Raw genomic sequence first — 57,671 nt, 5'->3', positions numbered from 1 at the left:
GTTGATAACCGACGCGATGTGGGCTCGGCCAACACGGGTCGCTCCGCGGTAGAGCTGCCTGAATCCGTAGGCCGGATTGGCCGCGCCGAGTTCGGAGACTGTGGCAGCTTGGGTGACGGTGACATCATCCAGAACGCCGAGTGCGCCGATGAGGATGCCCGCTAGCAGGAGGCCCTGTAGGTCGACGTGGTGGACGATGCTGACGTAGCTGGCCTGCTCGTCAGCGGCGCCGGTCAGGCGCATCGCGCCGACAGCGGCTGCCGACAGCACCGCAGTCACGGTGAGACTGGCTAGGGTGCCGATCACTGCCACGGAGGTGGACCGGTTCACCCCGTGTGTCAGATACAGGACCGTGAGCATGATGGCGGCCGCGCCGACCACAGCGACGAGCAGCGGTGATTCTCCGGCCAGGATCGCCGGGACCACGAAGAGCAACAGGATCGCAAAGGTGACTCCTAGGCCCGCCACGGCGGTGACGCCGCGCCAGCGTCCGAAGGCGATCACGGCCAGAAGGAAGGCGGCGGCGATCACCCAGAGCTGGCGTCCGCGTTGATGATCGGCGATTTGATACGGCTCGCCCACCGGGGTGTCGGGAAGGTAAAGCAGCACCACCTCGTCACCGGCGGTCACATCCGGAGCGCCGGGGCCGCTCGGTACATCGACCGTGATCTCCTCACCACGGTTCGGACCGCTGGCGAGCCGCACAGTGACTGTCCCGCAGTCGATCTGCCCCGGAGACACGCCGGGCGGCACCTCACCGGTAGCGGACGAAGGCTCCGGGCACGCAGCGTGTAGGACGTCTGTCACCGTACCGTTGAGATACTGGGAGTCGTCCGGCGTCGCCGAGCCCGGCGTACCGGAGGGCCAGAGCCACGCCATCCCTGTGACGGTAAGCACCACCGCAGGAAGAATCACCAACAATTCGGGCAATGAATGGCGTAGGCGGATAGCCCAGCGCCGGCGCAGTTCGGGTAGGCGCACCGACCTAGTGTCCTCTCTGCCTAGCTCTCCGCGGATCGGTCGCCCGACGCGGCGGCGCACGTCGCGACCCGCAAGCGGCGCTGCGATCGCTCATGAGTCAAGTCGGCACTCAAGCGGCAAAGCGACTACCGTGCTCGAGCCCCGCAAGCGATGCTGCGACTCGAACGATCCGCGAGCGCCACGCCCAGCCAGGGTCGCGAGTACACGGCCTCGGGTGCCCGAGCCTATCTACTACGTTACTTGGTAGATACTGTTCGCGCGTCCTTCCCTGGTGGGCTCCCCTGGGGCCACCCCGGCACGCCGGGGAAGGACGCCCGGCCACACGACGGATGCACCCCTTGCTGTGACGTCAGCGGTTCTCCCCGGCGTCGACTGCAGGATCGGTCGGTCTACCGGACCAGCGCAAGGGAGGGCGGAGTGAGTCGGCGGCGACGGAGATCGATGTGCCCCTGGTGGCTGCATCGGTGTTTCGACGCTGGTCCGACGGAGGATCTCGACTACCTCGCTTGGATAGTCGATGAGGGCACGGTTCGGGTTCCTCCGGGGTGCGAAGCCGACAGGCTGTCCCGTGGAGAGATGGACAGCCAGCCTGCGAGGCTGATGCGACTCAGGCCGCCAAGATAGCGAGATGCGAGTCCGCTTTCGGCGTCCCAGGATTCGCGCCTACCCCGGGGGCTCCGCTCCCCGGCGTCCTCGACGTCGGCTGGCGTCGGTTACCGTGCTGCGGCTCCGGGTCGCGGCGCTTGTCGGCGTGCTCCTCGTCGGCGCGGTCACCCTCTGGCTCTCGGGTCCTCCTGAGGCGGCGGAGCTACGCGCGGCGGTCGCCGATACAGGAGTCTGGACACCGGTGGCAGTGGTGATTGTGGCAGTGCTGGCCGCGCTCGTATTGGTGCCGCGAGCGGTCCCGGCGGTGCTGGCGGGACTGCTCCTCCCGCCGGCTCTCGGCGTGCTCTGCGCTCTGGCGGGATCGGTCGCAGGCGCGACCCTCGCCTTCTCCCTCGGGCGGGCGCTGGGCCGACCCTATCTTCTATACCGGGAGCAACGGGCAGGACCTGCTGCCCGCCTCGCACGGCTACAGCGGTGGCTGGATCGACACGGGCTCGCAGCCGTCATCTACGCGAGGCTCGCTCCGGTTCTGCCGTTTGGTTTGCTCAACTACGCCTTTGGTGCGACCACGGTGCGCCTCGCGGTCTTCGTGGCGGGAACCACGGTGGGTATCGCGCCCAGCACGGCCGCTTACGTGTATCTGGGCGCTGCGGCTGACGATCCCGCCTCGGTGGGCTTTCTCCTGCCGCTCGGCGTGGTGACGGTGGGCGCCCTCGTGGCCTCGGTGCATGCGCGGTGGGCGCACCGTACCGGTCGGTCGCAGGCTGCCGACGTCAGCCCAGATCCACCCTCAGGTGAGAAGCGCTCCGCGGACTAGTAGGTCTTAAATGGCTGTCGGCGCTCCTCGAAGCCGGCCGCTGGCGCTCTGGCGCAGCCGGCCGGTTTCCGAATAGCGCTGACGCCCGCTGTGGTTGCCGCATCACTGGCGCTGCCCAGCACCACGGAATTGAGTTTCTTAGAACTCCTAACTGTGAGAGGCGTGGAGGCAGCGCCGTCGGGGCGGGTCCGGCCACGCCCGCCCGGATGGCTGGCCCACCGTGGAGGCGTGTTCGGTGGCACCCTGTTCCTGCTGGGCGGCACGCCGCCCTAGCGGTCAGCGTCGATGGGTAGCCGGAGGTTCCATGGACGAGGACGTTGCGCGTACGTGTGCGGCCTATCTGGAGATGGCCGATCGACGGGCGCCTGGGCTGGTCGAAGGGCTTTATCTGCAGGGTTCGATCGCGCTGGCGGACTACTGCCCCGGCGTCAGTGACATCGATTTCGTCGCCGTGACGAGCAGAACCCCCGACCCGGACATCATCCGAGCTATCCATCGCGACCTACGCCGTTGCCGCCCGCGTCGGCCGTACGTCGACGGGTTGTACACAAGGTGGACCGATCTCTCCCGCGACCCGACGGAATGCCCCGCAGGCCCGTCTGTACACGAATGGCGGGTCGAACCTGCGTCACGGTTCGAGCGGCACCTCGTCACCTGGCATGTGCTCGCGCAGGGCGGCGTTGCGATACGCGGAGCAGCCGTGGGGGAGATCGGCATCTTTACGGACTGGCCGGCGCTCGCGGTGGCGACCGAGTGCAATCTCCGGGACTACTGGACACCGTGGCGGGACCGAAAAGCCCGTGGCCTGCTGGGACTCACGCCGTGGGCAGTCAGCTGGGGTGTGCTGGGGGCGGCGCGGTTGCGGCACACGCTGGCTGCTGGACGTGTCACGTCGAAGACTGAAGCCGCTGCCTACGCTTTGGACACCTATTGCGATCGCTGGCACCGCCTCATCCAGGAGGCGCTGCGCATCCGCGTCGGCGGACCGCGGCTCTACCGCGATCCGTGGCGCCGGCGAGCTGACCTGCTCGGCTTCCTGTCCGACGCCCTCGCCCGGTAACGCAACCACTGCCTCGGCGGCGGAGACGCGATGGGCCGCCTGGTGGGCATGCGCAATGGCTAAACGCTGCGCAGGTTACGGCTGCCCCGGCGTGCGCATCCCCGCGTCGACGTCGAATTCCCATAGCCGGCTTGCCCTTGACGCGCTTCGATCAGCGGCGCTGCCGCGCGTTGCGGCTAGCGCCTGTCCTGCCACCCGGTGTCGGGTGATCCAGGCGGGGCGGCGATTGCGACCCGAATGATCTATTTGTCTGATATAAGTATTAAGTACTAAGTTACTTAGGAGGAAACCATGTACGACACACGACGGGTAGCTATGGGCCTGGTTGGGCTCGCGGTGGCTGCCGGCACCACTGTCGCTATCGGCTCGAGCACCGCCCTCGCCGCCACGCCCGGCGGGACGACGACCGTTGGGACCCGGTCAGGGCTCTCAGCGCCAGCGGCCGTTGCGCAGCACGGCGGCGACTGGGGAAATGACTGGCAGCGTGGCTGGAACGGTCGCCGTCACCACCACCGCCACCATGGCTACCGATCCGGCTGGAACGGCGCGCACGGGTATGAGAGGTACGGCTACGGGGGATGGAACAACTGCGGGTGCTGACTGCGATGGGCGGTGCGGCCGGCGTATCTCGTTGATGTGTGTCTGAGGATCTAGCTGGCTGCGGGGACCTCGGCCGTCAGCGGGAGCTGAGGCCAAACGGACTGCCGCAATTCGACGGCGCATCGGTGCCGCTTCCCGAGCTAGTCGTATGCCACCGGCGCGCTGGGTGCAGTGCAGGACGAACAGCACGAGACGATGATTGAGGCCGACCTTCCCGGCCGCCGCTTCTGCAGCCGGCGGCCGGGAAGGAGCCTCGGTTCGGGGCCGTAGCTCTCGCATGCGGCTCGACAGACGCTTCGCCATCCGGGTGGGTGCACATCCACCTCCGCTAGCGCCGCGGCGAGTGACGCCGCGCTCGCCGACGGTGGGCCCGCTCGACGTGGGCGGCTCCGGCGTCGACTTGCCCGACGCCTCGCGCGGGTGGGCCACTGGAAGGTCGCCGGGACGATGGCGGTGGCGGTAGACACCAGTGCGAGCGGGACTAGCTCCGGTCAGCACGACCAGCGTCTGCGCGGCCAACAGCAGGGCAGCCAGCCCGCGCGTCGAACGGCGCCGAAGCGGTCCGGTGGCTGCATGGGGTACTTCGGGTCATCCGTCGCCCATCCGATAGCCCGACGCCCGAACGGTGGGATGTGCCGTGGCGCCCGGATCTTCGCCGAGATTGCACGCAGCGTGCGGTGCGTGGTCCGACGGGGTGTCCCTATGTTGCGGACGGCACGAGCTGGCGGCAAAGCTGCCCGTGCCGATCGTTCCGAAGATTGGACGCTCGGCACGCCGCCCGGCATAGTGACGCTGACCGTATTGGCCGCTTGGCGCGGCGGGTTGCGCTCGGGTGGGCACGGGTGTCAGCGAGTGAATGACCGGGCTGCCGGGCGTACCGTGCCACCGGAGACGTCATACCCCCGGGCAAGGCCATCCTGCCGCCGGGGGTCACTCGTCCGTGGATGGCCCTGCCGTCGGCCGTACGCCGGTGTGGGTGACCCGGCGACCGTGCCAGCCGGGACAAGGCAGGGGAGCGGAGCGGTTAGCTGGGACCGTGATTCTTCGTCGGGCGAAGCCCGTGGGTCAGTCCAGCGGTGAGGAACCCAACGAGTCGCTCACATGCGAGGCCCTCATCGGAGGAGGGAGCCTCGCTGGCCGCACCCTTGCCTTCGGCGGGTCGACATTTAATCGCGCTGAAGGTGGCCGCCTGATGCAGGGCCAGCAGCCCGAGCATGCTGGTGTAGCCGAATCGCACAGTATCGGCGTCCTGGTCGGGCAGGGCCGCGCCGAGGGCGTCGAGAAAACGCCCCTCTACGGGGTCGACTTGATCGGCGAAGAGTTGGCGGATGCGTGCGCTGGGATCGAACAACACGCGCCCGATGAACCTGGCCACCGCGGGACGGCGATCGCTGTGGTGGCTGTCCAACAACAGGCCCGGCTCGACAAACGCCCGAACGACCTGTTCGACCGACGGGGCACCGTCCTGCGCTTGGAGTGCACGCAGGCGTAGGACGCGCTCGGCATTCACCGGCTGCATGGCTCGCGCGACGACCGCTTGCAGCAAGTCCGTCCTCACCAGCCATCGCCTGTCCACTGAGCTGGAGGACGTTGCCGAGGTCGTCGCGCTCCCCGACTTCGAGTGTCGGCTAGAGGACGTCTCGTAACCCGGTTGGGTTTGGCGACCGGCCATCGTGGAGGATGGCGGGGTGTCGTCGCCGGTGATCACCGCGTCCCGCCGGGAGTGGATCGAGCCGTTCACCGGTCTGTCCCCGGCCCAGTTCCGGAAGCTGGTGCGGCTGGTCGCCGAACGCGGCGGCGAGGAGATCCAGGACGGCCGGCCGGGCAGGCAGTGGGCCCTCGAACTGCCCGACCGGGTGCTGCTGGTCGCGACCTACTGGCGGACGAACCTGACGATGCGCCAGCTCGGGCCGCTGTTCGGGATCTCGCACTCGGCGGTCCACCGGGTGCTAGACACCCTCGGCCCGCTGCTGGCCCTGGCCCCGGTCCGCAAACGCCGGGTCGACCAGATCGCGATCGTCGACGGGACCCTGGTCCCGACCCGCGACCACACCCTCGCCGCGTCGTCGAAGAACTACCGCTACTCCACGAACCTGCAGGTCGCCATCGACGCCGATACCCGCCTGGTGATCGCGGTCGGCGACCCGCAGCCGGGCAACCGCAACGACACCATCGCCTACCGCGACTCCGGCATGAAAGACCAGCTCGACGGGCGCCCGGTCGTGGCCGACGGTGGCTACCAGGGCAACCCGGACGTGATCCTGCCCTACCGCCGCGCCCGCGGACAGGAACGGTTACCCGCCTGGCAGGACGAGTGGAACACCCGCCATCGGCAGGTCAGAGCCACCATCGAACACTGCTTCGCCCGTNCGACACCATCGCCTACCGCGACTCCGGCATGAAAGACCAGCTCGACGGGCGCCCGGTCGTGGCCGACGGTGGCTACCAGGGCAACCCGGACGTGATCCTGCCCTACCGCCGCGCCCGCGGACAGGAACGGTTACCCGCCTGGCAGGACGAGTGGAACACCCGCCATCGGCAGGTCAGAGCCACCATCGAACACTGCTTCGCCCGTATGAAGACCTACAAGATCCTCCGCGACTACCGCCGCTCCGCCCGCACCCTCCACACCACCGCGGTCGGCATCGCCCTGCTCCACAACCTCGCGCTGACCGGATGAACCCCGCGCCATGAGTCGGCCCGCGACGACTCGATCGAGTTACGAGACGTCCTCTAGTACAGGCGACTCACCCGGTGGCCAAGAAACTCGCGCGTCCGCTATGGCGGCCTGCCCTCGCTCCACCGCAGCAGCCGCTGTCTCCCCGTCGCCGCAGTGTGAATCCACGGCTGTGCTTACAGCGGGGCCCGGGCGGTCGCCTAACGCGCACCACGTGGCCGGTACGCTTCGGAGTTCAGACTGCGATGTAGTGACCGGTGACGACGATCATGACTTGCAGTTGGATGGTGTCACCGAAGTAGTTTCCGGCCTTCACCTGGTTGCTCGCTAGCTTGGCCCACAGTTTGTCGAGCCAGTCCTGCGCGTCCGGGTCGGCCATCGCGCTCACCGCGAGGGGCGCCCAGAAGGCATTGTTCTCGAACGCTTGTTCTTTCGTGCCGTCCATCCGGTAGCCCGATCCAATCTTGTCGGGATCGCCTCCGGTGGTCGTTCGGAACCAGGCGCTTATCTTGCGGGCGGCCCGTGTGGTCTGCGGGTCACCAGAGAAGAGGGCATCGGTGCCGATGCGCCACGGCGTCCGGCATGCGTTGAAGTAGTAGTCCCCATCGTTGCTACCTTCCAGCACTTGTCCTTCAACGGGGTGGATCCCGTCGCCGGTCGCCCGGGCGAAGTCTGGCAGGAGGCCGGTGGCGGGGCTGGCGTTGCTCTGGAGGCCGTCAATGGCGCGTTGGTGAGCGGCGCGGATCGCAGACCAGGCGGGATCGCCAGTGGCGGTCTCGAACGCGCGGAAGTAGTGCGGCATCCAGTCGGATGGCCGGGTGGTGGCGTAGAGGTCCGGGTCGGCCGCCGTGCTCCAGTTGCCGAGCAGCATCAGCTTGGATGAGGGATTGACGCTGCTGCTCTTGAGCGCCTGGATCCGTCGAAGGGCGAGGTCCCGGTAGTTGTACCGGCCTGTGCTACCCCATTGACGGTCGGCGAGGAGCAGGGCGTAGGCGATGTCCATGTCGCCGTCGGTCGCGGAGTCGCCTCCCGCGCGGTCGTTGCAGCCCGAGTCCTGCTCTGCTGCCATGAGGTCCGGGTTCTTACTGGACGGGTGAGCAAGAACATAGGTGAGAAGCCCATCGAACGTCGCCTTCGCTTCCGGATCGGATGGCGACATCAGGGCGGTGATGACCAGCCCATATCCCTGGCCCTCGGCGACATAGGGGTATCGGGCGTCGGGTGAATAGACCTGGAACGTGCCCGGGGCGCAGCTCCTGCGCAGGTACGACGCCTTCCAATCGCGGTAGAACCTCGCGACCGCGTCGTCAACCTGCTCCTGGGGAGCGGACGGGCGGATCACGGCGAAGGGAACGGCATGGTCGGCACCGGCTTCTACCGGTGCCGTGTCGGATGCCGGCCGGAGGAAGGCGATGGCAGATGCGGCGACGGCGGCTATGACGACTAATAGGGCGACGACGAACGTCGTTTGGCGGGCTTTGAGGCTCATCAGGAGATCCGTTCTCGAGCAGGAAGCAGCCGCGTGGCAACATCGCGCGGTAGCGGCACGACTCGGTCGGCCTACGTCGCGGGTTCGCCGAACACGGGGCGGCGGACGTCGGGCGTCACTCACGGTGACGTCGGGCGACGGTCTAGACCCGCTGAATACAGAGCCTCACGAGCGTGGACGTCCCCTGGCCGCTGGCCCCAGGAGAGCCGAGAGAGGCCGTCGGCGATTCTGCGAGGACCGGACGACCGACGGTGTGCCTGGCGTCGTCTTGCGGCGCTGTGGCTCTGGCCTGCGAACGCGCCGCCGTAGAGGCGACCGCTTCCTCACCGTGACATTCGGGGGCGCATCGCGGGGAAGGGCTGTCCGAGGAAGCACACTCCGGTGATATGGCTGGAGCTACCGATGGCTGAGAAACCGGGAGCAACAGGACGGGCTCGGCGCTCGCAACGGCCGCACCGAGATGCGGGCCATGGACAGCGCCGAGGGACGCAACCAGAAGCACAACGATCCGCAGAGCGATCCATGACGGGCGTCGGGCAGACGCCGCGAAGCGCGAGGCGCCCACCCCTTGGCGCGGCCGGCGTCGAGCCGGCGGGGCAGCTCCTCGGCCAGGGAATCCAGTGCTACCGGACAGAACGAAGATGGCCGGGATGCACGCGAGCAGAGCGCCGACCGAGAACGGGAAGGACCGAAGGCAGATCGAGTAGAGGATGACTGCACAGCCAAGGAAGATGAGTAATCGGAAAGCGATGGCAAGAAACGCCGGAGGCAGTCGACCCAGGCGAAGTTGGCTTGGGTGTGACGCGGCCACCGAGCCAGCCCGATCTCGTGCAGCACTGCGACGTCTCGATATCGCGTGGGGGGTTCCGGAGAGTCCGAAGTCGGTCGCGGTCGTGGCTCGCGTGAGTTGATCCGGAGCTTCAGGCACGTCCAGCGTCGGCCAGCACTGGTTGACGATCACCCGCCGACTGCGGCAGACGTCGTCTGTGTCTGGCACGGCGCCACACTCGTCGAGGTGTTCCTGCGCCCTCGAGGTGGCGCCACGCGCCGGTGACGTCACGGGATGACCGAGCCCGTGGTAGCCCGACCGCGGAGAACGGCGCGCACGCTACTCAACCTCCGCCCGTCGGGATCGCCCATAGCCGAGAGTCAACAACTATGCAGGATAGTAGATGCGTGCGGGGGTTCGATCTCGCATCCATTCCACGGGTTCTGGGGTGGATACCCGCGGCCTCGCGCGGCAGGGCGGAAGGCCAGAGAGGCGCCACCGAGATGGAACAGAATCCTCCGATCGCCTCGGCGGCCACGTGTACCCCGCGTATTGCTTCAACTAGGGCGCATAGTACTAATGTAAAGGGGATAAAGCGAGCAAGGGGGGCGTATGGCCGGTAAGGGGTCAGACGATGACGCGGCGGAAGGGTCGAAGGGGGGCCGCAAGAAGCTGATTGTCATCCTCGTGGCGGTGGCGGTTCTCGTGCTCGGTGGGGGGATAGGCGCCTACTTCGCGTTCTTCGCCGGGTCCTCCGACGAGTCGGCGAAACCCGAGCCCACCCCGAGTGCGGTCGTACCCTTGGATCCGATCACGGTGAATCTAGCCGACGGGCACTATCTGAAGATCGCGATCGCGCTGCAGACCACCACCGCGGCCGAGGAGGCGGTCGACGGCAGCAAGGCCCTGGACATCGTGATCGCGCAATTCAGCAACCTGGAGGTTGCGGAGCTGGCGACCTCCAAGCAGCGCGAAGCGGAGAAGGCGGAACTGACCGAGAAGGTGGTGGAGGCCTACACCGAGGAAGAGGTCGAGCCGGTGATGGCGGTCTACTTCACGGAGTTCGTCATCCAGTGACGGGCCCCTTTCAAGCCGCGGTTGCGGTGGGTGCTGCGGCGGAGTCGGTCGCTCGTTTGCATCCGCCGGTGGCCAACTCCCGCGGCGCGGCAGGATCAGCGGCGTTGGTGCAGGCCGGTCCGGCGTTGACGGGAGGGCTCGTCGGTCCGCGGGCGAGCGCTCGCTGAAGGGTCCTAAGCTGAGGGGTGTGACGGCGGCGTCAGCGAGTGCGCCGGGCGCGGCATTGAGCGCCCGGGTAGTCGGGCTGCTGGTTGTGCTCGGCGTAGTCGCTATGCACGGTGTCGGGCTCCTGATCGGTACCTGTGGCGGCCATGGCCACACCGGAGGGCCCTCGTTGAGCAGGCTGTCGGCAGAGGCGCCGCAGGCTGTCGCCGCGGCTGCACATGGCGGGCCACTTGTTGCCGCGGGCGCGGCGGCTGAGCACGGGATGCTCCTGCCGGAGGCGGCTCACGAGCCCGCCGCGACCGGGCGGGAACGCGTGACCGCGTGGGCGAACACACCGACGGTTTGCCACCTGCTGCACCTGTGTCTGGCCATCCTGGCCGGAGTCGGACTCGTGATGGCGTGGGTCGCGCTGAGATTCCGCATTCCGCACGGCGCATCGCTGAGTCCGCTAGCCCGGGTGCGGAGCGTACGCTCACCACCGGCTCGCATCTGGGGGCCTGTCGAATTGTGTGTGTGCAGGACGTAGAACGCCGGCCGGTGTTCCTCACCTCACTGCGGCCGCGGTGAGGCGCTAGTCCTGACCGCAATTCGACCTGAAGGAATACTCTGCTATGAAACGCCTCGCCATTCCCGCTCTTGTCCTGGCCATCGGCGCGTTGGCCGCCTGTGGTGGCAACGACTCGGGTACGAACGGCATGGACCACGGTTCCAGTGCAACTGCCTCCGCGTCCTCTTCGTCTGCCGCGGCGGTGACCGCGCACAACGCGGCGGACGTGACGTTCGCGCAAGAGATGATCGTCCACCACCGTGGAGCCATCAAGATGGCTTCGCTTGCGACGAGCCGTGCCTCCAACTCCGAAGTGAAGGCCTTGGCCTCGAAAATCCAGCAGGCGCAGCAACCGGAGATCGACACGATGTCCGACTGGCTGACCGCCTGGGGAGAGAAGATCCCCGCCGAGTCCGCGGAGATGGATCACGGCAGCGGGGACATGGACATGGGATCGTCGGCCAGTCCGATGCCCGGCGGCATGACCGACGAGCAAATGGCCGCGTTGGAGAAGGCTTCCGGCAAGGAATTCGACACCATGTTCCTGAACATGATGATCGAGCATCACAACGGGGCGATCACCATGGCCAAGACCGAGCAGAGCGCCGGCCAGAACACGGCGGCGAAGACGTTGGCCGGCAAGATCATCGCTGATCAGAGCGCCGAAATCACCCAGATGCGAACCCTGCTGCAGACCGTGTAGCTCGTTGTTAGCCGGGAGCGCCGACCTCCGGCGCTCCCGGCAGCACTCATCCTCGCCCGCCGCCCGCTCATGCGCTGAAATCGCATCTCACGCACTCTTTCTCGCGTCACCCTGCGCAACGCCGATTGACCTCGGTCGCTCCGCCCATCCACCGAAGTGCGCGGTCGCTCCCGAGCCTTTCAGTGAATCCTTTGCCGGATTCGCGCTGCTGGCCGGAGCATCGCCCAGCCAGCTGGACACCTTCGCCCGTCAGCTGGCTGGAGGCCGGGCCCGGCTCTGCCGCGGACACCGCTGACCAACCTATGGGGAGGCAACTGTGACAAGCCCTGAGCACGCTCCTGCCGAATGGTTCCGCCCCGCCTGGGCTAGCCGGGTGCTCCCGCTCTTACCCCTGCTGCCGCTGCTCGCCGCGGCGGTCTGGGTAAACCTGTACAACCCGACCGACCAGGTCGAGGACCCGACAGGCCCGTGTACGTGGCATGCGATGTTCGGTGTGAACGGGCCGACCTGCGGCGGCACCCGCGCCTTCTACTACCTGCTCCACGGACACGTCGTCGAGGCCGCGCGGTTCCATCTGCCCGCTGTGCTCGCCGCACCGGTTCTGGTGTACTTCTGGCTCCGATGGGCGGTGAAGCGTGGTCTGGGCCGGCGACTGCCAGCGCTGACGGTGCCGCGATGGCTGTGGGTGACCTACCTCGTGTTTTTCCTGGTGTTCACCACGGTGCTCCGCAACCTGGACTTCGCGCCGTTCGCCTGGTTCGACATCCCGAACCTCGCCGCTCCCGCCCGCTAAGCCGAGGCGCACAGTCTTGCGGTGACTCCGGTCGGCGCCGAGGGTTCGTCGGTACTGTCACAGATTCAGATCGGTGACGGTTGTTACCGTTTTGACCCTCATGTGTAGTATTGACGGCTATGGGGTTGGTCTGGCGTTGGTTCGCCGCTGTGGCGGTCGTGGCTGCTGGGCTGACTCTGTGGTGCTCGACCGAGTCAGGCTCGGGGTCGCATTCCGCTGCGAAGGTGCGGTTGCAGACCGCCGCGTCGGCGCCTCATCTGGGACCCGTACAGGTGTCTCGTCCGGCCGCCCTGGGGCCCGTGATCGAGGATTCAGCGTCGCAACACGGCGCTCATCACGCTGCGTGCGCGCCCGTCGAGGGATTCGCGCCGCGTCCGCTGTGGCGCGACGACCATGCTGTCGGCCTGGCGTGCGGAATGCTCGCTGCGCGTCGCCTGCCCTCATGGAGTAATGCGGCGGCCCCAGAGGCGAGAGCTGCCGAAACCGGACTGAGACTCGCCCCTCCACGGTTGGTCGCCCTGGGCGTGTCGCGGACCTGAGGATTACCGGGCCGGTGGCCCGGCGTCCGGCTTCGCGTGTGTGCCTGCCGATCGGTGGCCATCCACCGTGGCGTGCTGCCACGTCGACTCTCTTTCCGTGCTCGCGCGTGCGAAGCCCCGGACGCCTTCACAGTCCTCGATCTCCGACGGCGCGAAGGCGACACATGTACACCGCACTGAACGCTCTGCTTGATCTGCCGCAATCCGATCTGGGTCCGCAGCTGGGCCGTCCTGAGGTTCCTAGTCCTCCGCCTGGCGCGAGTCTGTCGTTGCCCGGCCTGGTGGGTAACACGCCCGTGCTGTGGATTGGCGAGCCTCTGGTCCCCGGCGGCCGCGGATTCTGGGCGAAACTGGAAGGCTCCAATCCGGGCGGCATCAAGGACCGCGCGGCTCTGCACCTGGTGAGCGCTGCCCGCATCCGCGGGGACCTGGCGCCCGGGGGACGGATCATCGAGTCCACCAGCGGAACGCTGGGCTTGGGCCTGGCTCTGGCCGGGCTCGCGCTAGGGCATCCGGTGACCCTGGTGACCGATCCAGGGCTGGAACCGTCGATGCGCCGACTGCTTGCCTGCCACGGCGCCACTGTCGACATTGTCGCTACCCCTCATCCGGTGGGTGGCTGGCAGCAGGCCCGCCGGGAGCGCGTGGGCGAACTCAAGGCGCAACATGCGGGCTCCTGGTGCCCGGATCAGTACCACAACCCGGACAACGTTCATGCCTATGCGCCGCTCGCGTTGGAACTGGCGACTCAGCTGGGCCGCATCGACGTCCTGGTCTGCAGCGTGGGCACCGGCGGACACTCCGCGGGGATCGCGCGCGTCCTACGTCAGCTGCAGCCAGATCTGCAGGTGATCGGGGTCGACACGATCGGATCGACGATCTTCGGCCAGCCCGCTCGGCCGCGTCTGATGCGCGGACTCGGCTCGAGCATCTACCCGCGCAACGTCGACTACGGTTGCTTTTCCGAGGTGCACTGGGTCGCGCCTGCTGAAGCGGTCTGGACGGCGCGCACACTGGCCCGGTCGCATTACGCCACCGGCGGGTGGAGCGTCGGGGCGGTCGCGCTCGTCGCGTCCTGGCTGGCGCGGACCCAGCCGGTCGGCCGCCGGATCGCGGCGGTCTTTCCCGATGGTCCCCATCGCTACCTGGAATCGATCTACGACGATGACTACTGCCACGACCATGGGCTGCTGGACCTGGCACCGCCGAGTCGGCCGGACACCATCAGCCACCCCACCGAGCGTGAGGTGACCTGCTGGACGCGCTGCGCCCAGGTGATCGATCCCCAGCCTGGCGCTCGGCTCCACCAGCGCGCCGGTCACCGGCAGGGTCGCTGATGGCGGTGCGGGACCAGTTCCGATCCTTCGACACGACCGTCCGGCTTCTCCTGGTCAATCAGCTCAGTATCAACCTGGGCTTCTACATGCTGATGCCCTACCTGGCCCAGCACTTGGCCGGGCCGGTCGGATTGGCGACCTGGGCGGTCGGCCTAGTCCTCGGGATGCGCAACTTCTCTCAGCAGGGCATGTTCCTGGTCGGCGGTGCGTTGGCGGATCGGTTCGGGTACAAGCCCTTGATCGTCGCCGGGTGTCTCTTGCGGACCATCGGGTTCGGAGCCCTCGGATTTGCCGAGTCGCTCGCGGCGCTGCTGATCGCCTCCGCGATCACCGGCTTCGCGGGGGCGCTGTTCAACCCCGCGGTCCGCGCCTACCTCGCCGCACGCAGCGGCCCCCGGCGCGTCGAAGCCTTCGCGCTGTTCAACATCTTCTACCAGGCCGGCATCCTGCTCGGCCCGGTCGTGGGCTTCCTCCTGCTGTGGTCGAGCTTCCGGGCGGTGTGCCTCGTCGCCGCGGCGATCTTCGCGGTGCTTACCGTCCTGCAGCTGCGGGCGCTACCCGCGCAGGCAGCAGCCGGTCAGCAGACGGATCGCGAGGCAGGAAGCCAGGGAGATCCGTCCACGGCGCGCGGGGCTTGGCGCGCCGTCCTGCTCAACCGCCGGTTCCTCCGGTTCGCGCTGATCATGACTGCCTCCTACGTGTTGTCGTTCCAGATTTACCTGGCGCTGCCGCTGGAGCTACGGCGGATCACCGGGGAGGGAACCGCGACCACGGTCGGGGTCGTCGCGATCTTCGCCGTGTCCGGACTGCTCACCTTGATCGGCCAGACGCGGGTGACGGCCTGGTGCCGACGCAGGCGAACCCCGGTGGGAGCTATGGCTCTCGGGCTGGTGTGCTTGGCCGCCGCGTTCCTGCCGCTCCTGGCGGCCACCGCGTTCGACCTACCCCGGTCGGGAGCCGGCCGCGCGCTGCTGGGAATCGGCCCCGCGCTGGTTGCGGCGGCGGTGCTGGCCCTGGGAACGATGCTGGCGTTCCCGTTCGAGATGGACGCGATCGCCCGTCTGGCGCGAGATCGGCGGGTCGCGACGCACTACGGGCTGTACAACACGATCTGCGGAATCGGCATCACGGTGGGAAATCTGGCCACCGGGGCAGTGCTTGACGCGGCCCGGAACGCAGGCCTGGCCGCTCTGCCCTGGCTGGCGTTGACCGGCTTGGGGTTGCTCGCCGCGGTCGCTCTGCGCCGGACGGAAGGACGAATGACTGACGCCGGCCGCACCGCCGTGAGGGTGTAGGAAACAGGAGGGCAGGGGAACGGGCTGTGCGGGGCGGGATGTTCCGGTCCCGCACAGCCCTGGCCGCTACGGAGAACACCCGCTCAGCGGCGCTCGCTCTGTCCCATCACGTACCAGAGCACTGCCGCGTAGAGGCCCCCTCCTATGGGAAGAATGGCCAACGAATCCATCACGGTGAACGCAATGACGACGCCACCGGCGACTAGACCAACAAGTGCCGTAAACACGGCTGCAACCATCAGCTCATTACTTTCGGATCAGACCAGGCCCGCAGCGCCCTGACGATGACCGGACCTGGTGGAGGTGAGCGCACCGCCGGAAGAAGCCAGGCCGTCACCTACGGACGCGGGCGGCGCTGGGGAGGCAAAGGAGACGCCGAATGCCGCGACGCCGGTTTCCAGGTCGGCGCGATGCAGTCCGGAACTGCCAGGCAGAAGCCGCAGAGAGGCGCCGGGCGTGGCGGGGAAGGGAAGGCGGACGCAGAGCTCCGGGCTAGCCGTATGAAGGGTCGCTTCGGCTCCTGGCGGCGGCTGCTACAGCCGGAGCCGCAACGAGGAATCCAGCGGCAGCCGTGCTGCTGGGCGGCCGGATTGCATCTGGGGCCGGTGTATCGGCTGAAGAGCGAGCCCTACCGCGGGTTCGGGCGAGGGCTCAGAGACTTCATGGCTGGCGGCCGGGGGAGTCGCACACAGATGACCGTCCTCGTGCGCCGACCAGCAGGTACCCGAGTCCTCGGGTACTCGAGGAGGAACGAGGGGCGTCCGATCCTGCCCCGCGCCTGAGCTGATCAGGACACCGGATCCGTGGACCTGAGCCTCCGCTCTGACCGACCGATGATCCGGCGGGCCGTCTGCGGAAGTGACCGGCATCAGGTGCAGGGCTGCGAGGAGCACAGGGCACACCACCGCAAGCACGTATACCCGCAGCTGCCGCGCCAACGGCTCCCCCATCAGTAGCCACTCCTCTCGATGACGTCCGCAGGGTAACGAGCCGACGGACCAAGTGGGGGGCGACAAAAAGTGCGAAGGTAGACACCGGCTCTCGGCGTGGCTTGCGCACCGTAACTACCTTCTCGGCCGATCATCGCAGCGCGTAGCCCTCGGCGTGCAGGCACAAGGACATTCCGGCGAGGGCCGCCCTGCTGGTCACGACGCGGCCGGGACGCCCAGCCGGGCCGTGGTCGAGCGGAAAGGGCGCCGACGGTCACTATTCTGGACGGCGCTGGTGCGTCGAGACAGCGGAGGAGCGGGCGTGCACGTGTTCGGTGAGCTCGAGGTGGTGATCATGGACTACCTGTGGGCACGCGACGAGCCGGCGACCGTCCGCGGGATTCTCGAAGCCCTCCGTCCGACTCGTCAACCGGCTTACACCACCGTGCTCACGGTCGTGGATAACCTTTTCAAGAAGGGATGGCTGCGCAGGGAGCCCGCCGGGCGTGCGTTCCGGTACGAGCCGACCGTGTCACGGGAGGAGTACGCCGCCCGGCAGATGCGCGATGCGCTGAATGACGCCGGCGATCCCGCCGAGGCGTTCGTGCGGTTCGTCGGGCAGATGAGCGACACGGAGGCGCAGGCGCTGCGCCGAGCGTTGGAGGCCTACGAACGGAGCGAGCCCCGGTGATTGCTCTCGCGTTGGGCCTGTTCGCCGCGGCTGTCGCCTGGGCTGCGCCCCGCGCGCTTCCGCGAGCCCGCTGGGTCGAGCGGGCGCCGCGGCTGGGAATCGCCGCCTGGTGCGCGGTGCTGCTGGCGGTGACGACGTCCCTGGTTGCCGCCGCGGCCCTCATAGTGTGTTCACCAATCGCGGACACCGCCCTGTGCATGGCCTGGCAGTGGTGCATGCGCGCCGCCCACGGCGAATTCGGTTGGACGGGGCGTGCGGTAGCGACCGCCGCGACAGCAGCCGCCACCGTGATCGCCGCACGGCTCGTCTGCTGCGGGCTGCGGATGGCGCGCGCTCGCGCCGGCCAGCGGCGGCGGCACGCCCAGCTGGTGCGCCTGGCCGGACGGTCCTCAACCGCGCTGGGCGCGACGGTGGTCGAGTGCGCTGAACCGGCGGCCTACGTTGCCAGCGGAACGGCTCACCAGGTGGTGGTGACCAGCGGAGCGCTGGAACTGCTCAGCGCTGAACAGCTGGCCGCCGTGCTCGCCCATGAGCGGGCGCACGTGGTCGGACGGCACGCGCTGCTGCTCGCCGGCGTGCGCTTGCTGCAGCTCGCGTTTCCCCGGGTAGGGCTCTTCGCTGCCGCCCACGGCCAGCTGAGCCGACTGGCCGAGCTCCGAGCGGACGAGGTCGCCGCTGCCCACCATGAGCCACTGGCACTGGCAAGGGCTCTGGTGACGATGGCCGGCGCTACGGTGAGCGAGGGCCGGGCTTCCGTTCCGCCTGGCGCGATGGCCGCGACGGGAGGGGAGACGGTCGAGCGCCTTCACCGTCTTCTCACGCCGCCGGCCCGGCTCGCTCCCGCTCAGCGGCTGGTTGTCGCCGCGGGCATCGCCGGAGTGGCGGCAGGACCGGCGCTTTTCGTCGTGGCGGGTGTTCTGCTGTCCACACCGTCGTACTGCCCTGTCTGGGCGGCGTGAAGGCGGGCCGGGCAGGACGCTCCTGCTAGACCGTGTCGCTCGTCCGTGGCCGAGCCGACGGGGTGGCCTGTGCGGCCGATGAGGCTCACGGGAGTCGACCGGATAGCGATGGCGTGGAGCGAACTACTAAGCTACGTAGTAGTTAGGTTAAGGTGTCCCGGTGGGTGGCCGGTGGCCGTTGCCCCGTTGCTCATCGGCCACCCACCCGCGTGTCGATATGCTGGCGGTCGAGACGCGATGTCTGACCGCCAGCGGTGAAGAGGCTGCTCGTGAGTCTGGGCGCGGTCCTGGTAACCGGCTTGTTCGCGGGCGGACTGTCCTGCGCCGCCGTGCAGGGTGGTCTGCTGGCCGGAGTGGTCACCCGCCAACGCGCCGGGCAGACGCCAAGAGTCTCCGCGGGAGCCCCGGCGGCAGCTGCGCGGTTAGGTGTGGGCGGCGAAGAGCCTGCAACGGGGGCAACCATCCCGCTCGGGGTCGCGTCTCGAAGTGGTGGCCTCACAGCGGATTTGGCTCCGGTCGCCGCGTTCCTGGGCGGAAAACTTCTCTCCCATACAGCGCTCGGCGCCCTGCTGGGGGCGGTGGGCAGTGCTGTCCGCTTGTCGCCGACCGTGCGCACTTGGACTCAGCTGCTGGCCGGCGTCCTCATCGTGCTGCTGGCCTTGGCTCAGCTCGGTGTGCCGGGGTTCCGCCGGATCCGCATCGAGCCACCGGCGTCCTGGAGCCGGTACGTGCGGCTCCGAGCGCGCTCGGACACCGCCCTGGCCCCCGCGGTGCTCGGCGTCTTCACCGTGCTTATTCCTTGCGGAGTCACCCTGTCGGTCGAGGCGATCGCCCTCACCACGGGCTCCGTGGCTGGCGGCGCCGCCACGATGGCGGTGTTCGTCCTCGGTACCAGCCCTTTGTTCGTGCTCCTGGGTTATGCCGCGCGTAAGGCCGCCACCGCTTGGCGAGGACGGTTCGCGGCGGTGGTCGGCGTGCTGGTCCTCGTATTGGGGCTTTACACGATCAACGGGGGTCTCACTCTGGCCGACTCGCCGCTCGCAGCCAGTAATCTGCCTCGCACCCTCGGAGTAGGGCCAGCGCCGGCGGTCGCCGATCCGTCGGTCGTCTCCATTCGCCCCACCGGCCAGCAGGAAGTCATCGTCACCGCCACGACAGACTCCTTCGCCCCGGCGAACATCGCGGTCCGCGCCGGCGTGCCCACCGTGCTCATCATCCGCGCCGAAAACGCCGAGGGATGCATCCGCTCATTCGTCATCCCCGCCCTCAACCGCGACTGGATACTGCCGCGGACCGGCGACACCCGCATCGATCTAGGCCGGTTGACTCCCGGAACGCTCCACTACAGCTGCGGCATGGGTATGTACCGCGGCCAACTCACGATCACCCCCACCGGGAGGAGCTGACCATGGCTGACACCCTCACGACCCTCACGATCCAGGTCACCGGCATGCACTGCGCCAGCTGCGGCTTGCTCGTCGATGAGGCCGTCGAAGACCTGCCGGGGGTCAAAGCCTCGTCCACCAGCGTGCGGGCCGCGACCACGACGGTCGAGCTGGACACCGCGCGCTGCGCTCCGGCCGACGTGCTCGACGCCATCAACGCCACCGGCTATGCCGCCCGCCTCGACCGGCACGGATGACCAGGGACTCGAGGGAGAGTCCTGGCCAGCTGAAGGCTTCCGCGCCGTAATCCCGCAGCGGGCGGAAGCGGCGCTATACGCCCTTGCTCAGCACTGGGTGATCACCTGTCCTCCGGACTGAAAGGCCTCCATGGAACACCATCCGGTCGCCCGCGCCGGCCAACGCGACGGGCGCCGCGGTTCGGTCGCCCATCAGCAGACAGACCGGTCGATTTCTATTGGCGAGCAGCGCGCGGGCAGCGGGGAGGGCACGGGACCGTGCGTTGGCTGACCGCGCGGCGGGTCCTTACGCGACCGCCCCAAAGGACCGCACCGGCAGAGCCCGCTGCCGACGGCGCGGCGGAACCGCGCCGCAATCGCTACTTCGACCTGCTGCGCTTCCTGGCTCTGGTGCGCGTCGTCATCTACCACGCCTCCCCCCTCATCTGGCTCAAGTGGTTCCCGTCGATGGGAATCATGTTCGCCTTGGCCGGAGCCCTGATGGTGAGATCGATCGATCGGTCGGCCGGCCAGGCGGTCAGCAGCCGACTCCGACGCCTGCTCCCGGTCCTCTGGATCTTCGCCGCGATCTGGGTTCCGGTCATGCTCTGGCACGACGGCCACCCCGCACACTGGGTGGACGCAGACGGGAGCGCAGCTCCTACCTGGCAGCTGGTGTTCTGGCTTCTGCCCATCGGCAACCCCCCAGGAAGCCAGTGGGGAGTCATCGGATGGGGAGTTCTCTGGTACATCAAGACCTACCTGCTCTACGTCCTCCTGTCCCCGGTTCTCCTTCCCCTCTTCCGCAGAGCGCCCTGGGTCCTCCTCAGCCTGCCGTTCGCGGTGCTTGCCCTCGTAGAGACCGAAATCATCACGGTGGCGGACTGGTGGGGGCGAACGATCAAGGACTTCCTCACCTACCTGGGGTGCTGGCTCGTTGGATTCGCCGCCGCTGAGGGTGTCCTCAAACGCACCCGCCTGCCCGTTCTACTCGCCATCGGGGCTGCTTTCGCCCTCGCTGGCATCGCCTGGCTCCTCGGCCCAGGCAACGACGGCGCCGCCGCGAGCGGCGCGTCGCCCTGGTCGTTGCTCAACAGCGACCTCGCGATCGGGCTCTTCTACTGCGGCGCAGTCCTCGTGCTGATGCGCTTCTCACTTCCGGTCGGGTGGCTCGCCCGAGCCCCGGTGCTCGATCGGGCGGTCACCATCTTCAACGCCCGCGCCGTCACCATCTTCCTCTGGCACGGCGTCGCGCTGGCCGGCGCCATCGCTCTGGTCGGCAGCGACGCGTGGTTCCTCTGGTTCCCCCTCGCGTGGGCCTTCATCGGCGCAGCCATCGTTCTATTCGGCTGGCTGGAAGACTTCGCTGCCCGGCGAACCCCCGTGCTCGTGCCGGCACATTAGCGAGCCCTAGCGGCGGCGATTCGGTGCCAGCCGAACGCGGGGGACCGGTGTTGGGTTGCGTCGCCAGTGCCGTCGACGACGGACAGCGTCCTCAACCGGAAGGGTGGCGGCGACGGAACACGTACACGGCGGAGTCGAGCTCCGGTGGCAGGACCAGGCGGCTGAGGGTTGAGTCCTCGGCGAAGTCGAACGACCGCTGGCGGCGGTACGAGGCCCAGTCACCAGCCGCGTACTCGTGCTTGCTGCTGATGACGACATAGAGTTCGACGCTTTCCGTAGCGAACACCTCCCGTTCAAAGCCGTTGCCGGCCGGCGGCCAGGAGCAGAACACGACAGCCGGTTGGTACCGCCGCAGCGCTTTGGCGGCGTCCAGGCGCTCGACGTCGCCGGGGAAATCGATAGCGTGTTTCCAGCTGTAGTCGTCGGTAGCGGTGACGTCGGCTCCCTGGTCGCGGAGGAAGCGCGCGAGCGTGCCGTCCCCGGCGGCGATTTCTAGGCAGGGGCGGCCGCCGGCCATGCGGACCAGCTCCGTCAAGAGCTCACGCGAGTAGAAGCAGTAGATGCCCTTCCGGCCGACCAGCGGCATGAGAAGCCGACGCTGCCACAGAAGCGGCCAAACCAGCCGGAACAGGCGCATCGATACTGGTCTTCGGTCCAGGTCGCGGGAGAAGAGCAGCTTCTGCGCCACGTAGCCGTTGACCAAGCCGAAGCGGACGCGGCCCGAGCGAATGCCGGTCGCTGCGGACAGGGCAAGCTGGCGTATCGCCGCTGCCGTCATCCGCTGGCGAATCTCGGCTCGCAGCTCCTGTTCCACGTCCCGACGGGGCGGCCGTCGGCGTTTCTGGTGCGCTGACGAGCGCGGACGGGCGACTGCAGCGGTGTATGTCTTCAACTCGTCCGCATCGCCTCGTGCCAGAACCTGGCCGACCTCTCGCTGTACGTCTTCCCACTCAGCGGGGTAGGCGGCGCATAGTTCGTCCAGGGACGGCTGACCCGACAGCCAGGCGCGTACATCCTCCGGCTGCCGTAGCCGAACTGGCCGTGATGATCTACTGGTCGAACTGGCGTCCGGCCGACGCCCACCCCGATCGCTCACTGCGCCGTCCTCACCTCAACCTTGCGGGACTATCGGCAGATAAAGCGGTCGCTTAAGCGGTTTCCGGTGACGCGCTATCGGACCGGGCGGCAAGCGCTGAGTTGTCGCCGAGGCTGCAGGCCTGTGCTTCTTCCCAGCGATCACCAGGGCGGCCACCTGTCGATCTCGGTTGCTGTAGGGACGGCGTCGCGTTCTGCGGCGCCCCGGTGGACACGCTCGTGTGAAGACCCCGTACCTCGGCGCAGGCCAGCATCGGTCGGCGAAAAGAGGGGCGGCGCCAACACGGCGCCGCCCCTCCCTTGCTCGGTGTGGCCTATCGTCCGGCGGGCTCTGCCTCCCGGTGCTCGGCCGGCCCCGATGACCGATCGCCGGTCCGGCTGACCCGGCCGAGGGTGAACCAGGCCAGGGCCGCGCCGGCGACGGCGATCCCGGCGGCGCCGAGGAACGCCGCGGCGTAGCCGTCGGTGAGCGCGTCGGGTTGTCCGATCCGGTCGGCGCCGTAAGCGGCGGCTACCGCGGTCATGGCCGCCAGTCCCAGCGCCGAGCCGATCTGGTAGCTGGTGTTGACGATCCCGGACGCGAGACCGCCTTCCTCCGGGCGAGCCGCGGAGATCGCGGTCCCGAGCGAGGGGATGAACGCCAGCGCCATCCCGAGCGCGGCGACCAGAGAGGCCGGCAGCACGTCCACCGCGTAGCTGCCATCCGGGCGGACGAGCGACAGCCAGCCCAGACCCGCGGCCAGCACGAGCAGGCCGGCGACGACCGTCGGAACGGTTCCGAACCGGGCGATGACCCTCGGTGCGAGCACCACCATGCCGGCCATGATCAGCAACGTCATCGGGAGCAGCGCCGCGCCGCTAGGGAAGGCGCTGTAGCCCAGGACCTGCTGCAGGTAGAGGTTCAGGTAGAACCACATCGGGATCCACGCCGCGCCTAGCAGGAATTGCGCGAGGTTGGCGGCGGCCAGGCCGGGAGCGCGGAAGATGGCCAGCCGGACCAACGGCTCGCGGCGGGCGGCCTGCAGGCCAATGAATCCGACGAGCAGCGCCGCGCCGACCAGCAGCAGCAGCCAGGTGCGGATCGAGTCCCACCCGGTCTGCGGGGCCTGGACGATCGCGTAAACCAGGACGCCTAGTCCGGCGGTTGCGGTCGCGGCGCCGAGCACGTCGAGGGATCCTCGGCGCGCGCCTCCACCTGGCATGAGCGCGGGGGTGGCGACCATGGCCAGGACTGCGATCGGCACGTTCAGGTAGAACACCCACGGCCAGCTGAGGTACTCGGTGATCACACCACCGAGGAACACCCCGGCCGTGCCACCGGCCGGTGCCGCCGCGCCGTAGATCGCAAGGGCTCGGGTCAGTTCTCGGGGCTGGCCGCCGAAGATCATCATCAGCAGCGTGAGCGCGGCGGGCGCGATCATCGCGGCACCCGCGCCCTGCACTGCGCGGGCCGCCAGCTCGATCGGTGCAGTCGGAGCAAGGCCAGCCGCCAACGACCCGACCGCGAGCACCCCCCAACCGACCACGAACAACCGGCGCGCCCCGAACAGGTCGGCGAGCCGGCCACCGAGCAGTAGCAGTCCACCGAACGCGACGACGTAGGCGTTGAACACCCACGACAGATCGTCCGGATCGAAGCCCAGGTCGATCTGCATGCGTGGCAGCGCCACGCCGATGATCGACGTGTCCATGATGACCATGAACTGGGCCAGCGCGATCAGACCCAGCGCCCAACCGCGTCGAGAATCCTTCGACATCGTCCTACTCCTCGTTCGTTATCCCTGCGGACAGCCAAATTGATACCCCCCGGTGGTATGTTAGTCAAGGGAGTGGGGATGGTCGCGCGCCACAGCGATGGCGATGAGCAGGCGCTATGAACCTATACATTAGGGGGGTACGGTAGCCCAGGTGTCACTGGCGGGAACGCGATGACTGCACCGCCTGGCCGACGGGGAGTGCGGGTGGCGGATCTGACCGGCGTGCACGGTGTGGCCCAGTCGACCGTGTCGGCGCGCCTGGCGAGCCTGCGCGACTGTGGCCTGGTCACCGGCCGCCCTGAGAGGCGGCAGATGTTCTATGCCTTGGCCCGGCCGGAGTTGGTGGATCTTCTGCGCGCCGCCGAGCGTCTACTCGCCGTGACCGGGGAAGCCGTCGCGCTCTGCCCCAGCTACAGCTGCGAGACCGGACACGACAGTGACCCCAGCACCCGCCCCGCGGCCGCGCTCAGCCCGGCCGACACGGACCGACTCACCCGCCGCGGGTTGCGTCTAGCGCAGATCACCGTCGCTTACAACGTCGTCGAAGGCGGATCGCGATCACCGCCTGGCCTCGTCTCCATTGTGGATTCGGCCTTGACTCCGGTATCGAATCGGCCGCCGCGATCCTCGTCGGCCTGTGTCTGGCCGCCCGGCTGCGCCACGGCGAAGCACGACGGAGCCAAGGAACGCCGCACCCTCGTAGTCGTCGCGGTCGCCTTCTACGTGCTCGCCGCCTACGTCGTGATCGAGGCATCCGCAGCCTCGTCGGTGGGAAAGCACCCGACACGTGGATCGTCGGCCTGGTGCTCTTGACCGCCTCGGTGGTGGCCATACCGTTGCTGGCTACGGCCAAAGGGCGGGGTCGCGCTGCAGTTCGGCGGGGGCCCGCTGATCATGGCCGACGCCGCCGAAACCCGGATCTGCGTGCTGCTGCGCATCTCCACCCTCGCCGGGCTCGGTCTGTTTGCACTCACCGGCGCTGCCTGGCTCGATCCGGTCGCCGGTTTCGCCATCGCCGTATTCGCCATCCATTAAGGCCGTGAAGCCTGGAAAGGCGAACTCGTCGAAGGCAACGACGACGATGATGAGGACCGACCGTCGTGCGCGCCTGCTGACGACTTGCGAGGGAAGCCCGTTCTGAGCCTGAGCTCCGTCGGGCATCTGCTGGTGTCCTTCGCCGGGATTGGGTGGACGATGGGCCGATGCAGGTCTCGGTCGTCCACTTCGCAGGCTGCCCCTCGTGGCGGGCGGCGGGCCGCCGGCTGCGGGCTGCGCTCGACGAACACGGGCGATCCGACATCGCGGTCGCTTACGTACCGATGGCCAGTGGCGCCGCGGCTGCGGCGGCCGGGTTCCGGGGCTTGCCGACGCTGCTGATCGACGGACACGATCGGTTCCCCAGCGGGCCGATGCCCGACGGGCTGACATGCCGGCTCTACCCGACCGCGACCGGCCTGGCCGGGGCGCCCGACCAGGCCGACATCGCCGCCGCGCTGCGGGAAAGGATCCCCTCATGACCGCCGCCGCCGAAACAATCCGCGAATCCGATCGCCGTCGGTGCGGCTGCTGTGGCCGTGACCTGCCGCTGCGCGAGGTCACGGAGCTGGGCAGCACACCCGGGGTGTTCATCTGCGTCGGCTGTGCCCTCTGGGCCGCTGGCAGGGTCGAACCGGTCCCGGCTCTGCGCCAACTGCGGTTCACCCCTTTCGGCCGATTTCTGCGCCGGCGCCTGGGCTCGCGCTGAGAGGGAAGCGGCCGGGGTGCTCACCGCCGCCGGATCCACCAGCTCCGCCAACGACCACGGCGAGCACCGAGCCACCTGTGCCGCCTTAGAACAGCCGGCGCGACAGCCGGGCCGACCGGATCACAGCCAACAGGGCGACGTCGCCACTAACCCGCCAACTAGAGGCCCGCGCCGAAGGGTTGTCTCTGGTCGGGCCGGACGGGTCGCTGCCACAGATCGCCAAGACTGCGCTGCAGGCCGCGCTGGACGCCGAGATGACCGAGCACCTCGGCTATGAGAAAGGCGACCGGATGGCCCCGGTCGGCGCGAACCACCGTCCGGCACCAGCGCCGAGACCGATGGACAGCTCCTGACGCCGAGGTCACCGGCGGTCGGTGTGCAGGGTGTGCGTCGGTCGAGGGCTGGAGCGGCGCGGCGCGGCGGATCGCTGCATGATCTGGCCCGCGAGTTCGATGGTGGCTTCGTCGGGTTCTTCGTCGATGTCGGCGAGGGCGGCGGCGAGTGTTTCGAGCCGGGTGCGCACTACGGCGGTGTTGCCCGTTCGGGCGTGCGCGCGCATCGCGAGCCGGGCGACGTCTTCGTTGAGCGGGTCGATCCTGCAGGCGTCGTCGAGGATGCTGGCGGCCTGGTCGGGATCAGTATCGCCGAGCAGGGCGGCGAGCTGGGTGTGGGCGGTGATGCCTTGCCGGCGGGAGTACTCGCGGTGTGATTCGACCCAGCGGTAGTTGCAGCCGTCCAGAAGTGGTCCGGTCCAGAGTTCGACGGCGCGCCGGAGCGCGGCCAGGCGCTGGTCGCCGTCGGCGGTGGCGGCTTGGGCGAGGGCGTCTTGGAAGTGCCACCAGTCGATGAACAGTAGGTCGGGGTTGAGTTGGTAGTGGCTTCCGGTGTTGAGCACTGGTTCGAGCTTCTCTTTATTGTTCGGGTCGCCGGCGGCGGTGCGGATGCGGTTTCGTAGGTTGCCGACGGTGGTGGACAGCCGCTGGGAGGCTCGCCGCACGGTAGCGGTGGGGTAGAAGACCTCCATGATGTCGGACAGGTCCATGCCGTCGCGGTGCGCGGCGAGCAGGGCCAGCAACTGGACGGCTTGGGAGCGGGCACCGGTGACCGCTGGCCCGTCTATCGGGAGGATCACCGGGGCGTGACCTAGAACCTGGATGCGTGCCCGGAGCCCACCGGAGGCTGTGGCCTCCGATGAGAGGTCGCCGTCTGCGTCTGGTGCAGGCGGGGAGTCGTCGTAGGGGCCGCCCCGGCTTGAGGCCGGGCGGTCGGGTGGTAGAGGACTGGTCTGATCCGGGGAGTCCTCGACCTTGGGCGGGTGTCGGCGAGGTGCGGACCCGGGACCGGGAACGATGGCGGCTGAGGGAGCGGAGGGGGCGGTCGCAGGCGGAACGCCGGTGTGGGCTTCGCGGAGGACCTCAAGCGCGGCGGCAGCCGCGGGAACGTCGAGGACTGACAACCGGGGCGGCGGTCCACTGCGGTCGCCGGTCGGTGAACGGCGGGTGGTGCCGTCGGGGTGGACATGACGGGTGTCGCCGGGGGGCCAATCTCCGAGGAAGACCGCCGCGATACGAAGGGGGCCGCCGAGTTGCAGGGCGGCGGTGACGCGGGCGTGCAGGGCCGGGGCGGGGACTTCAGCGATGAGCAGCGTCAGCGGCAGCGGGGGGTGGTAGGGGTGGGCGGCGTGGAGGGTGTCGTAGTCGGGGGCGTCGTGATCGTCGAGTTCTCGCCGGCGGGCGATGATCAGGTCTTCGAGGGTGGTGAGTGCGTCGGGCAGGCCGGGGCGAACGCGGAGGCGGGGCAGCGGGCCGAGGTCGAGGGCGGCTGCGCCGAGGAGCTCGGCGAGGGTGGCGGCGGGGATCAGGACGGTGCCGGCGGCGTCGGGATCCTGGGGTCCGCCGGCCGAGAGGGTTGCGGTGAGCAGCGCCCGGGCGGCAGCGACTGCGCCGTCGCCGGTGAGGCCCAGTCCGCGTGGGTGGAGTGGCTCGTCGAGCCCGGCCAGTTGCGGTCCGTCGGGCCCCGGCGGCGGTAGGTCGGGCGAGTCGGCGTCGGCGAGTTCAGCGACGGTCGGTCCGGGGCTGCGGGATTTGAGGAGGCCGGGGTCGAGTTCGTGTACGGCTTCCCGCACGGTGCCGATCACCGGCGGCAGCGGCCGTAGGTCGGCGGCACGAGGGTTCGGCCCGGGAAGTGGTTCAGGCCGGTAGACGCGGCGGCGGCGTAGCCACGCCAGGGATCCGGCGGCGGCGAGCGCGGCCGCGAGTCCGGCGCTGATCCACCCACCGGGCAGATCGACGCCGTGCTCGGCGCCAGAAGTCGTGGCGGGATTCTCTGCCGGGTCTTGCGCAGTCGGCGGCACGGGAGTGGGAGTGGCCGATGCGCTGGTCGATGGGTTGGGTGCCGTGGCCGAAGGCTTGGTCGGTGTCGGACGTGGCGTGGTGGCCGACGGACCAGGGACTGTCGGCTGACCTGGTGGTGGCTGTCCGGTTGCCCCATCTGGCTTGTCGGGCGCGGTCGGCGGCGTGGTCGGCGCGGGTGCGGGTTGCCCGGTGGGTAGGACGAGGACCCAACCGGGGATGAGGAGGTCGGGGTCGGTCAGGGCGCGGCCGTCGTCTTGAACGAGACCGCGGTTGAGGGTGTAGAGCTCTTCCCACCGTTCGGAGTCGCCGAGGTGGGTGTCGGCGAGATCCCACAGGGTGTCGTCCTCCTGGACCACACAGCGCGGTATTCCTGTGGTGGTGCTGCCGGTTCCGGCGAGCGCTGCGTTCCGGTTGTCGCGTTCCGTGGTGTCGGTTGCGGTGTGCCACGGCGGGTAGGCGCCGTCTGATCCGGTGCCGCCCGGCTGTCCGGCCTCAGTGCTGCGTTGGTCGTCCAGGGCGAGGACCGGCGTGGCGGCCGTGCCCGGAAACAGGGGTGTGGCGGCGGCGACGGTGGCCGGTGGGACCGGCGGCTGGGCGAAGGACGCGGCACCGGACAGGTTGAGGGTGATGGCGGTGAGTAGTGCTGCGGCTAGGGCGTGGATGCCGGTGGGTGTAGGACGGGACTGTCCGGCGTAGCGGATCAGGTCGTAGGCCGTCAGCAGCAGGGAACTGACCCAGAGGATCCACAGCACCCAGGCGACGCAGGCGATGACCTTGAAGATGCCGCCGTCGTCGATCGGTGAGGTTAGCCACGCGGCCACGTCACCGAGCGTGGGGACGTGGCGCGGCAGTGGCCAGCCGACCGCGGCGATCAGCAGCCATGGCACCCCGCCTACCGAACCCGCTAGTACAAGCAGCGCCCCGAGGGCCCGCAGGATGCGCCCGAGAACGGTCGCGACGATGCGCATCATGGTCTCCTTCGCCGTTGCGGTCGGCCGGCGGCCTGACCCGCGGTGCACGCGCCGCCTATCTGCGGCAGTTGTGTCAAGGACCCCAGCAGGCTCCGGTGCGCCAGGACCGGTTGCCGTCGGCGACCGGCGGGGGTGCCGAGAGCCGGTGCGCGTGCGGGTGCCGGTGGCGCCCACGATCCGGGCCGGAGCGCGCTCATGGCTGGTTCCCGGGGGCGGTGGGGGTAGCGGTCGCGGTGCCGGCGGCCCGCAGCGTGTCCACCCCGACGAGTTGCAGCAGCTGCGCGGGCCGGTCGGTGTGCGTGGTGACGGTGACCGCTGCGGTGGTGGCGGTGACCTCCCCCGGCGTCCCAGCTGCGGCGAGGAAGTCTTGCGCGGCGCGGAGGGACTGGGCGGGGTCCAGACGCAGCTGACCGGTGGCGCGGTAGAGCGGCAGGTCAAGTTGCTGGGCGCCGGCGCGAGCCGCGGACTGGGCGGCATCCAGCGCGCAGGTCCGCGCCGCCAGCGCCACGCCCCCGTCGAGCACGAGGCCGGCCAGCAGCAGGAGCGCGAGGACCAGGACGGCGAGGAACGCGGTGGCCTGCCCGTCCTCACCCCAGCGACGGCCGCGGCCGGCGCGTTGGCCGCGGGCACGCAGACTGCGGGGACGCGGGCCGTGACCGAGCCGGCCGGGGCGGCGCTGGCTGCGGGTACGCAGGTCGTTGGGGTGCCGGTGCGCGGTCATGGGGTGACCGCCCGGAATCTGTCGAGCGGCGAGGTGGAGCTGCTGCTCAGCGTTCGGCTGCCGGGGAGCCCGAGTCCGGTGAGGTCGGCCAGGTTCACCACGCAGGTGGTGTGCACGGTGACGCTGCCTCCGGGGGTGTAGGCGGTGGTGTCGACGGTGACGTCGAGGGCTGCGCAGGCGGCGGGCTGGTCGAGGGCGGCGGTCGCGCTTTCCCGGGCGGTGTTGGTCGCAGTGGCTGGGTCGCGGCTGAGGGAGGCGGCGCGGGCGGCGGTGTAGGTGGCCTGGTCGATGCGGGCCTGGGCGTCGGCGAGTCGCCCGGCAGCGACCACCAGGAGCACGAAGAGCAGCACGAGCGGGGTCAGCAGGGTCAGTTCAACGGTGATCGAACCCGCCTCCCGCCGAGGCCCGCGGCGGAAGGGGCGTGCAACGCGCCGCCGTGCTGGGCCGAGCCGGGGCGGGGTCATGGGGCGCCGCCGGGCTCGGTGGGTTGTTCGATGGGGGCGGTGGCGTGCCGGTGCACGGTCCAGGTCAGGCCGGGCACCACGGTGGGGGTGTGGGCGGTCAGTTCGACGGTGACCTGCCCGCCGGAGCGGCTGACCGTGACCTGCACGTCGGTGAGTAGCCCGGAGCCGAGCTGCTCGGTGAGCGTGGCAGCGGCGGCCTGGCCGTCGGCGTCCGTGGCGCCTGACAGGCGGGCGGCGTCCGCGGCGCGGGTCACTGTGGCGTCGGCGACGTGAACGGCGTGCCAGGCCAGGGCCGCCTGCACGACCAGCATTAGCAGCAGAAGCAGCAGCGGCGTGGCGAGCGCCAACTCGGCGGAGACCGCACCCCGATCCGAACCGCGGCCTGAACCGCTGCGTAGGGCGCGGATCAGCAGGCGCCGTGGTGGCGCCGGGCGTGGCCTGAGGCTGGCGGTGTGCAGTGGGCTCGGCATCGGTTCGGACCCCGGGTTCAGCCGAGGTTGATGGCGTTGGCTTTGGCCAGCACCTTGGCGGCGATGATGCCGAGGACCGCGATGGCCAGCGCCACGAGCAGCGCGGTGACCAGAACGGTCTCGGTGCTGTAGCCGGCCTCGCCGCGCGGTACCCGTCGACGTAGTCGGTCGCTCAGCGGCGCGGCGAGGCGCCGGGAGCCACGGCCGACGTGGTCGGCGAGCCTGGCGAACATCGAGTGCACGGCGGCTGTCCTTTCTAGAGCCCGGTGAGGACGTGGCTGATCGCGGGGTAGGCGAGGAAGAGGAGGAACGCGGCGAAGAGGGCGACGACGCCGATGCTCATGCGTTCGGTCGCCGACGCGCCGGCGGCGTCCAGGTCGGCCAATAGGTGTCCGCGGAGGGAGGCGGCGCGGGCCCGCAGGGAGGTGCGGATCTTGGCGCCTTCGGTGCCGGCGAGGGAGACGGTGGCCGCGAGCTCGGTCAGGTCGGTGATGCCGAGTTCGGCGCCGAGACGGCCCAAGGCTTGCCAGGGTGTGAGGCCCGGAGTGAGCGCTGCCTCCTGGAGGGCGTCGCGGATCCGGTGGTTGGCCCAGCCGGTGCCGATCTGCGCACTGGAGTGCAGGGCGGCCTGCACGCCGGCGCCGCCGGCCAGCGAGATGACGACCAGGTCGAGGTAGGAGGACAGGGCGTGGCGGAACTCGGCGCGGCGTCGGCCGGCTTCGGTGTGGATGGCCAGGTCGGGCAGGAGGAACCCGCCGGCGGCCAGGGCGAGAGCGATCCACAGCGGCAGGGTCCAGCCCCAGTGCAGGCTGGCCAGCGCGGTCAGCGCGGCGACCAGCGGAGGAAGGAACAATCCGGCTAGGGCGGTGGCGGCCTGTTCGGCCAGGTGCAGCTGGGGTGGGCGGCCGAGGACCGCGAGGTCGGCGCGGACACTCGTGCGGGGTAGTCCGGCGGCTTCGAGGAGCGGCACGGCCGGTCGTCCCAACCGGGCCGCCCATCCGGCCGTCTCTGCCGGCGCCGCGAAGGACGCGAGGGGCGCGGACGTTGGTGGCGCGTGGAGTGCGGCGAGTTCGTCGGCGAGCGACGGTTTGGGTGGCCAGATTCCGGCGGCGATCACCATCAGGCCCAGACCGATGCCGGCGCCGAGCAGCAGGGGCACGATCACCGTCGCTCACCTCCGGGCGGGGTCGCGGGGACGGCCGGGCCGCGCGTCTGCCCGCCGGTTGCGCCCGGAGGGCTGAGCGCGAGGTGGCGGGCGGGGGCCTGCGGGCGGGCGAGCCGGGTCAGCCACCAGAACCCGGCCGCGAAGAGGGCGCCGACGGTGGCGAGGACGAGCTGCCCGGCGGTGGTGTCATACGGCTGGAGGTAGCTGCGGTTGAGCAGCACCAGCCCGGCGGCCATCGCGAGGGTGGTGGCGGTGATGACTCGCACGGAGGTGCGGGTGCGGGCGCGTTCGGCGGCCTGCCGTAGCTGCACGGTCGCCTGCTGCCGCGCGGCGTCGCCCAGATCCGAGAGCAGCGGACCGAGTTGACGGGCCTGATGTTCGGCGGCCAGCAGCAGCGCGGCGAGCACAAGATCGGCGGTCGGGTCGTCGAAATCGTCCGCGGCGGCGCGCAGGGCCGCCGGAAGGTGTTGCCCGCCGCGGATCCGCGCCGCGAGCGCCGCCACCTCGGCGCGGATCGGCGCGGGGACGGCCGGGGCGGTGGCCAGGAGTGCTTGTTCGAGGCCGGCGGCGGCCTGCAGGGTGTCTCGCAGCATTTCGGCCCAGGTGGCGATGGCCTCGGCGCGGGCGACCGACCCGGCGGTGGCCCGGTCGGGTCCCAGGACCGCGGGCGCGAACCAGACCGCGGCGGCGGCGAGCAGGCCCGCGACCGGCCAGCGGGTGACCAGCACCGCGAGCAGCCCACCGGCGAAGGCCAGGGCGATCCGGCGCCCGTGGGCGCGCACCGGCATACGCCGGCCGCCGCCGGCGTTCGGTCTCCATGCGGCCCGCGCGGACGGCTCCGTGGTGGTACCGATCAGTCCGAGGAGGAACAGCACGAGTCCCAGACCGATGCCGGCGCCGAGCAGACCCGCCAGCGCGGTCGAGGCATCCAGAGTCATGAGGGCCACCACCCGTCAGGGTTGTGCAGCCACTTGGGGTCGAAGCCGGTCGCGGTCAGGGCGGTGAGGAGTTCTTCGCTGGGCGGGACGTGGGGGCGGGCGCGTTTGTCGCCGCTGGGCTTGTAGAGCTCGTTGGACACCACTTGCGCGCCCTCAGCGCCGACGACTTCCCGGACGCTGGCCACGACACGCTGCCCGCCCGGAGTGGTTTCCAGGTGGACGACGAGGTGGACGGCGGAGGCGACCAGCAGTCCGGTGGCCTCCAGCGGCAGCCGCTCGGCGGCCTGCACCGCGTACGCGGCCAGCTTGAGAAACACCTGCTGGGAGCTGGATGCGTGCAGGGTGGCCATGGACCCGTCGTTGCCTTGGGACATCGCCGAGAGCATCGGGATCACCTCCGAGCCGCGGACCTCGCCGACGATGACCCGGTCGGCGGACATGCGCAGCGCCGCCCGCACCAGGTCGGCGGCGGTGATCTGCCCTTCGCCTTCGATGTTGCGGTCGCGGGCCTGCATCGCCACCACGTCCGGATGCGCCCGGGCGTCGGTGTTCAGACCCAGCTCGAGGGCATCCTCGACGGTGACCAGCCGTTCGGACGGGTCGATGGCGCTGGCCAGGGCGCGCAGAACGGTGGTTTTCCCGGCGGCCATGCCGCCGGACACGATGATGTTGCGCCGCGCCCGCACCGCCGCGGACAAGAAAGCGTCCAGGCCGGGGTCAATGGTGCCCAGCCGCTGGAGATCCCGCAGGGTGGCGGTGCGGTGGCGATGGCGGCGAATCGCGAGGGAAGGACGGGCGGTCACGGCCATCACCGCGAACAACCGGGACCCGTCCGGTAACTGAACCGAGAGTGTGGGCGCGCCGCGGTCGAAACGGCGTTCCTCCACTCCGGCGCGGGCGGCGATCGCCCGGATGAGCTCGACGAGTTCAGCGTCGCTCCCGGCCACGGGCGCGACCCGGGCGCGTGTCCCGTCGGCGTAGCGGACGTGCACGACATCGCAGCCGTTGACGTTGATGTTCTCGATCTGCGGGTCGGCCAGCAGCGGCTGCAGGCCACCCATCCCGAATAACGCGTCCAGCACCCGCACGCTCAACGCCTGGTCGGCGGCGGGGTTCCGGGGGGCCCGGCCGGCGCTGATCGCCGCGGTGGCCTGCTCCTGCAACAGCTGCGCGAGCAACACCTCGGCTTCCCCGCGGCGCCGCTCGGGCGTCCAGGGCGGCTCACCGCTTTGGTCTGCGGCGCGGCTACGGGCGGTTAGCCGTTCGGCGACCTGTTGCCGCAGCGCCATGACGACGTCGGCTCCCGATAGCGACGGTGGCGGCGCTGCTGCCGGATGAGAAGTCGCGGTGGGAGGCGCCGCCCCGTTGACCGGGGCCCACGAGGATGGAGGCCTGCTCCCGTCGGCGGGTGGTCCGGCGGTCACGACGGCCTCCTGGTCGGTGCCGGCGGCGCGGCCTCGTTGCCCGGTGAGCTGGGTACGTCGGGGCCTCCGGAGGCGCCGGGGAGCGTGGGGGCGGGTGCAGCGGGTGCCCGGCTGCCCGTAGGCATGCGCTGCGCCGGTACCGGCCACCGGGGCGCAGCCGGCGCCGGCCACGCCGCACCCGCCGGAAGGCCACCCCGGCTCGGGACGCCACTCTGCTCCGGGAGATCATCCCTTAGCGGGGTGTCTCCCGCCGCTGGAGGAGTGCCGCCGGTGACGCCGATGCGCGGCGCCGCCCCGGCGCGGTACCGGTCGGACGGCCTGCCCAGGGCGGCCGATCGCGGGTGCCCGGTGCTGATCTCGTCGGCCAATTGGGCCGCGACTGCGGTGATCGCGCGAACCCACTTCCCGCGCCGCCGCCAACGATCCGGAAACGGGCTCGTGGCGGCGCGGCGGTCATCGGGCACGCAGCCCAGCAGCGGTATACCGAGCTGCGCGGCGACCTCGTGGGCAGGGTAGGGGTTCGGTCCGCGCAGCAGCACCTGCCGGGAGGGATTGAGACGGGTGAGGTTCGCGGCCAGCTCCCGGGTGTGGGCCAGCTCGGCCAGACCGGTCCGGGTCACGAGCACGATCAGGTCCGCCGAGGGCAGCAGCGGCACGATCGGTGAGGCCGGTGACAGCCGCCCGGCGTCGATCAGCAGCGGCGTCGCGGCCAGACCGGCCACCGCGAGCGGCCCCCCTGGGGCGGCGAGAATACTCAGCGCGGCTCGGGTCTGGCCCGAGCCGACCGGCGCGGTCACCAGCTGAGTGCCCCCGAGTGTCCGCGCGTAGGAGCGCGTCATCGCGGCCATCTCGTCCGGGCCGCGCGGAGACCGCGCGGCTGCCGCGAGTCCCGCCAGACCCGGTTCCTCACCCGCCCGGAATCGCGCCGCGAGGTCCCCGCCGTAGGGGTCGGCCTCCACCAGGATGGGCGCTGAGCTTCCTTCGTCTGGCGTGACCGGTTCCAGGCGGGCGAGGGCCGGCCACGCGGCGGTCACTGCCAGCGCGGTGCTCGTCACCCCCGGCGCCCCGGACGCCGAAGCCCACACGATCAGTGGCATCAGTTCTCTCCGGGATGCCGCTGGACCAGCGCCACCGGCCCGGCCGCGGCTACGTCGGGGGCGTCCGCGGCGGCCATTCGCAGCGTCACCACCGCTCCGCCGCGCCCATCGACGGCCGGATCCACCGCGAGCACCACGCCCGGCCAGCGCTGGCCGCTCCGCTCCGGCGCGGCCGGAGCGGCGCCGGGCGTCGCCGAGCCCGCTACAGTGTCGCCGGACTTAGCGGCGACGACGGTGACGGTCGAACCGGCCGTTAGCGCCGGCGGGAACCGGCCGGGATCCACCGACACGGCCACCACCGCCTGACCTGTGGCCGGCGGCGCCGGAGCGCCGAGCATCGCCGCGCTGAGTAGGGAGCCCGCGGTCAGCGGCACGGCGGCGGTCTGCCCGACCACGGTGTTGCGTTCGGAGGCGCGGACCAGGCTGACGCTCGAGTCGGCGGCCACCTGCACCGTCTGCAGATCCCGGTCGGTGATGACCTGTCCCGCCGGTACGTTCGTCGCGACCGCGAGTGCTGCGACGCGCCCGGAGGTGTGCGACCACCAGAACGCCGACCCCAACGCACACATCACCACCAGGACGGCGCCGCCGATCAGCCACGCGGGGCGACGCCGCCGAGATCGACCCGAGAACTCCGCGGGTGAGCGCTGGGGAGCGTGCGGCGCGGAGGAGCTCAACGCTGTGGATGCCATGTCGTGCTTGCCGTCCTCACGTTCGTGGTTCGGAGGGTCATCCGGTCATCGCCGTCATGAACTGGGCTGTCACCAATTGAGCGGTCACGGGTGTGATCAGCGCCGTTGCGGTGTGAGTAGGGCTTGGGACTCGCCGACCCGCAGCGTCGTCGTGGTCGAGGTCCCCAGCGCCGGTTCCGTGCCGCTCTGGCCGCCGCCGGCCCAGGTCACCCGCCACACCACCGTGGCGACGACCCGGAACTTCCCGCCGGGCTGCGCCGAGGACGGCGAGCGGTAGGTGTGGCCACACGTCGGAGACGGCTTCGCTGCGTCCATCCCGGGCCGCCACGGCGTGCCCGGCCCTCGGCACACCACCTGGTTGCCGTCACCGGTCTGCCACACAATCCGGTCCGGCACCGCCGTCGCGGTCACCGTCAACCCCGGCACCGACGCGCTCGCCGACCGAGCCGCCCACCACTGCTGCGGCACCCACAGCCACACCGGCAGACCGACCAACTGCGTCACCTGCGGCGAAGGATTCGACACCACCGGAGGACGAGGCAAATTCAGCCGCGACACCGCCACGACGCTAGCTTGCTCCGCAGTCGCCGCCTGCGGTGTTCCATCGGCCAGCGCTCCGAGGCCGGGGCCGGGACGACGAGGCTGCTCCGCGCCCGTGACCGGCGGGGCATCCGGTGTATCAGGTCGCCGGGATCCTGGGCTCCGCGCGCTGACGTTGCAACTCTCGTCGCCCTGGCGACACCGCACATCCCCGGTGGGATTGGGGCCATCCGCCCACCCTGGGGCTGCGCTCGACGCCAGGATGGCGCCTGCGGTCGTGATGACCACGAGTACAGCTGCGGCGGGCCGATTCAGCATGAGCTGCCCTCTGGGGCAACGAACCGCGACACCTTCCATACCGCGCCTGTTTTGACCACCGTGGCCTCGACCTGCTGACGCTGTGACGATGGATCCGGTGTGCCATCTGGCTTTCCGTCGGCATCCACCGCCAGCCAGTTACGGCTGTCCTCACAGTCCAGAATCGTGACGCGGGTGGGGGTGTCCTTCGGCTCGGCGGCCGTGACCTCGGGGGCAAGAATCGGGCGACCACGGTAGTAGCGCTTCTTGCCGTGGTTGGTGCGGAGGGCGTTCACCAGCCGGGTGAGAGCCTCTCCGGTCGCGTAGCGGGGCAGCTCCGGTGACTTGTAGTCGGCCGTCTCTCCGGCATGTGCGAAGGCGGCCCACATACCGGTATAGGCGGCGACCGCGTCGTTGCGCGCGGCGACATCCGGTGGGAGAGACGGCGACGCGGACAGGGATGGAGCCGGCGGCGATGGCGTAGGCCGCGGTGAACCGCTCTGCCGGTCACATCCCAGGGCCCCACAGAGCGCTGCTAGCAGGGCGGCGAGCAGCAACCCGCGAGCGGCGAGCCGGACAGCTCGCCCTCCCGCCAGCCGCGAGAAGCCGTTCTTCGAGTGGCCGCGGAGTGTGGTCTGGAGGAGAGAGCGTTCGTGACTCAGTGCTGCTGTAGGCGGAATGCTGAGGTTCTGCACGGCGCTGTCCTTCAGATCTGCGGACGGTCTGCCGCCCGGCGCGGTCTCGGCGGCGAGGGCGGTCTGGCCGCATCGCGGGAACCGACGTTGCCGCTGCCTCTCACGGCCGGGGCGGATCCGGCTGGCGGGTGAGCGCGATGAAGGCCGCCAGCGGTTTCTGAGTGAGCCGGGCGTTCGACGTCGATGTCCGAACGGGCGAGCGCGAGAATGTTCACCCAGTGCCCCTTGAACTATGTACGTGAACTATCGCCTGGTGCGCCGTCGGCAGGAAGCGGAGTCCGGCGGCGGGCTGTGTCGCCGCTTTATCCGCAGTCCGCGTCAGGCGACGAAGACTTCGGAAGGTACACGCATCCCGTTCTCGAACGGTTCTGGTCGGACGGCGCGGACTAGCGCGCATTCGCGAGCCGCGATCGGTGGGTGACAGAACAGAAAGGGACGGTAGCGACCTGCGCGGAACCGGCATCCTGTTTGGACCATCGCTGCGCCGAACCGGGTCGTATGTCGCAGTTGAAGCGTGGTTGACTTGGGGTGGAACGGGAGCTAGCCAGCGGCGGGCTCGCGCGCCTTTCACCTTGTCCCCTCGCGGCATATCGGATCTCAAGAATCTCTTTTCTAGCCCGATCTGCAGCAAACGACAACAGTGATTCCCTGTATTCACGGACTGTGGTCGCGACGCATTCGCGAATTCATCTACCCAATGTAGGGAGCGCTGCCGGTCGACCAGGGATACGCATGCCTCGTAACACTTCCGCGAGTGCCGAAGCCCTTCGCACCGTTACCCACACATCTGGAATGGGGCTGCCCACGGTTCATTTCGGGCGCAGCGGTGCAACCACGATCTGTTACGCGGTGTGAAGGCATGCTGGACGGTCGGCGCAGCGGACGGTAACGGGCTCTCCAGGGGCACGCTCGGGGCCGTGACTGTTTCAGTGGGGCAGTGGCCCTGTCAGCGTGGTGATCGTTGATGCGATTTCCCGGTGAATGTCGGTCAGCGGGTCGGGTAAAAACGCCAACTCCGCGTCGAGTACTAGGAGATCTTCCCGCGCGTGTCCCGCGGGGATGATCAGGCTGGTGAGGCCCGATGCGTGCAGCAGGGCGGCGAGGCATCGGTCGTGGTCGCTCAACGGAGCACCCGCGGCAAGGGCGCAAGCGACGCGGGCCGCGGGCTGGCCGGGGATGTCGGCGTTTCTGGGTGCGTAGCCCAGGCCGATGTCGGCCGACCGGCGGCGCGCCGAAGTGGGTACGAGTACGCCTGCGGTGAGCAGTCGGTCGGCGATCCAGCCAACTGACGGCCGGCCCAGCGCGGTGAGCCACTCGGCAAGGTCGCGGGCCGGGGACTGCGCTTGCGCCAGGATGTCGGCGAGCACGTGGTGCACCAGGGGGTCGGCTGAGGGCCGCGCGTCGGTCACGACCAGCGTGCTGCCCCGGACCGTCAATTTCCCCGCGAGTACGAGTTCGGAGATCACGCCGCCGGCCATGACTGCCTGCAGCACGGAAAGCGAAAGGCGAGGGCGGTCACCCTCGAAGTCGTGTACGCACAGGAAGAGGTCGTCGCCCAGCCGAACTGAGGCTTTCCGCGCCCCCGGGACGGCGTTGGTCTGACCGGGCGTCTCCACGCCCGCCGGCGCGGTGCTGAGTTCGTCGGTCACGGGCTCGTCGGTCATCACTGGTTCCTTCGGTGCACGCCCGCGACCACCTCGCGGAGGGGCCCGTCGGGGGCAGGCCGGTCTGCCCCCGAGGGGGGTCAGGGTTTCCGGGCCATGCCGGCCCAGACGGACGTAGCGGCTTCGGAAGGGGGAGGTTCGGGCTCATGGTCGGCGCGCCAGGTGCTGGCCGAAACCAGCCCGGGTGGGATGAACTCGAGTCCGGCGAAGAAGCCGGCGACTTGATCTTGGGTGCGGAGTTGGAAGGTGCCGGCGCTGCGGGTGGCGTCGGTGGCCGCTGCGGCGGCGATGGGATCCAGGTAGTCGCCGGTGGCGTGGGAGAGCACGAGGTAGCTGCCGGCCGGGAGCGCGTCGAGGTAGCGGCGGACGAGTCCGGCCGGGTCGTCGTCGTCAGGGACGAAGTGGAGGACCGCGACCATCAGCAGCGCGGTGGGCCGGTCGAGGTCGAGGACCTCGCGTAGTTCGTCGCTGCCCAGGATGCTGTCGGGGTCGCGCAGGTCAGCCTGGAGCGGGGCGGTGCGGCTCGTGGGGGTGCTGGTGAGCAGGGCACGGGCATGGACCAGTACGACGGGGTCGTTGTCGACGTAAACGATCCGCGCGTCCGGTGCCATCGCGTGGGCGACGTCGTGGGTGTTGTTCGCGGTTGGCAGGCCCGCGCCGATGTCGAGGAACTGGCGGATCCCGGCCTCGGTGGTCAGGTGGGTGACGGCGCGGCGTAGGAAGCCGCGGTTCTGGCGGGCGGCGGTGCGGATGGTGGGGAACGCGGCTTGCACGGCGTCGCCGGAGGCGCGGTCGGCGGCGAAGTTGTCTTTGCCGCCGAGCCAGTAGTCGTATCGGCGGGCCGGGTGCGCGACGCTGGTGTCGATACCGGGGACGGGCCGGCTGAACGGCTCGTGGGTGGGGATCACGGCTGTGGGTTTTCCTCGGTCGGGTCGGAGTAGGGCAGGCCGTGGCGCGGGTCGGCAGGGGGAAGGTGTAATCCGGCGATGACCGCATCGAATGCGGCGTCTCCGGTGAGTGGGCCGGACGGCCAGCAGCGCGCCGGGGTTCCAGGCGGCGGGCCGGTGCGGGTGTGGGCGGCGACCGCGTGGGCCAGCTGCTGCGCGGCGGCCACGCATTCGGCGAGCCGATCGTCTCGCTCCGCGTCGCCGTGGCGGCCTTCGGCGCGCGCGGTAGCGGCGCGGCGGCTCAGATGGTGCAGGACCAGTTCGGCGAGCTCAGGAACACTGGCGAACGGGTGAAGGAACATGGCGGCCTGCCGCAGTAGCTCGGTGATCAGCCGCACCGTCTCAGCGACCTGCGCACCGCGGGGTTCTGTCATCGGAGTCCCCGTGGAGAGGCGTGGTGGGAAGTGGACGCGGTGTGTGTCCTCCAGGCCCAAGCACAGGCCAGGACGGCCCACCGCGACCAGGGCGCGGTGCTCAATGCCCGGTAGGGCAGCGCGATAGTCGAGAGCACCATCGCGACTACGGCGGTGAGATCGGCGACCTGGAGCACGGTCATCGGCCACCGGCCGGGGGTGCGCGCGGTTGTCGTGCGGCGGCGTGGGCGGGCCGTCTGCGTGCGCGCGGGCTGCCGGAGGAACGACGGGGTCGCCGGGATCGTCGGCGGTGCGTCGTCATATTGGCCGAGCCAGTAGGCGCATTCCGCGTCGACAGTTCTGCTCTCGCAGCGCTGAAGTGCGCCGGTGTCGTCGGAGAGCATCCAGTAGGCGAGGGTCCGGTCGAAGATCCACAGGTCGTGCTGGTAGGGCAGCCGCGCACGGCGAAGGGTCCGGATGTCTTTTCCGGCGGCGACGTTGACCCTGAGCGCGTCGAGGTCCCTGGCCTCGTGCGGGGTGAGGGGTGTCGAGACGAGTCGGAGCCTGCGGATGGTGGTGCCGTTGTCGCGGGCGCGCCGCACGAGGGCTGCCCAGCCGAGGTCGCCGGAGAGCACGTGTCCGGTCGTGCGGTAGCGCAGTGGCGCGGCCTGCTCGCTTCCTGCCGGGCAGTTCGGGCGTCCATGTGGCCGGAAGGCGTCGCGGTGGGCTGCGAAGACGGCTTCGAAGTCCAGTGTGGTGGCCGGCCCTGACGGGTCTCTGGTGTGGATGGTCATGGGTGGCGCCGGGGAGCGCGGCCGGTCACCGGAGGTGGTGCGGCGGGCCGGGTGGCGGGCCGGTCGTCGTGGCGGGGCAGCACACCGACGGCCCCGTAGACGCTGCGGGTGGTGAGTGTCTGTTCGAGGGGGTCGGGTCGCCAGTCGGTGACCGGCACCACCGCCGGTGGGGCGTCGTCGCTGGGTGGGAGGAGCTGGTGGCGGTCGAAGAGCGCGGCCAGGTCGTCGGGATCGCGGAGGGTCAGTGGGGTGCCGGTGGCGTCGTAGACGCCGGTGGCCACGGCGATCTGTGTCGCGTTCAGACTGACCCGGGTGGGGTGGGAGAGCACGAGGTGACTGCCCGGGGAGAGGGCGTCGGTATACGCGGCGAGCAGCCCGCCCGGGTGGTCGGAGTCGGGGATGAACTGCATTACCGCGGTGACGAAGAGGCCGATGGGGTGGGAGAAGTCGAGCAGGTCGGCGATTTCGGCGCTGGCCAGGACCGTGTCGACGTCGCGGAGATCGGCCTCCAGGACGGCGGTGTGCGGCACGTCGGCCAGCCGTTGCCGGGCGAGTTCGGCGACGGTGGGGTCGGCGTCGACGTAGGCCACACGCGCGGCCGGGTCGAGATTGTGAGCGAGGTCGTGGAGGCAGCCGGCGGTGGGTATCCCGGAGCCCAGATCGAGGAACTGCCGGATGCCTTGTCCGCTGAGGTACGCGGCGGCGCGGCGGGCGAACGCGCGTCCGGCCCACACGTCGGATTGCGCCGACGGGATCGCGTGCGCGAGTTCGCGGGCAGCGGCCCGGTCGGGGCCGACGTGGTGGGCGCCGCCGAGGAAATAGTCGTCGATACCGGCCGAACGCACCGGCTGATCGGCTGTTCCGCGGAATCGGCGGGGCACTTCGGCGTGAGGCATGGCTGGTGGGTCCTGGGGTCGAGTGGAGCGGGGATGGGTTGCGGACGAGGCGAGCGCCGGTTCCTCGATGACCGGGGCCCAATTCCGGGGGTGGCTCCGCTCGGCGGTGGGGTGTGCCGTCGAGCGGAGCCGGTGACGAGGCCAGGCCCGACGCGACGGCGGGGTCGACCGCCGCGGGGGAGCCGGATGGGCCTGCCTCGCCGCTTGGGGATCCCCGTCACGCGCACGCGCTCCACGGCCGTACCGGTGCCGGGCGACACGGCAGGGCAGGGTCAGGTCAGGGCGGTGACGGCGAGGTCACCGCGGGCGGCGTCGAGGGCGGTGAGGACCTGGGCGAGGACGGGATGTCGCTCGGCCGCTGACTGGCGGAGCCAGGCGCGCAGGGTGGCCTCGGGGATGTCGGTGTGGAGGATGCCGGTCAGGTCGAGGCAGGCCAGCAGACCACCGAGCGCGGCGCAGCCGTCGTCGCCGTCGGTGTGGCCGGTGAGGGCCTCGCGGATGCGAGCCGCCGCGCGCACCCCCCACGCCGGTTGGGTCGCGAGGATGGTGTGAGTGGGAAAGAGCCCGAAGCGGCGGACGGTGGTGCGCTCCAGCACGCGTGCGTCGAGCAGCGCGTCGACGACGGCGGTGTGAAGGTGTTCGGCGGCGCCGTGGAGAAATGCCCGCAGCGGATCGGACTGGCCGAGACCGGCCGCGATAATGGTCTTAAGGGCGGCGTCCTGAACCGGATGCGCCGGCCGGTCGGTCTCATCGAGCGTCAAACGGACGACTGCCCCAGCCGTCGTCGCATCGAGGGCCTCGCTGGCGGTGAAGGCGATCTGGCCGTCGAACCACAGGTCGAGCAGGGACGCGGCGGCCAAGCCGACGCCGAGTGTGGCGCGGTGCAGCAGCGGCGCGCCGGTGAAGGGGTCATGCGACAGCAGGTACAGCTCGGCGTGCAGCGGTAACCGCACATGCGGACCGGGTGGCTCGACCGTCGAAACGTCGCCGATGGGCACCGGCCGGCTTCCGGCGGGCCGGGAAGCGTGCCGACCCGATGATCCGGGCGACGCCGGAGCGCCCGCGCTGCCGGCCACGGGACGTTCAAGCGAGGGGAATTGATCGAACGACGGCGCGTAACCGGGCGGGACGATCCGCTGATCGGGCGCTGCCTGCCCGCTGGCGGGCGGCGGAGGGGTGAGCCAGGCAGCCGGCAATGGCGCGGCCGACGGCTGGTCGTAGGCCGTCGAGCGATAGGTGGTCATCGTTGCCCTCCGCTCCGGTCGATGTCGGGGAGCCGAGTGGCGCGCAGCCGTTGGTGGACACCGTCGTAGACGGTGGTAGCGCCCAGATGCTGCAGGGCGATGGAGGCGAGCATCGTGTAGTTGGGGTCGCAGACGTTGCCGACGTCGGCGTGGCCGGCCTGGGCGACCAGTTGCAGCGCATCGAGTTCCTCTAGGCCGGTCAGTTCGGCGACCCAGCGCACCAGGTCGTGGTGGCTGATCCGGAACGCGTCTTCCAACGGCCGGGCCGCGCCGATGGAGGTGAGCGTGGCGTCGGTTTGTAGCCGCGGCCACGGCGTCGGTACGCCTTTGACCACCTCGACGGCCAGGGTGGTGCGGGTGGGGATCTCCACCGCGACGCCGGAGACCTCCCCGGAGCCCTGCCGGGCGTGCCCGTCGCCGAAGGCCAGCAGCGCACCGGGCACGTTCACCCCGAGATACAGCGTGGTGCCCGGTCCGACCGCCGGCACGTCCAGGTTGCCGCCGTGCCGGTCGGGGACGATGCTCGACCGGACCTCTCCACCGGCGGGGGCGACGCCGATGGTGCCGAGCATCGGGCGCAGCGGCAGCGCGGCAGTGAAGGCTGCTCCGGTGGTTTGGAAGAACACCGTGCCGGTCTGCGGGTCGATCGGATACAGCCACACCCGTTCGGGCAGCGGCGGATGCAGCATCGCCGTGGCGCCGGTGCCGGTCAGTGCGCCGAAATGCGGAAACGTCGAGGACACCCCGAACGGGCGGGCCGGGGTGATGTCGAGGACGTGGACCGCGAGGGTGTCACCGGGCTCCGCGCCGCGGACGTGGAACGGGCCGGTGACCGGGTTGAGCCGGTCGAACCGGCACACTCGCGACGGCAGATCCTCGACGGTCGTAATGACGCCGCCGAAGCAGTCCTCAGTCGTGGTCACCAGCACCTGCCCCCGCTCCACCTCCGCAACTGGCTCCGTGGCGCCGAACCGGTAGGCGTAGACACCGGCCGGGTCGTAGGCCAGTACACCCTTCGGCGATGTCCCCGGCCAGGTGCTGGGCGGAACGAACGGTGCCGCGTCCGGTGAGGCGCCCGGTGGGGGAACCGGCATGGTGGGCGGGGAGGTCGCGGCGCTGAACCGTGGGGCGGTCACCGGTGTGCTCCCGCCTGGTGGGCGCCGGGCTGGTGGGGTCCGGCGTGAGGGGACCCGTTGGACCGCGATCCGGCGGGGTTGGGGAGCGTGGTCGTGTGGCCACCGCCGGTGGGGGTGAACCCGGACAGCTGCGGGCGGCGCCCGGTCGCATACAGGATCGCGAGAATGATCAGGCCGAGGGTGATCCAGGCGCCGCCGAGGCGCTGCGCCCAGATGTTGGCGTTGAGGATGACGGCGATCAGGATCGCGGCGCCGGTCAGCGGCATCAGCAGGTGGGCGATCCAGCGGCGGCTGCGGCGGCGGATCAGGTAGTACCAGACCACCGCGGCGTGCAGCGTGAGGAACGCGGTGAGCGCCCCGAAGTTGATCAGGCCGGCCAGCACGGTGATCCCGTCGGCGCGGGCGGCCATTACCAGCCCCAGGCCCAGAGAGAGGACGGCGACGAGGAGGATCGCGTTGGTGGGCACGTTGTGCCGCCGCGAGACCTTCGCCAGGAACGACGGGAGTTGCTTGTCGCGGGCCATCGCGAACAGGAGCCGGGACACCGCGACCTGCGCGACCATCGAGTCCGGCAGCCCCCAGGCGATCGCGGTCGCGACCGCACAGACTGTGGCCAGCCACGGCCCGGCCGCGGCCCGCGCGGTGTCGTAGAACGCGGTGCCCTCCGGGTCACCGCCGGCCACCAGCGCGGCTCCGTCGGGAGTGAGCATCGCCGCGACCCAGGTCTGGGCGATGAACAGCACCCCGGCCAATCCGAGCGCGGCGGCCATCGCCAGGCCTACCGCCCGGGATCCGCCGCGGGATTCCTCGGCGAGGGTGGAGATTGCGTCGAACCCGAGGAAACTCAACACCGCGACCGCGGCGGCGCCGAGCAGCAGGGACCAGGTGAATGTGTCCGTGTTGAACAGCGGATCGAAACTGAACTGGCCCTTGCCCGTCGCGACCGCCCAGATCCCGATCCCGAGGTAGAGGGCCAGGACCGCGAGTTCGGCGGCGAGCATCAGGATCGTGAACCGGGCGGTGACCTTGATACCGCGGGTGTTGATCACGGTGTTCGCGGCGACGAACCCGATCAGCCACACCCAGACCGGCACCACCGAAACGGTCGCGTGCAACGCCACCGACGCCACCAGGTACAGCAGCGTGGGGACGAGGATGTAGTCCAGCAGGATCATCCACCCCGCGAGGAATCCGACCGGCGCGCTGATCCCGCGGCCGGCGAAGTTATAGACGCTGCCCGAAAGGGGAAAGGCATCGACCATCTGCGCGTAGGACCAGGCGGTGAACCCCAGCGCCACCACGCCGACGATGTACGCGCCGACGACCATGCCGCCCGAGGCGGCATACACCGAGCCGTAGATTGCCATCGGCGCAATAGGCACCATGAACACCAGCCCATAGGCCAGTAGATGCCGCAACCGCAGCTCCCGGCGTAGCTGCTGGGAATATCCGAATTCCTGTAACTGACCGTCCCGGTCGGACATGACGCTGAAGACCCCAATCACTGAGAAATCGAACAGATAGGAGGAGTGACAAGCAGCGCGAGAGCGATGGAAACCTGCGGCTGACGGACGACGCGGTAGCGGGGGACAGCCCCCAGCGGGTTGCTGCAGCCCTTCCCGGCGTACGCGTCACCGTCCATCGCCTATTTCCGTGCGACGATGCTCCTGGGTCGTCTGCGATTGCGGAGGAGCCAGAAACGGGGCCAGTTGAGGGGCCAGCAGGGCACTGTCAGAGGCCGGCGGCAGGAAGGTTGCTTAGGTATGGCGGCGGCGAACCCGGCGCGGGCCCGGTTCGGGGCTTGGCTGGCCGCGGCGCGCTTGAATGCTGGCTATCTGACCCAGCAGGCGTGGGCGGATGCTCTCAACGGTTTGGCCGGAGCCGCGACGTTGACGCGTGCAGAGGTTGGCCGGTGGGAACGGGGTGTCCGGGTACCGGATGCCTGGCTGGGGTTGATAGCCGAGAGCCTCAACGTTCCGCTAGCGGACCTGGCCGCCGCCGCGGCCCGCGTCCGCCGTGCCCGACCCCGTCCGAGCGCTAGCGTGGGAGGTCCCCCGTGGCGTGGGATCGCCTCCGCGGAATCGACTACTGCTGCGTGGAGTGCCGACGCGATCGGAATTCTCGGTCCTATCCAGGACGGTGCGTCGCCTGGCCGGTCTTCTGGCCTTAGCGGCGCGCCGCTTGAGGATCTGCTGGTCTATCTGGATGAGCAGTGGCACGCGCTGGTGAAGGCCGACAATTTGCTTGGGCCACGGCACGCCCTGATCGGGGTAAGCAGTCACCTGGCGATACTTCAGGAGCTCGCTGCCGAGATCAGCGAGACGAAGCGTCCCGCGGTGATCGGACTCGCCGCTCGCTACGCCGAGTCCGCGGCTTGGCTGTATGAGGACAGCGACGATCCCTCGGCCGCGGCCCGGTGGACCACCCAGGCGATGGAGTGGGCATACCAGGCGCATGATGACGTCATGCTCGCCTGGACGCTCTTCCGCCGATCTCAGCAGGCTGCCGCAAGTGGTCACCATGCCGAGGCGCTCGGACTCGCGCAGGCGGCGAGGCGCGACGACGAAGAGCTGCCGGGACCGATGCGCGCGGCCGTTCTCGTTCACGAGGCCACGGTCCGGGCAGCGCGCGGCGGGTCCGCGGAATCCCTTTGTCTGCTGGATGGGGCCCATGCGCTGGCGAGCACCGACGTGGCCGGGGATGCCCGCTACGGACACGGCTCGTACTGCACTCCGGCCTACATTGAGCTCCAGCGCGGCCGCTGTTACCTCGCTTCCGGCCGCGCTCACGCGGCAATTGACCAGTACGAGCGCGCTCTGCCCGCGCTGCCGCCGGTTTACCGGCGCGATCGGGCCGCCGGTCAGGTGTCTCTGGCGGTCGCCTACGCCCGTGCCGGGCACCCGGACCAGGCTGCGGCGGCGGCGCTGGAAGCGCTACCGATCGCGCAGGCCACCGGGTCCGGCCGCATCCACGCCGGGATCACGCGACTCGCGGACACCCTGCGCCCGCAGGCGTCGGTCTCCGAAGTCCGCGCTCTTCTGGACACGCTCGATGCTGGAGCGGCGTAGTGGCAACACCAGTCGAGATCGACGCGATGCGTCACGCGCTCGTCCTCTCGGCAGCAGGGCTGGGCAGCACCAGCCCGAACCCGCCGGTTGGCTGCGTCATCCTCACCCCAGGCGGGCAGACCGCCGGCACGGGCTGGCACGCTCGGAAAGGCGAACCGCACGCCGAAACCCAGGCCCTCGCCGCCGCAGGGGACCGCGCTCGTGGCGGCACCGCGGTGGTCACCCTCGAACCGTGTAACCACGTCGGGCGCACGCCGGCCTGTCGACAGGCGCTCCTGGACGCTGGCGTCGCCCGGGTCGTCATCGGTGTGCTCGATCCGACTTCCCGCGGCGAGGGCGGCGCCGCCGTCCTGCGCGCTCACGGCGTCGAGGTTGAAGTGGGCGTCCTTGCCGACGAGGTCACCGTAGTGCTCGGACCGTGGCTGACTGCGCAGACGACCGGACGCCCCACAGTGACCGCGGCCTACCAGGCCGCCGCAGATGGGATCAGTGCGGTGACCGACGGCGCGTTGATCCGCGAACTGAGCGCCGGCGTCGACGTAGTCATCCATCCCGATGGCCGCCTGCAGGAGGCCAACCGCCACGGCCGCGACGTCCTTACCCTGCCCACGAACGCGGGCATGAATGATCCTGCCTGCCTGCTCACCACCCTCTACACCGGCGGGGCACGCACAGTCTTGCTCCTCGGCGAGCCACAGCATCTGCCCGCCTTCCTCGCCGCGGGTCTCATCGACCGCGCGGTCGTGATGTGCCCCCTCGATCCGCCGGTCTTGCGCGAGTCTCTCCTCACCGGCTTCCAGGTCACCGGCGTCGCAAAGGCCGGCGGCAAACTGCGAATCGACCTACTCCGACCAGCGAGCATCACCTGATGGGCAGTGCCGAGCACAGTCGGGTCAGCCGCTAATCCGGGTACTGCCGGAGTCGGCCGTGGCGGATGGGGACAGAGGGGCGTCGAGGTCGGAGAGAAGCCGCCTGACCGCTGTGGATCGGGACGCGTGCGGTGCCAGTTCCCGCCGCAGACGACCGAGCAATCGTGCGCTGCGTACGGAGTTGACTGTGCGCAGCCGCGGAAGGCACGCCCGGCCGGCGGCGACGGCCTGATCGAGGTCACCGGTCTGGGCGTGGACGAGCGCGAGCCAGGCGCTGTGTCGCAGGGCGGATCGTTGCGGGACCTCGTCGGGGTCAGTGTGGGCTCGCGCGGTGAGAAGCTGTTCGGCCTCGGCGAGCAGGTGGGGTGCGCGGGTGGGCATCTGGCTGGCGAGCAGCACCATTCCGCGCCCTGTGATGGCATCCAGTTCGGTCGCCGACACGTACGCGGCCCAGCGAGGCGCGGGCTCGCCAGCGGTCTCGGCGCGTCCCAGCGCGCTGCTGATCCGATCGAGGGCGTGTCGGTAGCCAGTGAGGTCGCCGGACGCGGCGTACGCGAGGCTTCCTCGAGAGGCCAGCAGCGCTTGGACTATCGGCGGTGCATGGGAAGCCGACTCGGCAGCGGCCGACCCGAGCTGGGTCGCATCAGCGCGCAGACCGAGGGTGACGGCCTGATTGCTCATCAACCCGAGGATGCTCGCCGACAACCCTGGGTCCCCGGCGGCGTGAGCCGCGCGCAATCCGGTCAGGTACCAGCGTTGCGCCGCGCCGTCCCGCCCGGCGTCATAGGCCATGAACCCAGCCGTCTGCGCCAGCTGCGCGGCAGCGGCCGCCAACCGGCGCCCGGACCGACTGTCGTAGCTCGCGCGGCGCAGCAGCTGTGCGACGTGGGTGAACTGCGCTTCGACGAAGTCGGCGGCGCCGCCGCCTTGCTGGTCGTCGAGGCGCTGGGCGTGGGCGACGATGTCCTCGATCAGGTCCAGCAAGCGGCCCTCGACCCGGGCCTCCGAGCTCCGCCCTGCGGCAAGCGACGGGACTGGATGGTCCAGCGCGTGCCATGCCGGCTGGGTCAGGGCGGCACCCGCAATGGTGAGAAAGCTGCGTCGGTCGAGCATTGGATGCGACCAGCCCTCCAGCAATTGTCGTAGCCCGGCGGCATCCCAGGCTACGTCGAGACCCTCGTCGGCCCGGACGGCCGGTAGAACCGCGGAGGCAGGCGCTGCCACGGCCGGCTCGCCCTCACCACGCGACGCCGACGATGGTTTAGACGACGTAGCGGTTCCGACGGCGCTAGGCGTCCGGGCACGAGCGCGTGCTGCGGCACGTCTGAGCTCGGGCAGCGGAACACGGAGGCTCTCGGCGATCAACGGAAGCCACGCATCCGGGATCCGAACGCCCCGTTCCCAGCGACCGACTTCGGCGCGGGTCAGGGTGGGGGTTTCGGCTAGGTCGTTGAGGGCGTCGGCCCAGGCCTGCTGGGTCGGGTAGCCGGCGCGTAAGCGTGCCGCGGCTAGCCTGCTGCCGAACTCGGCACGCGCGGGGCTGCGATTTCCCATCCGTACCCCCTTCGGCGCGCTTGGCCGTGCGGCGGTCCGCCGCTGGCCCCCTAACTGGCCCCTCTGCTGGCTCCTCCGGACCCGCGGCAGGGCGGTGAAGATCGTGGCTGCGTAAGCACAATCAGTCAACTGCGAAGGGAATAGCGCCGGAAGTCGGTGCAGTGGCGCGATGCGAGGTGGAGACGCACCCCCATCGGTGTCGGCAAACGGAAGGGAGGGCGCCATGAACTCGCTGGCCCGCGTCGTGGGCTACGTTCATGCCGCGCCTGCTACCGACGTCGCGCCCGATCTGGCGGCGTTGCGTACCGCCGCGAGTAGGCTCGGGATTGACCTGGTGTCCTGTTACCGCGCAAGCATCAGCGACGGCCCGGCGCCTGGAGCTTTCGGCGCCTGCCTGGCTGCGATCGAGCGCGGCGACGTCGACGGAGTGCTGGTCATCTCCTGGGAGCAACTGGCACCCAACAGCCTGCTTGCCCGAGCCCTGAGCCGCCACGTGTGGGAAGCCGGAGGCCGGCTCTACGTCGCCGCAGACACGGCCGATGGAGACGTTGGATCGCAGCCAACGACCACAGCGACCCGCACACGCACCGTCTCACTCATCGCCGGACGGCGGCGATGATCGACTACGACCCGACCGGTGAACTGACTGCGGACCCCGGCGACGTCCCCGGCTGGGACGGCCGGCTGCGGGTCGAGCCCGACCCTCCTGAATCCTCGGAGGAGGGGCCGGTCTCCGTCCGCGAGGTATTCGCTCGCATCGCCCCGCCGGTGCCACTCATGGCCGCAGACCTGGCCGCACACGTGCACGACCTGCTCGCCGCACGTGGCCAAAACCCATGGCTGACCGATGCCAACCGCGACAGTGTCGAGGCCGCCGCCACCTACCTGCTCGGCGCGCTCGGCGTGCCGTTCGAAGCTCCCCCGCCGGATACCCGGTGGGTCTAGGTGATGGCAGGTCGTCCTCTGGCGCCCGGTCTGGCCGGACTCGTCGGTGATCAGGCAGCGACCGCCACTCCTCGCCTCTGACACGGCACGAGAAGACAAAGAGGTAGGACGATGCCCACGACACAGACCGCCGCCGAGCTGACCGTCCGTCGCGCTGCGGGCTTCATCGGCGCCTACGTCGACAACGTCGACCTGGCCGACGATCTCGACGCTGCCGCCGTCGAGCAGTTGCGCCGAGCCTTGCTGACCTACAAGGTGCTGTTCTTCCGGGACCAGCACCTCGACCACGCCTCACAGGTCGCGTTCGGCCAGCGATTCGGGCCGTTGGCGGTACGGGCGCGGAGCCAGGACACCGCGGAACTCGCGCCGTTCCCGCAGATCCTGACGATCTCTCCGCAGCTGGACAAGCAGCTGGTGGGTGCCGACTACGAGGCGGTGTTCCGCAGCCGGTGGGATTCGAGCATCAGCGGCTGGCATATCGACGCCTCACAGGTGGTGAACCCCCCGGCGGTGGCCATCCTGCGCGCGGAGAAGGTTCCGCCCTTCGGCGGTGACACGCACTGGACGAACCTGGCTGCCGCGTACGAGGGCTTGTCCGCGCCGCTACGCACGCTGTGTGACGGGTTGCGGGCCGAGCACAATTTCTGGGCCGCGCACCGGCTGGATCCGGCGGACCCGGTCGAGAAGCGCGCGATCGACATGATCGGGAATCAGCGGGTCGCGGTGCATCCGGTGGTCCGCGTGCATCCGGAGACCGGCGAACGAGCGTTGTTCGTCAACCCGTCCCGCACCTCCCACGTTCTGGGGATGAACCCGATCGAGAGCCGCAAGTTGTTGGAGTTGCTGTTCGAGGAGTTGACCCGTCCGCAGTACACGGTCCGGTTCAGCTGGGAGCCGGGATCGGTGGCGGTGTGGGACAACCGGTCCACGGCGCACCTGGCCGCAGCCGACATCGACCATCTCGCCGACCTCGAGGGAGCCGACCGTGTGATGCACCGGGTGTCGACAGTCGGAGAGGTCCCCGTCGGACCGGACGGCTTCACCTCCTACGCCGTGACCGGCGACCCGCTGGCCGAGCCGTCCGGACAGGTCGGTGAGACCACCGGAACGGGTCGGCCATGACAACGGCGGCGATTTCCGAGACGGCCGTGCCCGAGGCGGCGGTCGCTGCTGGAGCGGTGTCGGCCGTCCCCGGCTCGCTGGTCCGGGCAGGTGACTCCGCCACGGCGTTCGGTCGCTATCCCCAGTACCGGGACGGGATGCGCTGGCTCGAGCAGTTCATCACCCAACCGCACCCCGACCTGGGTCGGCAGGGGGCCGTCTGTCCGCGACTTGCCCCCGCCCTGCGCGCCGACGCGGTATGGCTGGTCGCCATCGCGGTTCCCCACTTCACCCGCGGCAACGCGGTCGAGGCGGGCCGGCTGCTGATGCGGGTCTTCGAGGACCTTGCCACCGGACCGCACCGGGCGATCACCGCGCTACTCGGCTTCTTCCCCGGCCTTCCCGCCGAACAGGCGGCCGAGTTCATCGACGATGGTCACCGCCTCCTACGGGCTGAGTTCGCCGAACAAGGCCTGATGCTCGGCGAATTCCACGCCAGCAGCACTGTCGGCGGCGTGCACAACCGGGCATTTCCGGTGATGCGCTGCCCGACGCCGATGTTCGCAGTGCGGGTCATGACCCCCCACGACCTGCTGTTCGCCGACCAGCCCGATACCCCACCGGCCGGGCAGGTGGCCTTCCTGCGGGCCTACCAGCGACACGTCGGCTCCCGGCTCAGCCCGGCGTCACGCAACGAGCTGCGCGCCCGGCTCGTCCGCGCCGGGCAAGCCCTGCACTCAGGAGACTCGCTGTGACCGTCCAACTGCCCGCTCCCGTGGAGGCGCCGACGCTCGCCACGGCGATGGAAGTCGCCTACCGCGACCACGCGACCGCTCCGGCGATCGTGACCCCCTCTGCGGTGTGGAGCTATGAGGATCTAGCCGCGAACGCTCACGCGGTCGCCGACGGCATCCACGCCGCCGCGAACGCTGCCGCTGGCGGGAGCCGGGGCGGGGCGCCGGTCGTGGCGGTCGTCCTCGAACGCGGCCCCGAGTTCGTCGCCATGGTGCTCGGCGTCGTGGCCGCCGGGGCGGTCTACCTGCCGCTCGACTCCGAGGCGCCCGACGCCTACCTGAGCCAGGTATTCCGGGAGGCCCGGCCGGTGCTGGTCGTCACCAGCACCGGCCGGGCCAGCCGACTACAGGCCGTCACCGGTGTGCCGGTCTGCACCTATTCCGACCTGCTCAGCCACCCGCAAACCGGACCGATACCCGGGGGCGTGGCAGCGCCGGCGGACCCGGCGTACGTGATTTACACGTCCGGCTCGACCGGTACCCCGAAAGGCGTGGTGGTGCCGCACGCGGCACTGCTGAACTCCACCGCGGCCCGCGTCGACCAGTACGGCCCGGCGGGCCACGTTCTGCTGCTGCACTCCCCGGCGTTCGACCTGACCACCGGCGTCCTGTTCTGGACGCTGCTGACCGGCGGCACCCTGATCATCGACCCGGCGCATCTGGCCGACGTCGCCGCGACCCTCGACCTGGTCCACCGGCACGAGGTCACCCAGTTGATCTACCCGGCGTCGCTCTACAGCGTCTTCCTCGACCGCGCCGCGGCACGGCCCCCGACCAGCCTCCACGCCGTGGGCATCGGAAGTGAGCGGTGGAGCCCGGTCTTGATCGGGCGGCACGCCGCCGTCCTGCCGGGCACGTCGCTGGTCAACGAGTTCGGTCCGACCGAGGCGTGCGTCGCCTCCAGCTACGGCCTGATGTACGACGCGGCCACCGGCCGGCAGGCGCCGATGAGCATCGGCCAACCGGTCCGCAACACCGGCTACCTGATCCTCGACCGGAACGGGCACCCCCGCACCAGTGCAGGGTCCGGGGAGCTAGGCATCACGGGCGCGAACCTCGCCGCGGGCTACCTCGGCCGCCCGGACCTGACCGCTCAGCGGTTCGTCACGATCGAAGGCGACCGGGTCTACCGCACCGGCGACCTCGTCGAGCACGACTCCGACGGGAACTTCGTGTTCCTGGGGCGCGCGGACCGGCAAATCCAGGTCGGTGGCCACCGGGTGGAACCCGGACATGTCGAGACCGTCCTCATGGGCCATCCGGCGGTCCTGGACGCCCACGTCACCACGCGACCCTCCGGCACGAACGCGCCGGTACTCGCCGCCTACGTCGTCCCGCCCCCGGGAACCGCTGCGCTGCAACCCGAGGCCTATGCCAGATACCTGCGAGAGCGGCTACCGGCCTACCTCGTGCCCAGCACGTACGTCACGCTGGCCGACTTCCCCCGGACACCGGCCGGGAAGATCGACGAGAACAGTCTGCCTGACCCGGTGGCCAGCACCGCAGAACCCGAAGTGGACGACGACAGCGACCCGCTACGGCGGCGTCTGGCCGTTCTCGCCGCCGGCGTCCTCGGTGTCGAGGACGTACCGGTGAACCAGTCGTTGCCGGCGCTCGGCGCGAACTCCCTATCGCTGACCCGGCTCGCCGCCGCGATCGCCGCGGACCACGGCGTCGACGTGCCGATCAGCGCACTGTTCACGGCCCGGACGATCACGCAGATCGCCGACCTGGTCCGGGACGCCACACCATCCACCCGGCTGCTGCCGGAGACGACGCTCTCCGCCACCGATGGCCGGTTCCCGCTCAGCGGGCAGCAGCAACAGATCTGGGTGCTGACCCACCTCGCTCCGGACGCCCTCGCATACAACACCCAGTTCTCCCTGCTGCTGGACGGTCCGCTCGACCTCGACGCGCTGCAGGCGGCCTTGACCCGGATCGTGGAGCGGCACGAGAGTCTGCGCACCACGTTCCACGAAGCCCCAGACGGTCCAGATCCACACAGCGCAGGCGGCCCAGACGGGACGGGCGGGGCGGTGCAGGTCGTTCACGATCCCTGGCCTGCGAGCGTCGAGGTCGTCGACCTCACCGGCCTCGCTGAAGCAGCGCGCGACGCCGAGCTCGCCGACCGGATGCGGGCCGCGGTCGCGACGGGCTTCGACGTGGCGAAACTGCCGCTGGTCCGCTGGTGCCTGTTCCGTCTGGCACCGGACCGGTGGCGGCTGCTGCAGGTCGAACACCACTTCGCGCACGACGGCTGGTCCGCGCAGCTGTTCCTGACCGAATTGCGCGACGCCTACACAGCGATCGTGGCCGGACAGCAACCGGCGCTGCCGGACCTGCCCGTCCAGTACCGGGACTTCGCGGCCTGGTACCGGGCCTGGCGCCACACCGGCGACTTCGCCGACCAGATCGGCTACTGGCGCGCCCACCTGGACGGCTGCCCCCAGGACGGAGCAACCTTCGCCCCGGACCGGGCCCGACCCGCGACCCGGTCGTTCCGCGGTGACCGCCTGACCGCGCATATCCCCTCCGCCGTCGTGGACAGGCTCGACGCACTGGCCGCCCGGCACGAGGTGAGCCGGTTCGCCGTGTTCCTCACCGCGTTCGCGGTGCAGGTCTGGCAGCACACCGGCGACCAGGACATCGTGGTCGGCTCCGCGCTCGCCAACCGGCGCCAGCCGGGAACCGACCGGCTGCTGGGCATGTTCGTCAACGCACTACCCCTGCGGCTCCGCGTCGACCCGGCCGCGAGCCTCGCCGACCTGCTGCACGCGACCATGGCCGTCCTGCTCGGCGCGCAAGACCACCAGGAGTTGCCGCTGCTCGACCTGCTTGCCTCCCTGGACCGGCCGCGCGCCCCCGGCCAGAACCCACTGTTCAATCTCATGTTCGCCTTCCACGACACGCCCCGCCCTCAGCTGCGGATGGGTCCGGTCGACGCGCGTCTGGTCATCGAACACAACGCGACGGCGAAGGCCGATCTCAACGTGGTGTGCGTGCCCGATCCGCGCCCCGCCGGTGACGGACCGGCCGGGATGACGATCCTGTGGGAGTACGACACCGACCTGTTCGACCGGGACACTGCCGCCGAGCTGCTTACCGGTTACGAAGCGATCCTCGCCGTCCTGTCATGCAGATCTGACCAGCCCCACTGCCCGGTGGGTGACATGGACCTGCTGGGCGTGGAGCAGCGCGTGCGGATTCTCGCCGCGGGCATCGGGCCGGTGGATGAGGTTCCGTTCGCCACGTTGACCGCCGGGTTCGACGCCGCGGTCGCCGCGCATCCGGACGCCGTCGCGATCGAGCACGCCGGGAGCCGATGGACTTACCGCCAGCTCGGCGAGCAGGCCAACCGGATGCAGCGGCACCTCACCGCCCGCGAAGTCCGGTCCGGCAGCACCGTCGCGCTCGTCTGCCCCGCCGGGATCGAGCTGGTCACGGCGATCCTGGCGACGCTGCGGGCCGGCGCGGCCTACCTGTGCCTCGACCCGGACCAGCCTGCCGCCCGGAACGTCGCGATGCTCGAAGACGCCGACCCAGCCGCCACGATCACCACCCGCACCGTTACGGACGGGCCGCTACTGAACGCGGCCCGGCGCCGGGGCGTCGTGCTGTACGCCGACGCGCTGCCGGCGGACACACCGGCGGACACCGTCGACGGGGACGCACCGGAGGTCCACCCCGACGATCCGGCCTACCTGATCTACACCTCCGGCTCCACCGGAACCCCCAAAGCGGTCGTCGCGACCCATCGCAACGCCTGCATAGCGGTGCACGCCCGCTCCCGCTTCCTCGATATGGCCGGCACCGGCACGATCAGGACGCTGATCACTCTCCCGATGATCTTCGACGTCGCACCGCACATGATCATGTGGACACTGTGGTCGCGGGGAACCGTCGTCCTACCGGACGGGCCCGCCCTGGCCCAGGATCCCGACCAGGTCTTGTCCGTGATCGAACGGTCGGCGATCACGCACGTCAACTTCACCGCGTCGTTCCACCGGCACCTGCTGACCCGAGTGCCGGACGGCTGGCAGTCGTCGCTGCGGGTCGTCGCCGTCGGCGGGGAGGCATGCCAGGCCGGCGACGTGCAGGAGCACGCCGCCCGGCTGCCTGCCGTGGCGCTGGATCACGAGTACGGGCCGACCGAGAGCACCGTCTGGTGCGCCGCGCGGCGGCTCCACCCGGCCCGGCCAGCCCTATCGGGCCCGTTATCGCGGGTCACCGTCGGCCAGCCACTGACCAACTACACCCTCACGGTGCTAGACCCGGCCGGGAACCTGCTCCCGGTCGGGGCCGCCGGTGAACTGTTCGTCGGCGGCCACGCCGTCGCCAGCTACCACCGCCGTCCCGAGCTGACCCGCGCGCGGTTCCTCACCCCCGGCACCGGGCCGCTCGCGGGCAGGCGCCTGTACCGGACGGGGGACCGGGCGCGGCTAACCACCGCAGGCTTCGAGATCCTCGGCCGGCTCGACGACCAGGTGAAGATCCGCGGGTTCCGGGTCGAGCCCGGCGAGATCAGCGCCTGTCTGCTCCAGCATCCCCGCGTGGCCGACGCGGCCGTGCTCGTGCGCGGCATCGCCGACAGCCCTCGGCTGGTCGCCTACCTCGCCACGGCCTGCCGGTACGACGGTCTCGACCGCCAGCTGCGCACCTGGCTGGCGCAGCGACTCCCGCCGTACATGCACCCGTCCGCCTACGTGATCACCGACCGGCTGCCGCGGACCCCGACCGGAAAGCTTCAGCCCAGCACGCTGCCGGAACCCTCCGGCCCGGAGGGCGCGGATACGGCGGCACCCGAGGCCGGGCACGGACCGGCC

Annotated in this window: 49 protein-coding genes and 3 pseudogenes (1 of these 52 running past the window's edge); 25 read left to right on the top strand and 27 right to left on the bottom strand. The window is 70.1% G+C overall.

Annotated features, from left to right (window positions below; all coding sequences use genetic code 11):
- Positions 1-879, bottom strand: partial view of a YibE/F family protein gene (locus tag ABEB28_RS22085; protein WP_345730070.1) — the 5' portion only. 339 nt of this gene lie to the left of the window's left edge; the window shows 879 of its 1,218 coding nt (coding positions 1-879); the start codon lies at positions 877-879; its stop codon lies off the left edge, out of view.
- Between the two features lie 820 nt (positions 880-1,699).
- On the opposite strand from ABEB28_RS22085, the gene ABEB28_RS22080 reads away from it, so the two are divergent.
- Positions 1,700-2,404, top strand: coding sequence for a TVP38/TMEM64 family protein (locus tag ABEB28_RS22080; RefSeq protein WP_345730069.1), 705 nt, complete (start codon positions 1,700-1,702; stop codon positions 2,402-2,404).
- A 304-nt stretch (positions 2,405-2,708) separates the two neighbouring features.
- Positions 2,709-3,464 (top strand): aminoglycoside adenylyltransferase domain-containing protein, encoded by a 756-nt coding sequence (locus tag ABEB28_RS22075; protein WP_345730068.1) that lies wholly within the window; start codon positions 2,709-2,711, stop codon positions 3,462-3,464.
- Between the two features lie 1,624 nt (positions 3,465-5,088).
- On the opposite strand, the gene ABEB28_RS22070 is transcribed toward ABEB28_RS22075, so the two are convergent.
- Positions 5,089-5,610 (bottom strand): TetR/AcrR family transcriptional regulator, encoded by a 522-nt coding sequence (locus ABEB28_RS22070; RefSeq protein WP_345730067.1) that lies wholly within the window; start codon positions 5,608-5,610, stop codon positions 5,089-5,091.
- A gap of 154 nt (positions 5,611-5,764) precedes the next feature.
- Between ABEB28_RS22070 and ABEB28_RS22065 the strand changes: the two are divergent.
- Together ABEB28_RS22065 and ABEB28_RS22060 are read left to right on the top strand one after the other, a co-directional pair.
- Positions 5,765-6,433: pseudogene (locus ABEB28_RS22065) on the top strand (transposase family protein); the annotation flags it as partial.
- Positions 6,379-6,744: a transposase family protein gene (locus ABEB28_RS22060; protein WP_425558986.1), complete on the top strand. Its 366-nt coding sequence runs from the start codon at positions 6,379-6,381 to the stop codon at positions 6,742-6,744. The pseudogene ABEB28_RS22065 and the gene ABEB28_RS22060, both read left to right, overlap by 55 nt.
- A gap of 232 nt (positions 6,745-6,976) precedes the next feature.
- On the opposite strand, the gene ABEB28_RS22055 is transcribed toward ABEB28_RS22060, so the two are convergent.
- On the bottom strand, positions 6,977-8,230 hold the full coding sequence (locus ABEB28_RS22055) for a family 8 glycosyl hydrolase (protein ID WP_345730066.1): 1,254 nt from the start codon (positions 8,228-8,230) through the stop codon (positions 6,977-6,979).
- 1,381 nt (positions 8,231-9,611) lie between these two features.
- On the opposite strand from ABEB28_RS22055, the gene ABEB28_RS22050 reads away from it, so the two are divergent.
- The 10 genes from ABEB28_RS22050 (at position 9,612) to ABEB28_RS22005 (ending at position 21,059) form a co-directional block, all read left to right on the top strand.
- Positions 9,612-10,076, top strand: coding sequence for a flagellar basal body-associated FliL family protein (locus ABEB28_RS22050; RefSeq protein ID WP_345730065.1), 465 nt, complete (start codon positions 9,612-9,614; stop codon positions 10,074-10,076).
- Positions 10,077-10,852: 776 nt separating this feature from the next.
- Positions 10,853-11,491 carry a DUF305 domain-containing protein gene (locus tag ABEB28_RS22045; RefSeq protein WP_345730064.1) on the top strand — a complete coding sequence of 213 codons (639 nt, stop codon included), beginning with the start codon at positions 10,853-10,855 and terminating at the stop codon, positions 11,489-11,491.
- 373 nt (positions 11,492-11,864) lie between these two features.
- Positions 11,865-12,284: a DUF2752 domain-containing protein gene (locus tag ABEB28_RS22040; RefSeq protein WP_345730063.1), complete on the top strand. Its 420-nt coding sequence runs from the start codon at positions 11,865-11,867 to the stop codon at positions 12,282-12,284.
- Positions 12,285-12,987: 703 nt separating this feature from the next.
- Positions 12,988-14,160, top strand: a complete 1,173-nt coding sequence (locus ABEB28_RS22035) for a PLP-dependent cysteine synthase family protein (protein ID WP_345730062.1) — start codon at positions 12,988-12,990, stop codon at positions 14,158-14,160.
- Positions 14,160-15,455: an MFS transporter gene (locus ABEB28_RS22030; protein WP_345730061.1), complete on the top strand. Its 1,296-nt coding sequence runs from the start codon at positions 14,160-14,162 to the stop codon at positions 15,453-15,455. The genes ABEB28_RS22035 and ABEB28_RS22030 overlap by 1 nt, the downstream gene beginning before the upstream one ends.
- Before the next feature lie 1,251 nt (positions 15,456-16,706).
- Positions 16,707-17,075, top strand: a complete 369-nt coding sequence (locus ABEB28_RS22025; RefSeq protein WP_345730060.1) for a BlaI/MecI/CopY family transcriptional regulator — start codon at positions 16,707-16,709, stop codon at positions 17,073-17,075.
- Positions 17,072-18,034: a M56 family metallopeptidase gene (locus ABEB28_RS22020; RefSeq protein WP_345730059.1), complete on the top strand. Its 963-nt coding sequence runs from the start codon at positions 17,072-17,074 to the stop codon at positions 18,032-18,034. The genes ABEB28_RS22025 and ABEB28_RS22020 overlap by 4 nt, the downstream gene beginning before the upstream one ends.
- 269 nt (positions 18,035-18,303) lie before the next feature.
- Positions 18,304-19,440 (top strand): sulfite exporter TauE/SafE family protein, encoded by a 1,137-nt coding sequence (locus tag ABEB28_RS22015; protein ID WP_376981009.1) that lies wholly within the window; start codon positions 18,304-18,306, stop codon positions 19,438-19,440.
- Positions 19,441-19,442: 2 nt separating this feature from the next.
- Positions 19,443-19,676: a heavy-metal-associated domain-containing protein gene (locus ABEB28_RS22010; RefSeq protein WP_345730057.1), complete on the top strand. Its 234-nt coding sequence runs from the start codon at positions 19,443-19,445 to the stop codon at positions 19,674-19,676.
- 258 nt (positions 19,677-19,934) lie between these two features.
- On the top strand, positions 19,935-21,059 hold the full coding sequence (locus ABEB28_RS22005) for an acyltransferase family protein (protein ID WP_345730056.1): 1,125 nt from the start codon (positions 19,935-19,937) through the stop codon (positions 21,057-21,059).
- A gap of 91 nt (positions 21,060-21,150) precedes the next feature.
- Here the strand turns inward: ABEB28_RS22005 and ABEB28_RS22000 are convergent, their stop codons facing one another.
- Positions 21,151-21,873: a class I SAM-dependent methyltransferase gene (locus ABEB28_RS22000; protein WP_345730055.1), complete on the bottom strand. Its 723-nt coding sequence runs from the start codon at positions 21,871-21,873 to the stop codon at positions 21,151-21,153.
- 595 nt (positions 21,874-22,468) lie between these two features.
- Positions 22,469-23,911, bottom strand: coding sequence for an MFS transporter (locus ABEB28_RS21995; protein WP_345730054.1), 1,443 nt, complete (start codon positions 23,909-23,911; stop codon positions 22,469-22,471).
- A 175-nt stretch (positions 23,912-24,086) separates the two neighbouring features.
- On the opposite strand from ABEB28_RS21995, the pseudogene ABEB28_RS21990 reads away from it, so the two are divergent.
- Positions 24,087-24,349, top strand: a pseudogene (locus tag ABEB28_RS21990) (ArsR/SmtB family transcription factor); the annotation flags it as partial.
- A gap of 405 nt (positions 24,350-24,754) precedes the next feature.
- Here ABEB28_RS21990 and ABEB28_RS21985 read toward each other — a convergent pair.
- Positions 24,755-25,072 carry a hypothetical protein gene (locus ABEB28_RS21985; protein WP_345730053.1) on the bottom strand — a complete coding sequence of 106 codons (318 nt, stop codon included), beginning with the start codon at positions 25,070-25,072 and terminating at the stop codon, positions 24,755-24,757.
- Between the two features lie 41 nt (positions 25,073-25,113).
- Here ABEB28_RS21985 and ABEB28_RS21980 point away from each other — a divergent pair, with 41 nt between their 5' ends.
- From ABEB28_RS21980 to ABEB28_RS43195, 3 genes are all read left to right on the top strand, one after another.
- On the top strand, positions 25,114-25,428 hold the full coding sequence (locus tag ABEB28_RS21980) for a hypothetical protein (protein WP_345730052.1): 315 nt from the start codon (positions 25,114-25,116) through the stop codon (positions 25,426-25,428).
- The gene (locus ABEB28_RS21975; RefSeq protein ID WP_345730051.1) at positions 25,425-25,655 is read left to right on the top strand and encodes a hypothetical protein; all 231 of its coding nucleotides are present in this window, start codon (positions 25,425-25,427) and stop codon (positions 25,653-25,655) included. The genes ABEB28_RS21980 and ABEB28_RS21975 overlap by 4 nt, the downstream gene beginning before the upstream one ends.
- Positions 25,656-25,834: 179 nt before the next feature.
- Positions 25,835-26,008 (top strand): hypothetical protein, encoded by a 174-nt coding sequence (locus tag ABEB28_RS43195; RefSeq protein ID WP_425558985.1) that lies wholly within the window; start codon positions 25,835-25,837, stop codon positions 26,006-26,008.
- Between the two features lie 8 nt (positions 26,009-26,016).
- On the opposite strand, the gene ABEB28_RS21965 is transcribed toward ABEB28_RS43195, so the two are convergent.
- The 20 genes and pseudogenes from ABEB28_RS21965 to ABEB28_RS21870 form a co-directional block, all read right to left on the bottom strand.
- The gene (locus ABEB28_RS21965; RefSeq protein ID WP_345730050.1) at positions 26,017-28,977 is read right to left on the bottom strand and encodes an AfsR/SARP family transcriptional regulator; all 2,961 of its coding nucleotides are present in this window, start codon (positions 28,975-28,977) and stop codon (positions 26,017-26,019) included.
- Positions 28,978-29,173: 196 nt separating this feature from the next.
- On the bottom strand, positions 29,174-29,701 hold the full coding sequence (locus ABEB28_RS21960) for a pilus assembly protein TadG-related protein (protein ID WP_345730049.1): 528 nt from the start codon (positions 29,699-29,701) through the stop codon (positions 29,174-29,176).
- Entirely contained in the window at positions 29,698-30,165 is a 468-nt protein-coding gene (locus ABEB28_RS21955; RefSeq protein WP_345730048.1) for a TadE/TadG family type IV pilus assembly protein, read from the bottom strand. Before ABEB28_RS21955 ends, ABEB28_RS21960 begins: the two co-directional genes overlap by 4 nt.
- The gene (locus ABEB28_RS21950) at positions 30,162-30,635 is read right to left on the bottom strand and encodes a TadE/TadG family type IV pilus assembly protein (RefSeq protein ID WP_345730047.1); all 474 of its coding nucleotides are present in this window, start codon (positions 30,633-30,635) and stop codon (positions 30,162-30,164) included. Before ABEB28_RS21950 ends, ABEB28_RS21955 begins: the two co-directional genes overlap by 4 nt.
- Before the next feature lie 17 nt (positions 30,636-30,652).
- A complete protein-coding gene (locus ABEB28_RS21945; RefSeq protein WP_345730104.1) occupies positions 30,653-30,868 on the bottom strand; it encodes a hypothetical protein in 216 nt (71 codons plus the stop codon).
- 23 nt (positions 30,869-30,891) lie between these two features.
- Complete coding sequence (locus tag ABEB28_RS21940) at positions 30,892-31,800, bottom strand: type II secretion system F family protein (RefSeq protein WP_345730046.1); 909 nt, start codon at positions 31,798-31,800, stop codon at positions 30,892-30,894.
- Positions 31,797-32,738, bottom strand: a complete 942-nt coding sequence (locus ABEB28_RS21935) for a type II secretion system F family protein (RefSeq protein WP_345730045.1) — start codon at positions 32,736-32,738, stop codon at positions 31,797-31,799. The genes ABEB28_RS21940 and ABEB28_RS21935 overlap by 4 nt, the downstream gene beginning before the upstream one ends.
- Positions 32,735-34,027: a TadA family conjugal transfer-associated ATPase gene (locus ABEB28_RS21930; protein WP_345730044.1), complete on the bottom strand. Its 1,293-nt coding sequence runs from the start codon at positions 34,025-34,027 to the stop codon at positions 32,735-32,737. Before ABEB28_RS21930 ends, ABEB28_RS21935 begins: the two co-directional genes overlap by 4 nt.
- Before the next feature lie 131 nt (positions 34,028-34,158).
- A complete protein-coding gene (locus ABEB28_RS21925) occupies positions 34,159-35,259 on the bottom strand; it encodes a CpaE-like family protein (RefSeq protein ID WP_345730043.1) in 1,101 nt (366 codons plus the stop codon).
- Positions 35,259-35,951, bottom strand: a complete 693-nt coding sequence (locus ABEB28_RS21920) for an SAF domain-containing protein (protein ID WP_345730042.1) — start codon at positions 35,949-35,951, stop codon at positions 35,259-35,261. The genes ABEB28_RS21925 and ABEB28_RS21920 overlap by 1 nt, the downstream gene beginning before the upstream one ends.
- A 96-nt stretch (positions 35,952-36,047) precedes the next feature.
- On the bottom strand, positions 36,048-36,455 hold the full coding sequence (locus ABEB28_RS21915) for a hypothetical protein (protein ID WP_345730041.1): 408 nt from the start codon (positions 36,453-36,455) through the stop codon (positions 36,048-36,050).
- Between the two features lie 347 nt (positions 36,456-36,802).
- The gene (locus ABEB28_RS21910) at positions 36,803-37,483 is read right to left on the bottom strand and encodes a hypothetical protein (protein WP_345730040.1); all 681 of its coding nucleotides are present in this window, start codon (positions 37,481-37,483) and stop codon (positions 36,803-36,805) included.
- Positions 37,484-38,409: 926 nt separating this feature from the next.
- Positions 38,410-39,147, bottom strand: a complete 738-nt coding sequence (locus tag ABEB28_RS21905; protein ID WP_345730039.1) for a GOLPH3/VPS74 family protein — start codon at positions 39,145-39,147, stop codon at positions 38,410-38,412.
- Between the two features lie 80 nt (positions 39,148-39,227).
- Entirely contained in the window at positions 39,228-40,052 is an 825-nt protein-coding gene (locus tag ABEB28_RS21900) for an SAM-dependent methyltransferase (RefSeq protein ID WP_345730103.1), read from the bottom strand.
- Positions 40,052-40,468: a hypothetical protein gene (locus tag ABEB28_RS21895; RefSeq protein WP_345730038.1), complete on the bottom strand. Its 417-nt coding sequence runs from the start codon at positions 40,466-40,468 to the stop codon at positions 40,052-40,054. The genes ABEB28_RS21900 and ABEB28_RS21895 overlap by 1 nt, the downstream gene beginning before the upstream one ends.
- Positions 40,465-41,241 (bottom strand): DUF6879 family protein, encoded by a 777-nt coding sequence (locus tag ABEB28_RS21890; protein ID WP_345730037.1) that lies wholly within the window; start codon positions 41,239-41,241, stop codon positions 40,465-40,467. The genes ABEB28_RS21895 and ABEB28_RS21890 overlap by 4 nt, the downstream gene beginning before the upstream one ends.
- Entirely contained in the window at positions 41,238-42,086 is an 849-nt protein-coding gene (locus ABEB28_RS21885) for an SAM-dependent methyltransferase (RefSeq protein ID WP_345730036.1), read from the bottom strand. Before ABEB28_RS21885 ends, ABEB28_RS21890 begins: the two co-directional genes overlap by 4 nt.
- A 323-nt stretch (positions 42,087-42,409) precedes the next feature.
- Entirely contained in the window at positions 42,410-43,381 is a 972-nt protein-coding gene (locus ABEB28_RS21880; protein ID WP_345730035.1) for a GOLPH3/VPS74 family protein, read from the bottom strand.
- Positions 43,378-44,517, bottom strand: coding sequence for an acetamidase/formamidase family protein (locus tag ABEB28_RS21875; RefSeq protein WP_345730034.1), 1,140 nt, complete (start codon positions 44,515-44,517; stop codon positions 43,378-43,380). The genes ABEB28_RS21880 and ABEB28_RS21875 overlap by 4 nt, the downstream gene beginning before the upstream one ends.
- A gap of 110 nt (positions 44,518-44,627) precedes the next feature.
- Positions 44,628-46,001: pseudogene (locus tag ABEB28_RS21870) on the bottom strand (APC family permease); the annotation flags it as partial.
- Between the two features lie 279 nt (positions 46,002-46,280).
- Here ABEB28_RS21870 and ABEB28_RS21865 point away from each other — a divergent pair.
- Entirely contained in the window at positions 46,281-47,585 is a 1,305-nt protein-coding gene (locus tag ABEB28_RS21865) for an NsdA family TPR-like regulatory protein (RefSeq protein WP_345730033.1), read from the top strand.
- Between the two features lie 26 nt (positions 47,586-47,611).
- Positions 47,612-48,454, top strand: a complete 843-nt coding sequence (gene ribD / locus ABEB28_RS21860) for a bifunctional diaminohydroxyphosphoribosylaminopyrimidine deaminase/5-amino-6-(5-phosphoribosylamino)uracil reductase RibD (RefSeq protein WP_345730032.1) — start codon at positions 47,612-47,614, stop codon at positions 48,452-48,454.
- A 24-nt stretch (positions 48,455-48,478) separates the two neighbouring features.
- On the opposite strand, the gene ABEB28_RS21855 is transcribed toward ribD, so the two are convergent.
- Positions 48,479-49,678, bottom strand: a complete 1,200-nt coding sequence (locus ABEB28_RS21855) for an NsdA family TPR-like regulatory protein (RefSeq protein WP_345730031.1) — start codon at positions 49,676-49,678, stop codon at positions 48,479-48,481.
- Positions 49,679-50,231: 553 nt separating this feature from the next.
- Here ABEB28_RS21855 and ABEB28_RS21850 point away from each other — a divergent pair.
- The 5 genes from ABEB28_RS21850 to ABEB28_RS21830 all read left to right on the top strand — a co-directional run.
- The gene (locus tag ABEB28_RS21850) at positions 50,232-50,627 is read left to right on the top strand and encodes a recombinase family protein (RefSeq protein ID WP_345730030.1); all 396 of its coding nucleotides are present in this window, start codon (positions 50,232-50,234) and stop codon (positions 50,625-50,627) included.
- Positions 50,624-50,953 carry a hypothetical protein gene (locus tag ABEB28_RS21845; protein ID WP_345730029.1) on the top strand — a complete coding sequence of 110 codons (330 nt, stop codon included), beginning with the start codon at positions 50,624-50,626 and terminating at the stop codon, positions 50,951-50,953. Before ABEB28_RS21850 ends, ABEB28_RS21845 begins: the two co-directional genes overlap by 4 nt.
- A 111-nt stretch (positions 50,954-51,064) precedes the next feature.
- The gene (locus tag ABEB28_RS21840) at positions 51,065-52,075 is read left to right on the top strand and encodes a TauD/TfdA dioxygenase family protein (protein WP_345730028.1); all 1,011 of its coding nucleotides are present in this window, start codon (positions 51,065-51,067) and stop codon (positions 52,073-52,075) included.
- Complete coding sequence (locus ABEB28_RS21835) at positions 52,072-52,809, top strand: DUF6875 domain-containing protein (protein WP_345730027.1); 738 nt, start codon at positions 52,072-52,074, stop codon at positions 52,807-52,809. The genes ABEB28_RS21840 and ABEB28_RS21835 overlap by 4 nt, the downstream gene beginning before the upstream one ends.
- A partial coding sequence (locus ABEB28_RS21830) for an amino acid adenylation domain-containing protein (RefSeq protein WP_345730026.1) occupies positions 52,806-57,671 on the top strand: 4,866 nt, incomplete at its 3' end. The genes ABEB28_RS21835 and ABEB28_RS21830, both read left to right, overlap by 4 nt.

The organism is Cryptosporangium minutisporangium, from assembly GCF_039536245.1.
Classification (GTDB): Bacteria; Actinomycetota; Actinomycetes; order Mycobacteriales; family Cryptosporangiaceae; genus Cryptosporangium; species Cryptosporangium minutisporangium.
Note: the sequence above shows the minus strand (reverse complement) of the source record. Positions and strands in the feature narration are given on the sequence as shown.

Bases quoted from the DNA above. Each gene is read 5' to 3' on its own strand.
- ABEB28_RS22055 (WP_345730066.1), bottom strand. From the start codon at position 8,230: ATGAGCCTCAAAGCCCGCCAAACGACGTTCGTCGTCGCCCTATTAGTC.
- ABEB28_RS21985 (WP_345730053.1), bottom strand. From the start codon at position 25,072: ATGCCCGACGGAGCTCAGGCTCAGAACGGGCTTCCCTCGCAAGTCGTC.
- ABEB28_RS21865 (WP_345730033.1), top strand. From the start codon at position 46,281: ATGGCGGCGGCGAACCCGGCGCGGGCCCGGTTCGGGGCTTGGCTGGCC.
- ABEB28_RS21890 (WP_345730037.1), bottom strand. From the start codon at position 41,241: ATGACCATCCACACCAGAGACCCGTCAGGGCCGGCCACCACACTGGAC.
- ABEB28_RS21925 (WP_345730043.1), bottom strand. From the start codon at position 35,259: ATGCCACTGATCGTGTGGGCTTCGGCGTCCGGGGCGCCGGGGGTGACG.
- ABEB28_RS21960 (WP_345730049.1), bottom strand. From the start codon at position 29,701: ATGACCGCGCACCGGCACCCCAACGACCTGCGTACCCGCAGCCAGCGC.
- ABEB28_RS22075 (WP_345730068.1), top strand. From the start codon at position 2,709: ATGGACGAGGACGTTGCGCGTACGTGTGCGGCCTATCTGGAGATGGCC.
- ABEB28_RS21980 (WP_345730052.1), top strand. From the start codon at position 25,114: ATGCAGGTCTCGGTCGTCCACTTCGCAGGCTGCCCCTCGTGGCGGGCG.
- ABEB28_RS21850 (WP_345730030.1), top strand. From the start codon at position 50,232: ATGAACTCGCTGGCCCGCGTCGTGGGCTACGTTCATGCCGCGCCTGCT.
- ABEB28_RS21930 (WP_345730044.1), bottom strand. From the start codon at position 34,027: ATGGCGCTGCGGCAACAGGTCGCCGAACGGCTAACCGCCCGTAGCCGC.
- ABEB28_RS22030 (WP_345730061.1), top strand. From the start codon at position 14,160: ATGGCGGTGCGGGACCAGTTCCGATCCTTCGACACGACCGTCCGGCTT.
- ribD (WP_345730032.1), top strand. From the start codon at position 47,612: ATGCGTCACGCGCTCGTCCTCTCGGCAGCAGGGCTGGGCAGCACCAGC.
- ABEB28_RS21995 (WP_345730054.1), bottom strand. From the start codon at position 23,911: ATGTCGAAGGATTCTCGACGCGGTTGGGCGCTGGGTCTGATCGCGCTG.
- ABEB28_RS21950 (WP_345730047.1), bottom strand. From the start codon at position 30,635: ATGCCGAGCCCACTGCACACCGCCAGCCTCAGGCCACGCCCGGCGCCA.
- ABEB28_RS21920 (WP_345730042.1), bottom strand. From the start codon at position 35,951: ATGGCATCCACAGCGTTGAGCTCCTCCGCGCCGCACGCTCCCCAGCGC.
- ABEB28_RS21905 (WP_345730039.1), bottom strand. From the start codon at position 39,147: ATGACCGACGAGCCCGTGACCGACGAACTCAGCACCGCGCCGGCGGGC.
- ABEB28_RS21880 (WP_345730035.1), bottom strand. From the start codon at position 43,381: ATGACCACCTATCGCTCGACGGCCTACGACCAGCCGTCGGCCGCGCCA.
- ABEB28_RS21955 (WP_345730048.1), bottom strand. From the start codon at position 30,165: ATGACCCCGCCCCGGCTCGGCCCAGCACGGCGGCGCGTTGCACGCCCC.
- ABEB28_RS21945 (WP_345730104.1), bottom strand. From the start codon at position 30,868: ATGTTCGCCAGGCTCGCCGACCACGTCGGCCGTGGCTCCCGGCGCCTC.
- ABEB28_RS22035 (WP_345730062.1), top strand. From the start codon at position 12,988: ATGTACACCGCACTGAACGCTCTGCTTGATCTGCCGCAATCCGATCTG.
- ABEB28_RS21835 (WP_345730027.1), top strand. From the start codon at position 52,072: ATGACAACGGCGGCGATTTCCGAGACGGCCGTGCCCGAGGCGGCGGTC.
- ABEB28_RS21845 (WP_345730029.1), top strand. From the start codon at position 50,624: ATGATCGACTACGACCCGACCGGTGAACTGACTGCGGACCCCGGCGAC.
- ABEB28_RS21840 (WP_345730028.1), top strand. From the start codon at position 51,065: ATGCCCACGACACAGACCGCCGCCGAGCTGACCGTCCGTCGCGCTGCG.
- ABEB28_RS22045 (WP_345730064.1), top strand. From the start codon at position 10,853: ATGAAACGCCTCGCCATTCCCGCTCTTGTCCTGGCCATCGGCGCGTTG.
- ABEB28_RS22010 (WP_345730057.1), top strand. From the start codon at position 19,443: ATGGCTGACACCCTCACGACCCTCACGATCCAGGTCACCGGCATGCAC.
- ABEB28_RS22050 (WP_345730065.1), top strand. From the start codon at position 9,612: ATGGCCGGTAAGGGGTCAGACGATGACGCGGCGGAAGGGTCGAAGGGG.
- ABEB28_RS21975 (WP_345730051.1), top strand. From the start codon at position 25,425: ATGACCGCCGCCGCCGAAACAATCCGCGAATCCGATCGCCGTCGGTGC.
- ABEB28_RS21935 (WP_345730045.1), bottom strand. From the start codon at position 32,738: ATGACTCTGGATGCCTCGACCGCGCTGGCGGGTCTGCTCGGCGCCGGC.
- ABEB28_RS21895 (WP_345730038.1), bottom strand. From the start codon at position 40,468: ATGACAGAACCCCGCGGTGCGCAGGTCGCTGAGACGGTGCGGCTGATC.
- ABEB28_RS21965 (WP_345730050.1), bottom strand. From the start codon at position 28,977: ATGCGCATCGTCGCGACCGTTCTCGGGCGCATCCTGCGGGCCCTCGGG.